The organism is Streptomyces sp. NPDC087901, assembly GCF_044742205.1.
Classification (GTDB): domain Bacteria; phylum Actinomycetota; class Actinomycetes; order Streptomycetales; family Streptomycetaceae; genus Streptomyces.
The window spans coordinates 1-57,671 of sequence record NZ_JBIUUC010000023.1 but is presented as its reverse complement, the minus strand read 5'-3'; the positions used below and the strand labels follow the sequence as shown (position 1 = coordinate 57,671).

Sequence of the window (57,671 nt, the reverse complement as noted above, 5' to 3'; positions counted from 1 at the left end):
CTCGAACTGGAACGCCGACTGGTGGACCACGGCGCCGACGGCCCCGCCTTCGCGACCTCCGTCGCCACCGGCCCCAACTCCGGCCGGGGCCGCCACCGGCCCTCGGACCGACGGGTGGAAGAAGGAGATTTTCTCTCCGTCTGCCTCGGTGCCAACTACCGCGGATACCGGTGCGAGATCGGCCGCACCTTCGTCATCGGTACGGCACCGGCCGACTGGCAGATCGAGCTTTACGACCTGGTTTTCGCCGCTCAGCGGGCTGGACGCGAGGCACTCGTGCCCGGCGCCGCCTACCGTGACGTGGACCGCGCAGCCCGTCATGTACTGGACTCCGCAGGCCATGGTGAGGGCCTCGCACCCTGGACCGGACACGGGGTGGGGCTCGAAATCGACGAGGACCCGCAGCTGGCACCTGCAGCCATGGGTAAACTGGACGCTTGTGTGCCGGTCACCGTCGAACCGGGGGTCCACCTCCCGGGCCGGGGCGGAGTCCGGATCGATGACACGCTCGTCGTGCGCCCCGAGGCGGACGGCGGACCCGAGCTACTCACCATTACGACCAAGGAGCTGCTCGCGCTCTAGCGCGCATCCTTGGCCGTTCCACCAGCTTCAGTCCAGGAGATTCCGCAACCGTGGCTTCCACGAACGACCTCAAGAACGGCCTGGTGCTCAAGCTCGACGGAGGCCAGCTCTGGTCCGTCGTCGAGTTCCAGCACGTCAAGCCCGGCAAGGGCCCGGCCTTCGTGCGCACCAAGCTCAAGAACGTGCTGTCCGGCAAGGTCGTCGACAAGACGTTCAACGCCGGCGTGAAGGTCGAGACGGCCACCATTGACCGGCGCGACATGCAGTTCTCGTACATGGACGGCGAGTACTTCGTCTTCATGGACATGGACACCTACGACCAGCTGATGGTCGACCGCAAGTCTGTCGGCGCCGCCGCCAACTTCCTGATCGAGGGCTTCACCGCCTCCGTCGCCCAGCACGAGGGCGAGGTGCTCTACGTCGAGCTGCCTGCCGCCGTCGAGCTGACCATCCAGCACACGGACCCGGGCGTCCAGGGCGACCGGTCCACCGGTGGCACCAAGCCCGCCACGCTGGAGACCGGCTACGAGATCGGCGTCCCGCTCTTCATCACCACCGGTGAGAAGATCAAGGTCGACACCCGCTCGGGCGATTACCTCGGCCGGGTGAACAGCTAACCGTGGCTGCCCGGAATACGGCCCGCAAGCGAGCCTTCCAGATCCTCTTCGAGGCCGACCAGCGCGGTGAGTCCGTGCAGACGGTCCTCGCGGACTGGGTCCGGCACTCGCGGTCCGACACCCGTCAGCCGCCGGTCACCGAGTACACGATGGAGCTCGTCGAGGGGTACGCGCAGTACGCGGACCGGATCGACGACCTCATCGTCACCTACGCCGTGGACTGGGAGATCGACCGCATGCCGGTCGTCGACCGGAACATCCTGCGGCTCGGTGCGTACGAGCTGATCTGGGTGGACGCGACACCGGACGCGGTGGTGATCGACGAGGCGGTGCAGATCGCCAAGGAGTTCTCCACCGATGACTCCCCGTCCTTCGTGAACGGCCTGCTGGCCCGTTTCAAGGACCTCAAGCCGAACCTCCGCCGGGAGCAGTAGCCTCCGGCGGCGTTCTGCCGACGAAGGGCCCACGGTCACCCGACCGTGGGCCCTTCGGCATGCCGGGGACCGGCTGGACCAATACGGCCCCGGGCATGCCCGTCCAGTCCCGGGCATGCCCGTCCGGCCGCGGAGATGCCCGTCCAGCCCGGGACATGCCCGGAAAACGGAAACGCCGGGTCCGGCGGGGCGCCCGGAAAGGGCCCCGCCGACCCGGCGGTACGTTTCTGCTGGGGTGGTCAGCCCTCGTCGTGAGCGACCGCGCGCCGCGCGTCCGCGTCCAGGACGCCCCAGCTGATCAGCTGCTCCGTGAGCACGGACGGCGACTGGTCGTAGATCACGGCCAGCGTGCGCAGGTCGTCCTGGCGGATCGAGAGGACCTTGCCGTTGTAGTCGCCGCGCTGGCTCTGGATCGTCGCCGCGTAGCGCTGCAGGGGTCCGGCCTTCTCCGGCGGGACGTGGGCGAGGCGCTCGAGCTGGAGAACGAGCTTCGGCGGCGGCTCGGCAGCCCCGCCGGGCGTCGTGCCGGGCAGCAGCTCCTGCACCGGAACGCCGTAGAAGTCCGCCAGTTCGGCAAGGCGCTGCACGGTCACGGCGCGGTCGCCGCGCTCGTACGAGCCGACCACGACGGCCTTCCAGCGGCCTTGGGACTTCTCCTCCACGCCGTGGAGGGAGAGGCCCTGCTGGGTGCGGATGGCACGGAGCTTGGCCCCGAGCTGTTTTGCGTATTCGCTGGACATAAGGCTCCCCGGACGCTGGAACATTGTGCGGCTCCGCCGCGTGGCTGGTAACTCACTGTGAGGTTACGCAGCGTTACTTGGGTGCGTCAAGCTGAATGGTCCGGACCGGTACCTCCCGGGGGTGGGGCAAGGGCCCTGCTCAGGCCCTGGTAACGTGGATGAAGCAATTTCGACGTCCTTTAAGATCCGTCCAGTGAGGCGGAGAAGGAGGTCCGTTTCTTATGGACGCACAGCACGACGCCACCGGCAATGCGGCACGCCCCGTTCTCGAGGCTCCCGACATCGCCCGAGTACTGACCCGCATCGCCCACGAGATCGTCGAACGCGCCAAGGGCGCCGACGATGTGGTGCTTCTCGGCATCCCGACCCGGGGCGTTTTCCTCGCCCGCCGGCTCGCCGACAAGCTCGAAGAGATCACCGGCCGGAAGATGCCGGTCGGATCGCTCGACATCACGATGTACCGCGACGATCTGCGGATGCGCCCCGCGCGCGCCCTGGCACGCACCGAGATCCCCGGTGAGGGCATCGAGGGCCGCCTGGTCGTCCTCGTTGACGACGTCCTCTTCTCCGGCCGCACGATCCGCGCCGCACTCGACGCGCTCGGCGACATCGGCCGGCCCCGCGCGGTGCAGCTCGCGGTCCTCGTCGACCGCGGACACCGCGAACTCCCGATCCGTGCCGACTACGTCGGCAAGAACCTCCCCACGTCGCTGCGGGAGACGGTCAAGGTCCAGCTCGCCGAGGAGGACGGCCGTGACGCCGTGCTGCTCGGGGTCGAGCAGGCCGCCCCGGCGGTCGAGCAGTAGCTGCCCTTCCCGTACGGCCTGCCTGCCGTACGGCGGCTTCCGCACGCCCGCACGCCTGAACCCTCCAGCCACCCGGAGAACACCCAGATGAAGCGCCACCTCATCTCGGCCGCCGACCTCACCCGCGACGACGCCGTCCTGATCCTCGACACCGCCGAGGAGATGGCCCGGGTCGCGGACCGGCCGATCAAGAAGCTCCCGACCCTGCGCGGCCGTACCGTCGTCAACCTCTTCTTCGAGGACTCGACGCGTACCCGCATCTCCTTCGAGGCGGCCGCCAAGCGGCTGTCCGCCGATGTCATCAACTTCTCCGCCAAGGGCTCCTCGGTCTCCAAGGGCGAGTCGCTCAAGGACACCGCCCTGACTCTGGAGGCGATGGGCGCGGATGCCGTCGTCATCCGGCACGGCGCCTCCGGCGCCCCGTACCGTCTGGCCACCTCAGGCTGGATCGACGGCGCGGTCGTCAACGCCGGCGACGGCACGCACGAGCACCCCACCCAGGCACTCCTGGACGCCTTCACCATGCGCCGCAGGCTGGTCGGGGCCGACACCGGACTCGGCAAGGACCTCGACGGCCGCCGGATCACGATCGTCGGCGACATCCTGCACAGCCGCGTCGCCCGCTCCAACGTCCACCTCCTGACCACTCTCGGAGCCCACGTCACCCTGGTGGCCCCGCCCACCCTGGTCCCCGTGGGCGTCGAGCAGTGGCCGTGCGACATCAGCTACAGCCTCGACGAGGTGCTGCCGACGTCGGACGCTGTGATGATGCTTCGTGTGCAGCGTGAGCGGATGAACGCCGCGTACTTCCCGACCGAGCGCGAGTACTCCCGCCGCTACGGCCTGGACGGCGAGCGGATGGCGAAGATGCCCGGGCACGCCATCGTCATGCACCCCGGCCCGATGGTCCGCGGCATGGAGATCACCGCCGAGGTCGCCGACTCCGACCGGTGCACGGTCGTCGAGCAGGTCGCCAACGGCGTCTCGATCCGCATGGCCGTGCTCTACCTGCTGCTCGGCGGTTCCGAGCCCGCCGCACCTGCCGCCCCCGCGGTTCCCGCCCGTACCGAGGAGAACAAGTAACCATGAGCAAGATCCTTATCCGCGGTGCGAAGGTCCTCGGCGGCGAGCCCACTGACGTCCTCATCGACGGCGAGACCATCGCGGCGGTCGGCACCGGGCTCGACGCCGGCGACGCCACCGTGATCGAGGCGGCGGGCCGGATCCTGCTGCCCGGCCTGGTAGACCTCCACACCCACCTGCGCGAGCCCGGCCGCGAGGACTCCGAGACCGTCCTGACCGGCACCAAGGCCGCGGCGGTCGGCGGCTTCACCGCCGTGCACGCCATGGCCAACACCTTCCCGGTCGCCGACACCGCCGGAGTCGTCGAGCAGGTCTGGCGGCTCGGCAAGGAGTCCGGCTACTGCGACGTGCAGCCCATCGGCGCCGTCACCGTCGGCCTGGAGGGCAAGCAGCTCGCCGAGCTCGGAGCCATGCACGATTCGGCCGCCGGAGTGAAGGTCTTCTCCGACGACGGCAAGTGCGTCGACGACGCGGTGATCATGCGCCGCGCCCTGGAGTACGTGAAGGCGTTCGACGGGGTCGTCGCCCAGCACGCCCAGGAGCCCCGCCTCACCGAAGGCGCCCAGATGAACGAGGGCATCGTCTCGGCCGAGCTCGGCCTCGGCGGCTGGCCCGCCGTCGCCGAGGAGTCGATCATCGCCCGCGACGTGCTGCTCGCGGCCCACGTCGACTCCCGGGTGCACATCTGCCACCTGTCGACCGCCGGCTCCGTCGAGATCGTCCGCTGGGCCAAGTCCAAGGGCTGGAACGTCACCGCCGAGGTCACCCCGCACCACCTGCTCCTCACCGACGAGCTCGTACGGTCCTACAACCCGGTCTACAAGGTGAACCCGCCCCTGCGTACCGAGGCCGACGTCCTGGCCCTGCGCGAGGCCCTCGCCGACGGCACCATCGACTGCGTCGCCACCGACCACGCCCCGCACCCGCACGAGGACAAGGACTGCGAGTGGGCCGCGGCCGCCATGGGAATGGTGGGCCTGGAGACCGCGCTCTCCGTCGTCCAGCAGACGATGGTCGAGACCGGTCTGCTCGACTGGGCGGGCGTCGCCGACCGGATGTCGTTCCGCCCCGCCGCCATCGGCCGCCTCGACGGACACGGCCGGCCCGTCTCGGAGGGCGAGCCCGCCAACCTCACCCTGGTCGATCCGGCATACCGTGGAGTCGTGGACCCCGCGGGCTTCGCCTCCCGCAGCCGCAACACCCCGTACGAGGGGCGCGAGCTGCCGGGCCGAGTGACCCACACCTTCCTGCGGGGCCGTGCCACGGTCGTCGACGGGAAACTCGCGTGACAACACTCAGCCCCACCCACCAGCTGTACCAACTGGCCGCCGAGAAGAAGTCGGCGGAAGTGACCGACTGGTCCGCCCGCATCAGCTGGGTGATCGGACTGCTCGTCCTCATCGCCTTCGTCTACTGGCTGATGCGCCAGGGATGGAAGTGGCGCGGCAGTCTCCAGTCCGGTCTCTCCGACCTCGCGACCACCCCGGACGGCTTCGCGGACGGCGAGAAGCTGCTCACCCTGACCGGGCGCTACCACGCCTCGACGACGGCCGGACAGTGGCTCGACCGCATCGTCGCCCACGGCCTCGGCACCCGCAGCCGCGTCGAGCTCACCCTCACGGAGCAGGGTCTCGGCGTCGTACGGCCCGGCGCGACGGACTTCTTCGTCCCCGCCGCCGACCTGCGGGGCGCCCGGACCGACAAGGCACTCGCAGGCAAGGTCCTGCCGGAAGGCGGCCTGCTCGTCATCACCTGGGCGCTCGGCGACCAGCTGATCGACTCCGGGTTCCGCTCCGGCCACTCGGCCGAACACGCCGCCTGGGTCGATGCCGTCAACGGTCTCACCAGCACTCATCTCACCAGCACTACGGAAGGCACCGCACGATGACGATCTCCACCCGGGGAGCCGCCAAAGCTCCCGCCGTACTCGTCCTGGAGGACGGCCGCTCCTTCCGCGGCCGCGCCTACGGGGCTGTGGGGGAGACCTTCGGCGAGGCGGTGTTCTCCACCGGCATGACCGGCTACCAGGAGACGCTGACCGACCCCTCGTACCACCGCCAGGTCGTCGTGATGACCGCCCCGCACGTCGGCAACACCGGTGTGAACGACGAGGACCCCGAGTCCCAGCAGATCTGGGTCGCCGGTTACGTCGTGCGCGACCCCGCCCGGGTGCCCTCCAACTGGCGCTCGCAGCGCTCGCTGGACGAGGAACTCGTGAGCCAGGGCGTCGTCGGCATCAGCGGCATCGACACCCGCGCGCTCACCCGCCACCTGCGCGAGCGCGGCGCGATGCGCGTCGGCATCTTCTCCGGCAACGCCATCGCCGACGAGGGCACGCTCCTCGCCCGCGTGCGCCAGGCCCCCGAGATGAACGGCGCCGACCTCTCCGCCGAGGTCGCCACCAAGGAGACGTACGTCGTCCCCGCGATCGGCACCAAGAAGTTCACGGTCGCCGCGATCGACCTCGGCATCAAGGGCATGACCCCGCACCGGATGGCCGAGCGCGGCATCGAGGTGCACGTCCTGCCCGCCACCGCCACGCTGGAGGAGGTGTACGCGGTCGAGCCCGACGGCGTCTTCTTCTCCAACGGCCCCGGCGACCCGTCCACCGCCGACCACCCGGTCTCCGTCATGCAGGGCGTCCTGGAGCGGCAGACCCCGCTCTTCGGCATCTGCTTCGGCAACCAGATCCTGGGCCGCGCGCTCGGTTTCGGCACGTACAAGCTGAAGTACGGCCACCGCGGCATCAACCAGCCCGTGCAGGACCGCTCGACCGGCAAGGTCGAGGTCACCGCGCACAACCACGGCTTCGCCGTCGACGCCCCGCTCGACAAGGTCTCCGACACCGCCTACGGGCGCGCCGAGGTCTCCCACGTCTGCCTGAACGACCAGGTCGTCGAGGGCCTCCAGCTCCTCGACCGGCCGGCCTTCAGCGTCCAGTACCACCCCGAAGCAGCCGCCGGCCCGCACGACGCCGCGTACCTCTTCGACCGTTTCGTATCCCTGATGGAGGGCCAGCGTGCCTAAGCGCTCCGATATCCAGTCCGTCCTGGTCATCGGCTCCGGTCCGATCGTCATCGGCCAGGCCGCCGAGTTCGACTACTCCGGCACCCAGGCCTGCCGCGTCCTCAAGGCCGAGGGCCTGCGCGTCATCCTGGTGAACTCCAACCCGGCGACGATCATGACCGACCCGGAGATCGCCGACGCCACGTACGTCGAGCCGATCACCCCCGAGTTCGTCGAGAAGATCATCGCCAAGGAGCGCCCCGACGCGCTGCTGCCGACCCTGGGCGGTCAGACCGCCCTCAACACCGCGATCTCGATGCACGAGAACGGTGTCCTGGAGAAGTACGGCGTCGAGCTCATCGGCGCCAACGTCGAGGCCATCAACAAGGGCGAGGACCGCGAGCTCTTCAAGGGCGTGGTCGAAGCCGTCAAGGCCAAGATCGGATACGGCGAGTCCGCCCGCTCCGTCATCTGCCACACGATGGACGACATCATCAAGGGCGTCGACACGCTCGGCGGCTACCCCGTCGTCGTCCGCCCCTCCTTCACCATGGGCGGCGCCGGCTCCGGCTTCGCCCACGACGAGGAGGAGCTGCGCCGCATCGCCGGACAGGGCCTCACGCTCTCCCCGACCACCGAGGTGCTCCTGGAGGAGTCCATCCTCGGCTGGAAGGAGTACGAGCTGGAGCTGATGCGCGACAGGAACGACAACGTCGTGGTCGTCTGCTCCATCGAGAACTTCGACCCGATGGGCGTCCACACGGGTGACTCGATCACCGTCGCCCCGGCGATGACGCTCACCGACCGCGAGTACCAGCGGCTGCGCGACGTCGGCATCGCGATCATCCGCGAGGTAGGCGTCGACACCGGCGGCTGCAACATCCAGTTCGCCATCGACCCGGTCGACGGCCGGGTCATCGTGATCGAGATGAACCCGCGCGTCTCGCGCTCCTCGGCTCTCGCCTCCAAGGCCACCGGCTTCCCGATCGCCAAGATCGCCGCCAAGCTGGCCGTCGGCTACACGCTGGACGAGATCCCGAACGACATCACCGAGAAGACGCCGGCCTCCTTCGAGCCGACCCTCGACTACGTCGTGGTCAAGGCCCCGCGCTTCGCCTTCGAGAAGTTCCCCTCCGCCGACTCCACCCTCACCACCACCATGAAGTCGGTGGGCGAGGCCATGGCGATCGGCCGGAACTTCACCGAGGCGCTGCAGAAGGCGCTGCGCTCCCTGGAGAAGAAGGGCTCGCAGTTCGCCTTCACCGGCGAGCCCGGCGACAAGGCCGAGCTGCTGGCCGAGGCGGTCCGCCCGACCGACGGCCGCATCAACACCGTCATGCAGGCGATCCGGGCCGGCGCCACCCAGGAAGAGGTCTTCGAGTCCACGAAGATCGACCCCTGGTTCGTCGACCAGCTCTTCCTGATCAAGGAGATCGCCGACGAGCTGGCCGCCGCCGACAAGCTCGTCCCCGAGCTGCTGGCCGACGCCAAGCGGCACGGCTTCTCGGACGTCCAGATCGCCGAGATCCGCGGCCTGCGCGAGGACGTCGTCCGTGAGGTACGGCACGCGCTCGGCATCCGCCCGGTCTACAAGACGGTCGACACCTGTGCGGCCGAGTTCGCCGCGAACACGCCGTACTTCTACTCCTCCTACGACGAGGAGAGCGAGGTCGCGCCCCGCACCAAGCCCGCGGTGATCATTCTCGGCTCCGGCCCCAACCGCATCGGCCAGGGCATCGAGTTCGACTACTCCTGCGTCCACGCCTCCTTCGCCCTGAGCGACGCCGGCTACGAGACCGTGATGGTCAACTGCAACCCGGAGACGGTCTCCACCGACTACGACACCTCCGACCGCCTGTACTTCGAGCCGCTGACGCTCGAGGACGTGCTGGAGATCGTGCACGCGGAGTCCCTCGCGGGCCCGATCGCGGGTGTCATCGTCCAGCTCGGCGGCCAGACCCCGCTGGGCCTGGCACAGGCGCTCAAGGACAACGGCGTTCCCGTCGTCGGCACTTCCCCGGAGGCCATCCACGCCGCCGAGGACCGCGGCGCGTTCGGCCGGGTGCTGGCCGAGGCCGGCCTGCCCGCCCCGAAGCACGGCACCGCCACCACCTTCGCCGAGGCCAAGGCCATCGCCGACGAGATCGGCTACCCCGTCCTCGTCCGTCCGTCCTACGTGCTCGGCGGCCGCGGTATGGAGATCGTTTACGACGAGACCCGGCTCTCCTCGTACATCGCCGAGTCCACCGAGATCAGCCCCACCCGGCCGGTCCTGGTCGACCGCTTCCTCGACGACGCCATCGAGATCGACGTCGACGCGCTCTACGACGGCACCGAGCTCTACCTCGGCGGCGTCATGGAGCACATCGAGGAGGCCGGCATCCACTCCGGCGACTCCGCCTGCGCGCTGCCCCCGATCACCCTCGGCGGCTACGACATCAAGCGGCTGCGGGCCTCCACCGAGGGCATCGCCAAGGGCGTCGGCGTACGCGGACTGATCAACATCCAGTTCGCGCTCTCCGGCGACATCCTCTACGTCCTCGAAGCCAACCCGCGCGCCTCCCGCACCGTCCCCTTCACCTCGAAGGCGACCGCGGTACCGCTCGCGAAGGCAGCCGCCCGCATCTCGCTGGGCGCGACCGTCGCGGAGCTGCGCGAGGAGGGTCTGCTGCCGAAGCACGGCGACGGCGGCACCCTGCCGCTGGACGCGCCGATCTCCGTCAAGGAGGCCGTCATGCCGTGGTCGCGCTTCCGCGACATCCACGGCCGCGGCGTCGACACGGTCCTCGGCCCGGAGATGCGCTCCACCGGCGAGGTCATGGGCATCGACTCGGTCTTCGGCACGGCGTACGCCAAGTCGCAGGCCGGCGCGTACGGCCCGCTGCCCACCAAGGGCCGCGCCTTCATCTCCGTCGCCAACCGCGACAAGCGCTCGATGATCTTCCCGGCCCGCGAACTCGTCGCCCACGGCTTCGAGCTGATGGCCACGTCGGGGACCGCCGAGGTGCTCAAGCGCAACGGCATCAACGCGACCATCGTGCGCAAGCAGTCCGAGGGCGAAGGCCCGAACGGCGAGAAGACGATCGTCCAGCTCATCCACGAAGGCGAGGTCGACCTCATCGTCAACACGCCCTACGGAACCGGCGGCCGGCTCGACGGCTACGAGATCCGTACCGCGGCCGTCGCCCGGTCCGTACCGTGCCTCACGACGGTCCAGGCGCTCGCCGCGGCCGTCCAGGGCATCGACGCCCTCAACCACGGAGACGTCGGCGTACGTTCCCTCCAGGAACACGCGGAGCATCTGACGGCAGCGCGCGAATAGCGGCCGAAGAGGGGGACACCGGAAACGGTGTCCCCCTCTTCGCGAGACCACCGGTTCTTGAAACACCGGTTCTTGAGAACACCGACGCGCCGAGACACCGAGGACACACCCCCGATGTACAAGCTCTTCTTCCAGCTCGTCTTCAAGCGGATGGACCCCGAGCAGGCCCACCACCTGGCCTTCCGCTGGATCCGCCTGGCCGCCCGCACCCCCGTCCTGCGCACCTTCGTGGCCGCCGCGCTCGCCCCCCGCTACCAGGAGCTGCGCACCGAGGCCCTCGGTCTGCGGATGCACGGCCCCTTCGGCCTCGCCGCGGGCTTCGACAAGAACGCGATCGCGATCGACGGCATGGCCATGCTCGGCTTCGACCATGTCGAGATCGGCACGGTGACCGGTGAACCGCAGCCGGGCAACCCGAAGAAGCGCCTGTTCCGCCTTGTGGCGGACCGCGCGCTGATCAACCGCATGGGCTTCAACAACGAGGGTTCGGCCGCCGTGGCCGAACGCCTGGCCGCCCGCGTGCCGGTCATCCGTACCACCGTCGGCGTCAACATCGGCAAGACGAAGGTCGTCCCCGAGGCCGAAGCGGCCGCCGACTACGTGAAGTCGACCGAGGCACTCGCCCGCCACGCCGACTACCTCGTCGTCAACGTCTCCTCGCCCAACACCCCGGGACTGCGCAACCTCCAGGCCACCGAGTCGCTGCGCCCGCTGCTGACCGCCGTGCGCGAGGCGGCCGACCGGACCGTGACCGCCCGCCGGGTCCCGCTGCTCGTCAAGATCGCCCCCGACCTCGCGGACGAGGACGTCGACGCCGTCGCCGACCTCGCCGTCGAACTGGGTCTGGACGGCATCATCGCGACCAACACCACCATCGCCCGCGAGGGCCTGGGACTGAAGTCCCCGGCCTCCCAGGTCAAGGAGACCGGAGGACTGTCCGGCGCGCCCCTCAAGGAGCGCTCCCTGGAGGTCCTGGGGCGCCTGTACGGGCGCGTGGGCGACCGGATCACCCTGGTGGGCGTCGGCGGCATCGAGAACGCCGAGGACGCCTGGCAGCGCATCCTGGCGGGCGCCACGCTCGTGCAGGGCTACAGCGCCTTCATCTACGAGGGCCCGTTCTACGCCCGCGCGATCCACAAGGGTCTGGCCGCGCGCCTGGCCGCCTCCCCGTACGCGACCCTCGCCGACGCGGTCGGCGCGGAAACCCGGAAGGCCGTGAAATGACCCAGGACCCCTTCGGCGCACGTCTGCGCCACGCCATGGACACCCGTGGACCGCTCTGCGTCGGCATCGACCCGCACGCGTCCCTGCTGAGCTCCTGGGGGCTCGGTGACGACGTCGCGGGCCTGGAGCGCTTCACCCGTACGGTCGTCGAGGCACTGGCCGACCGGGTCGCGGTGCTCAAGCCGCAGTCCGCGTTCTTCGAGAGGTTCGGCTCGCGCGGCGTCGCCGTGCTGGAGAAGGCCGTCGAGGAGGCCAGGGCAGCGGGCGCGCTGGTTCTGATGGACGCCAAGCGCGGCGACATCGGTTCGACCATGGGCGCCTACGCCGCGACCTACCTGGACAAGGACTCGCCGCTGTTCTCGGACGCGGTCACGGTCTCGCCGTACCTCGGCTTCGGCTCGCTGCGGCCGGCGCTCGACGCCGCGGCGGTCTCCGGTTCGGGCGTCTTCGTGCTGGCCCTCACCTCCAACCCGGAGGGTGCCGAGGTGCAGCGTGCCACCGCGGCCGACGGCCGTTCGCTGGCGCAGGTGATGCTCGACCACATGGCCGCCGAGAACGAGGGGGCAACCCCGCTCGGCTCGGTGGGCGCGGTGGTCGGGGCGACGCTCGGCGACGCGGGTGCGAACCTCGCGATCAACGGCCCGCTGCTCGCGCCCGGCATCGGCGCCCAGGGCGCCACGCCCGCGGATCTTCCCGGGGTCTTCGGCGACGCGGTCGGCAACGTGGTGCCCAGCGTCAGCCGGGGCGTGCTGCGCCACGGTCCGGACGCGTCAGGGCTGCGCGAAGCCGCCGAACGGTTCGCGGACGAGGTCCGCGCGGCCGTCTCGGACGGCTGACACTGCCACGTAACGCGCTGTTGACGGAATCCTGACCAAAAAACTCAGGTGTTATGCCAGGAATGTCCTGGTCGGCTAAGGCTGACCAGGACTTTTCGTCTGTTCTCGCTGACTCCGGCGGCCTTGGCCGCTAGTCTCCGTCGAGAGCCAACGAGCACAGGTTGTTCGCGGCTCACCAGGTGAGGGGCGATCCCGTTGCCTCACCGGTCCGTATCCGACAGATCGACATCCGAGGTGACGTAGGCGTGGCTCTTCCGCCCCTTACCCCTGAACAGCGCGCAGCCGCGCTCGAAAAGGCCGCCGCGGCTCGCCGGGAGCGGGCCGAGGTCAAGAATCGACTCAAGCACTCCGGCGCCTCCCTCCATGAGGTCATCAAGTCGGGACAGGAGAACGACGTCATCGGCAAGATGAAGGTCTCCGCCCTGCTGGAGTCCCTGCCCGGCGTGGGCAAGGTCCGCGCCAAGCAGATCATGGAGCGGCTCGGCATCTCCGAGAGCCGCCGGGTCCGGGGTCTTGGCTCCAACCAGATCGCATCCCTGGAGCGTGAGTTCGGCGGCAGTCCCGCCTGACGGTCTCAGGCACTCCTGAGAACCGGGATAATCGCCCCATGGTTGCTACATCCCGGGGGACGTCCCCCGTACCCCCGGACGTACGTCCGCGGCTGACCGTGCTCTCCGGCCCCTCGGGGGTCGGCAAGAGCACGGTCGTCGCGCATATGCGCAAGGTTCACCCCGAGGTCTGGCTCTCGGTGTCGGCGACGACCCGCAAGCCCCGCCCCGGCGAACGCAACGGCGTTCACTACTTCTTCGTGGACAACGAGGAGTTCGACAAGCTGATCGCCAACGGTGAGCTGCTGGAGTGGGCCGAGTTCGCCGGCAACCGCTACGGCACGCCGCGCCGCGCCGTGCAGGAGCGGCTGGAGAACGGTGAGCCGGTGCTGCTGGAGATCGACCTCCAGGGTGCCCGGCTGGTCCGGCAGTCCATGGCGGACGCCCAGCTGGTCTTCCTCGCCCCGCCGAGCTGGGACGAGCTGGTGCGCCGGCTCACCGGACGCGGCACCGAGGCGCCCGAGGTGATCGAGCGCCGTCTCGCCGCGGCGAAGGTCGAACTGGCCTCCGAATCCGAGTTCGATACGACGCTCGTCAACACCTCCGTCGAGGATGTGGCGCGTGAGCTGCTAGCCTTGATGCTGGAGGCTTCCGGCCACCGTGCCGGCGGCGAATGAGCACAATGACCGCACCGGCACGGGGGCACCGGCCACAAAGCCCCTGACTGTCAAAGATTTCTTTGATCTTCACCCCCTTCGGAAGGCAGAGAGTGTCCTCTTCCATCACCACGCCCGAGGGCATCATCAACCCGCCGATTGATGAGCTCCTCGAAGCAACCGACTCGAAGTACAGCCTCGTGATCTACGCCGCCAAGCGCGCGCGTCAGATCAACGCGTACTACTCGCAGCTCGGTGAGGGACTCCTCGAGTACGTCGGTCCGCTCGTCGACACCCACGTCCACGAGAAGCCGCTCTCGATCGCGCTCCGCGAGATCAACGCGGGCCTGCTCACCTCCGAGGCCATCGAGGGCCCCGCGCAGTAAGCAGGAGAACGCACCTTCATCACAGGCCCGGCGGTCATGACCGCTGGGCCTGTGGTGTGTCCGGGGCGACGGGCCCGCGCCCACGGCGGTGAGGCAGCATGGGGGATGTACGGAGCGCGAGCGCGTACGTATCCGAGTGCGGGGAGACGCAGTGGACAAGCCGAAGGTCGTTCTGGGGGTCAGCGGGGGCATCGCCGCGTACAAGGCGTGCGAGCTGCTGCGCCGGCTGACCGAGTCCGGACATGACGTACGGGTCGTCCCGACCGAGTCGTCGCTCCACTTCGTGGGCGCCGCCACCTGGTCGGCGCTCTCCGGCCATCCGGTCTCCACCGAGGTCTGGAACGACGTCCACGAGGTCCCGCACGTGCGGATCGGACAGCACGCCGACCTCGTCGTCGTCGCCCCCGCCACCGCCGACATGCTCGCCAAGGCGGCCCACGGCCTGGCCGACGACCTGCTCACCAACACCCTGCTGACCGCCCGCTGTCCGGTCGTCTTCGCGCCCGCCATGCACACCGAGATGTGGGAACACCCGGCCACCCAGGAGAACGTCGCCACCCTGCGCCGCCGGGGTGCCGTCGTCATCGAGCCCGCCGTGGGGCGTCTCACGGGCGTTGACACCGGCAAGGGCCGGCTGCCGGATCCGGGGGAGATCTTCGAGGTCTGCCGCCGCGTCCTGGCCCGCGGCCCCGTCGCCCCCGACCTCGCCGGCCGCCATGTGGTGATCAGCGCGGGCGGCACGCGTGAACCGCTCGACCCGGTCCGCTACCTCGGCAACCGTTCCTCCGGCAAGCAGGGGTACGCACTCGCCCGCACCGCCGTCGCCCGCGGCGCCCGGGTCACGCTCGTCGAGGCCAACACCGGTCTGCCCGATCCGTCCGGCGCCGACATCGTCCGCGTGGGCACCGCGGTGCAGCTTCGCGAAGCCGTACTGAAGGCGGCCGCTGACGCCGACGTCGTGGTGATGGCGGCGGCGGTCGCCGACTTCCGCCCGGCTCAGTACGTGACGGGGAAGATCAAGAAGAAGGACGGCCAGGAGCCCGCCCCCCTCGCCCTCGTGCGCAATCCGGACATCCTCGCCGAGGTGGCGGCCGACCGCGCCGCACCGGGACAGGTCGTCGTCGGGTTCGCCGCCGAGACCGACAACGTCCTCGCCAACGGCCGGGAGAAGCTGCGCCGCAAGGGCTGTGACCTGCTGGTGGTCAACGAGGTGGGGGAGCGCAAGACCTTCGGCTCGGAGGAGAACGAGGCGGTGGTGCTCGCGGCCGATGGGAGCGAGACCCCGGTGCCCCACGGACCCAAGGAAGCACTCGCCGACACGGTCTGGGATCTCGTGTCGGCGCGTCTCGGGTGAATTTCCCGTGTCGCCGTCCCGATGGGCCGATCCCTTGCAATACGGGCACGAACGGCCCTTTCGGGCGGCCTTCGGGGAACGCCGGGCGGCGGTGCCGCATGTCACAGATCTCCCAAAGGGCGAGACATGTTGTCCGACAGCCGGAGCCGACCGATAAACTGGTCGAGGTTCGTACCGGGCGCAGCTCCCGGGCCGACCGCCAATGATCAGCCAGCAGCCGCTGCAACCCCAGGGAGCGATGTGTCCCGCCGCCTCTTCACCTCGGAGTCAGTCACCGAGGGTCACCCCGACAAGATCGCTGACCAGATCAGCGACACCATTCTTGATGCACTTCTGCGCGAGGACCCGACGTCGCGCGTCGCAGTCGAGACCTTGATCACCACCGGTCTGGTGCATGTTGCGGGTGAGGTCACGACCAAGGCCTACGCCGACATCCCGACACTGGTCCGTAACCGGATCCTGGAGATCGGCTACGACTCTTCGAAGAAGGGCTTCGACGGCGCCTCCTGCGGTGTCTCGGTGTCCATCGGCGCACAGTCGCCCGACATCGCACAGGGCGTCGACACCGCGTACGAGAAGCGGGTCGAAGGCGACGAGGACGAGCTCGACAAGCAGGGCGCCGGTGACCAGGGCCTCATGTTCGGCTACGCCTGCGACGAGACGCCCGAGCTCATGCCGCTGCCGATCCACGTCGCGCACCGGCTCTCGCGCCGGCTGTCCGAGGTCCGCAAGAACGGGACGATCCCGTACCTGCGCCCCGACGGCAAGACCCAGGTCACCATCGAGTACGACGGCGACAAGGCCATCCGTCTCGACACGGTCGTCGTCTCCTCGCAGCACGCGAGCGACATCGACCTCGACTCGCTGCTCGCTCCCGACATCCGCGAGTTCGTCGTCGAGCACGTCCTGAACCAGCTCATCGAGGACGGCATCAAGCTCGACACCGACGGCTACCGCCTGCTGGTCAACCCGACCGGTCGCTTCGAGATCGGCGGCCCGATGGGCGACGCCGGCCTGACCGGTCGCAAGATCATCATCGACACGTACGGCGGCATGGCCCGTCACGGCGGCGGTGCCTTCTCGGGCAAGGACCCGTCGAAGGTGGACCGCTCGGCCGCGTACGCGATGCGCTGGGTCGCCAAGAACGTCGTCGCGGCGGGCCTCGCCGCCCGGTGCGAGGTGCAGGTCGCGTACGCGATCGGCAAGGCCGAGCCGGTCGGCCTCTTCGTGGAGACCTTCGGCACCGCCTCGATCGAGACCGAGAAGATCGAGCACGCCATCGGCGAGGTCTTCGACCTCCGCCCGGCCGCGATCATCCGCGACCTCGACCTGCTGCGCCCGATCTACGCCCAGACCGCTGCGTACGGCCACTTCGGCCGCGAGCTCCCCGACTTCACGTGGGAGCGCACCGATCGCGTGGACGCGCTGCGCAAGGCCGCGGGCCTGTAGGCCTGCCGGCCGCCCTTCCGGGGGCGTCGCACGTATGCCGGAGCCCGGATGCCTTCACGGTGTCCGGGCTCCGGCGCGTCTGTGTTCGGACGGGCTGTCCGACCGGGCTGCCTGAGCCGGGCTGCCCGAGCCGGTCCCTCCGAGTCGAGCCGGGCGGCCCGAGCCGGCCCGGCCGCGTGGCCACGGGTGATCTGCGGCCACGGGTGATCGGCGGCCTCGGCTGTCAGTGGCGTCTGGTAGGAATTTGGCTGTGAGCAGCGACGACAAGCGGTCCGACGAGCCCGGTGCCGGGGAACCGGAGCAGCTTGCGCTGATCCGGGAGACCGTGCGCCGGGCCAAGGTGCCGCGCGCCAAACCGCGGACCTGGCGCGGGGCCGCACTCGCCAATGAGCTTCCTGTCGCCCGCGTGCTGGTCAACAAGGGCGCGCTCCACCTCGACCAGTACTTCGACTACGCCGTGCCCGAGGAGCTCGACGCCGAGGCGCAGCCCGGCGTGCGGGTGCGGGTGCGATTTGGGGCCGGGGGGCGCAACGTCCGGGGAGGGCGCCGCGAGGGCGGCGGGCTCATCGACGGATTCCTGGTCGAGCGGCTGGCCGAGTCCGACTACAGCGGGGCGCTCGCCGCGCTCGCCTCCGTGGTCTCGCCCGAACCGGTCCTCGGCCCGGATCTGCTCTCACTCGCGCGCGCCGTCGCCGACAGGTACGCGGGCAGCCTCGCCGATGTCCTTCAGCTCGCGGTGCCGCCGAGGAACGCCCGGGCCGAGGCCAAGCCCTCGCCGGAGCCGCTGCCCCCGCCCCCGCCGCCGTCGCCCGGCACCTGGGAGCGGTACGCGCAGGGCCCCGCCTTCCTGTCGGCGCTGGCCGACGGGGGAGCGCCCCGGGCGGTGTGGACCGCGCTGCCGGGTCCGCACTGGCCCCAGGAGATCGCCGCAGCCGTCGCCGCGACCCTCGCGTCGGGACGCGGCGCGCTGGTCGTCGTCCCCGACGGGCGGACCGCGGGGCGCGTCGACGCCGCCCTGACCGGACTGCTCGGCGAAGGCCGCCACGCAACTCTGACGGCCGGTTCGGGGCCCGAGAAGCGGTACCGGGAGTGGCTCGCCGTGAGCCGCGGAGCCGTCCGGGCTGTCGTCGGGACCCGGGCCGCGATGTTCGCCCCCGTCGCCGACCTCGGCCTGGTCGCGATCTGGGACGACGGGGACTCGAGCCACAGCGATGACAACGCCCCCTTCCCGCATGTCCGCGAGGTCCTGGAGCTGCGGGCCGCGCACGGCCGGTGCGCCTTCCTGCTCGGCGGGACCAGCTGCACCGTGGAGGCCGCGCAGCTGGTCGAGAGCGGCTGGGCGCTGCCGCTGCGCGCGGACCGGGAACAGCTGCGGATCGCGGCGCCCCTGGTCCGTACCGTCGGCGACGCCGAACTCGCGCGGGACGGGGCCGCCCGGACCGCCCGGCTGCCGAGCCTGGCCTGGCAGACCGTGCGCGACGGGCTGCGCACGGGACCGGTGCTGGTGCAGGTGCCGCGCCGCGGCTACGCCCCCCGGCTGGCCTGCGAGCGCTGCCGGGAGCCCGCGCGGTGCCGGCACTGTGCCGGGCCGCTGGAGGCGCCCGACCAGCAGGGTCTGAACTGCGCCTGGTGCGGGAAGGCCGAGACCTCCTGGCACTGCGTCGCCTGTGGCTCCCGCCGGCTGCGAGCACAGATCGTCGGTGCCCGCCGGACCGCGGAGGAGCTCGGCCGGGCCTTCCCCGCCGTGCCGGTACGCACCTCCGGCCGTGACCACATCCTGGACTCGGTGCCCGACCAGCCCGCGCTGGTGGTCAGCACCCCGGGCGCCGAGCCGGTCGCCGACGGCGGGTACGCGGCGGCGTTGCTGCTGGACGGCTGGGCGATGGTCGGCCGCCCCGACCTGCGGGCCGGTGAGGAGGCGCTGCGCCGCTGGACGGCCGCCGCCGCGCTGGTACGGGGGCAGCCGGAGGGCGGAACGGTGGTGATCGTCGCCGAGCCGACGCTGCGGCCCGTGCAGGCCCTGGTGCGCTGGGACCCGGTCGGACACGCCCGGCGTGAACTCGCGGAACGGGCCGAGCTGGGCTTTCCGCCGGTGTCCCGGATGGCGTCGGTGACGGGGACACCGGAGGCGCTCGCCGCGTTCCTGGCCGCCGCGGAGCTGCCGCCGGACGCCCAGGTGCTCGGTCCGGTGCCGGTGACGGGCAGCGAGCCCGGACGGCCCCGCCGCTCCTCCGACGCCCCTGTGGGCGAGACCTGGGAGCGGGCCCTGGTCAGGGTGCCACCGGGCAGCGGGGCGGCTCTGGCGGCCGCGCTGAAGGGGGCGCAGGCCTCACGCATGTCCCGTGGGGGCGGCGGGGGTGGCGTCGGCGGTGCGGTCCGGATCAGAGTGGACCCGCCCGACATCGGGTGACGGTGCGGGTTCCCTGCGGGGTGCGGCTCTGAGCCTTGCCCCTGTCCGGGGCGGGGGTTCCGTCCTCAATCGCCGGACGGGCTTGTTTGTGCGGGTGTCCCCGTGGGGGTGCGCCGTGGCCCGGTGGGTGGGGGTCCGGGGCCCCTCCGGGGTGTCTCCTCGGACGACGAACGTTCCGCGGGTACGCGTAGCGGGCCGGGTAGTTCGTCGTCCTGCGGGGACTCCCCTGCACGGCCCCGGACCCGGCCGCCTTGCGTCTGCGGCAGTCTTCCCACTGGCGTGCAGACGCTGCCGATGCAGGGTGGGGGCGTGCAGGGGGGTCCCCGCAGGAAATGGCGTACGACCCGGGTTCATCACGGTCCCGGGTGCACACGCCATTTCTGAGGAGACGCCCCGAAGGGACCCCACCCCCACCCACGAGGTGAAGCGCCCCACGGGGGACCCGCACCCAAGCCCGTCCGGCGATTGAGGACGGAACCCCGCACCGAGGACCGGGGACGGTCAGCCGTTGCGCGGTCCCGGGAAGGCGCCCGGACGCAGCTCCTCGCGCAGCGGCGGGCGGTCCGCGGACGGCTGCGGCGGCATCGAGCGCGCGGCGGGGACGGAGGGCAGCGCGGCCGGGACGGAAGGCAGCGCGGCGGGGACGGAGGGCAGCGCGCCGGTGGGGGACCCGGGGACCGCCGACAACGGACGTTGCGCCACGCCTTCGGCCACGCTCTCGGCCGGCACCGGCTGAGGAGCGGCGCGCCGTGCGCCGTAGCGGCGGTGGACCGCCTGCTTGGTGACTCCGAGCGCGGAGCCCACCGCGTCCCAGGAGAAGCCCAGCGAACGGTCGAAGTCCACTGCCGCCGTGACCAGGGTCTCGACGCTGTCCCGCAGTTCCTGGGCCAGCCTGACGGTGGGGGCCGGGGCCCTGCCGTAGACGACGAAGCCCGCGGAGGGGCCGGAGCGGCGTGGACGGTAGACGTTGCCCAGCTGCGCGGTGAGTGTGCGCAGTGCGTCCACCTGCCGCCGGACCCGCTCGATGTCCCGCACCAGGAGATGCAGGCTGGCCCGCGCTTGGGCGTCGTGGGTTGCGTGGTCGGCCATGAAGAAGCCTCTCGAACCGGCGTTGAAAGGGATCGGGCCGCACCAGGGCGGCTCGCTTCGGTCAATCTCTCTTGACCAACGCCTCACCGGGGGATCTGGTCACGCTCCGGGGGCGTATACGCATATGTGAGGGGCGCGCAACCGCGCGTACGCCCCCCGGCGCCCTCCCGGCCTCCGGGCCCATAGACTTGTGCGTTGCTCGTCACCGTAACGTTTCGGCCTGAGAGGCAGTCAGCCACCCATGAAGCTCGTCTTCGCAGGCACCCCCGAGGTAGCCGTACCCGCACTGGACGCACTGATCGCCTCCGGTCGCCATGAGGTGGCCGCCGTCGTGACCAGGCCCGACGCGCCCGCGGGGCGTGGTCGCCGACTGGTGGCCAGTCCCGTCGCCGAGCGGGCGGAGGAGGCCGGTATCGAGGTGCTCAAGCCGGCCAGGCCACGGGACGAGGACTTCCTGGCGCGGCTCCGGGAGATCGCGCCCGACTGCTGCCCCGTCGTCGCCTACGGAGCACTGCTGCCCAAGACCGCACTCGACATCCCGGCCCGCGGCTGGGTCAACCTGCACTTCTCGCTGCTGCCCGCCTGGCGCGGCGCCGCGCCCGTCCAGCACGCCGTCATGGCGGGCGACGAGGTGACGGGGGCCTCCACCTTCCTCATCGAGGAGGGGCTCGACTCCGGGCCGGTCTACGGCGTCCTTACCGAAGAGGTGCGGCCCACCGACACCAGCGGCGATCTGCTGACCCGGCTTGCGTTCGCGGGCTCCGGGCTGCTCGCCGCGACGATGGACGGCATCGAGGACGGCACCCTTCACGCCGTGCCGCAGCCCACCGAGGGCATCACCCTCGCACCGAAGATCACCGTCGAGGACGCCCAGGTCCAGTGGTCGGCGCCCGCCCTGCGCGTCGACCGGGTGGTCCGGGGCTGCACCCCGGCCCCCGGCGCCTGGACCCTCTTCCGCGGGGAGCGCCTCAAGCTGATCCAGGCCGTGCCCTTCGTGGACCGGGCCGATCTGGCGCCCGGCGAGCTGGCAGCGGCCAAGAACAACGTGTACGTGGGCACCGGATCGCATGCGATCGAGCTGCTCTGGGTCCAGCCGCAGGGCAAGAAGCCGATGCGCGCCGCGGACTGGGCGCGCGGAGTGCGCATCGTCCCGGGCGAGCTCGTGGGGATCTGAGGGCTCTCGCGGACCGGCGGGCCGGGTCGGGGACGTAGGCTGGGCGGGTTCGTCCTCTCACCATCAGCGGAGCACCTTTCACAGTGAACGACCAGCCGCGTCGCCGTCCCGCCAAGCCGCACCGCCGCCCGCAGAAGGACCCGGTCCGGTTCCTCGCCTTCGAGGCCCTCAGGGCCGTCGACGAACGCGACGCGTACGCCAACCTGGTTCTGCCCCCGCTGCTGAAGAAGGCCCGGGCCAAGGGCGACTTCGACAACCGGGACGCGGCGCTGGCGACCGAGCTGGTCTACGGGACGCTGCGCCGCCAGGGCACGTACGACGCGATCGTCGCCGCCTGTATCGACCGGCCGCTGGTCGAGGTCGACCCGCCGGTGCTCGACGTACTGAACATGGGCGTGCACCAGCTGCTGGGCACCCGCATCCCGACTCACGCCGCGGTCTCCGCGAGCGTGGAGCTGGCCCGGGTGGTGCTCGGTGAGGGGCGCGCCAAGTTCGTCAACGCCGTTCTGCGCAAGGTGTCCGCTGACGACCTCGACGGCTGGGTGGCGCGGGTCGCCCCCTCGTACGAGGACGACGCCGAGGACCACCTGGCGGTCGTGCACTCGCATCCCCGGTGGGTCGTCTCGGCGCTCTGGGACGCGCTGGGCGGCGGCCGCGCGGGCATCGAGGACCTCCTCGAAGCCGACAACGAGCGGCCAGAGGTGACCCTGGTCGCCCGCCCCGGACGCTCCACCACCGATGAACTGCTCGACGCCCTCGGCGAGGAGAACGGCCTCCCGGGCCGCTGGTCCCCGTACGCCGTGCGGATGGCCGAGGGCGGCGAGCCCGGCGCCCTGAGCGCCGTGCAGGAGGGCCGGGCCGGCGTCCAGGACGAGGGCAGCCAGCTCGTCGCCGCCGCCCTCGCCAACGCCCCGCTGGAGGGCAGCGACACCCGCTGGCTCGACGGCTGCGCCGGCCCCGGTGGCAAGGCCGCCCTGCTGGCGGCCCTCGCCGCCGGCCGCGGCGCCGCACTGCTGGCCGCCGAGAAGCAGCCCCACCGGGCCCGCCTCGTCGAGCGCTCGCTGGCCGGCAACCCCGGCCCGTACCAGGTGATCACCGCCGACGGCACCCGCCCGCCGTGGCTGCCCGACACCTTCGACCGGATTCTGATGGACGTCCCGTGCTCGGGCCTCGGCGCTCTGCGCCGCCGTCCGGAGGCCCGCTGGCGCCGTCGCAAGGAGGATCTGGAGAGCTTCGCGCCCCTCCAGCGCGGACTGCTGCGCGAGGCGCTGAAAGCCGTACGGATCGGCGGCGTCGTCGGATACGCGACGTGCTCCCCGCACCTGGCGGAGACCCGGGTGGTCGTCGAGGACGTACTCAAGGGCCGCGGCGGCGCACCCGTCGAGGCCGAGTGGGTGGACGCCCGCCCGCTGATGCCCGGAGTGCCCGCCCTGGGCGACGGACCGGACGTCCAGCTCTGGCCGCATCTGCACGGCACCGACGCGATGTACCTGGCCCTGCTGCGGCGAACCGCCTGATCGCCCCGGGAGACCTGCGCCAGGGGCGAAAAGGTCGGGAATGTGCGAACTGTAATGATCCCGTGAGGCTTTGGAGCGCACCGAAGCGGGGAAGTGCCCCAGAACATGGCAGGCTTGGCCCCATGGCCCAGATCAACCCCAGTATTCTCTCCGCCGACTTCGCACGTCTCGCCGAGGAGGCGCAGGCCGTGGACGGCGCCGACTGGCTCCATGTCGATGTCATGGACAACCACTTCGTGCCCAATCTGACGCTCGGCATCCCGATCGTGGAATCGCTCAGCAGGGCCACCAGCACGCCGCTGGACTGCCATCTGATGATCGAGGACGCGGACCGCTGGGCCCCGCAGTACGTCGAGGCGGGGGCCGGCTCCGTCACCTTCCACGCGGAGGCCGCTGCGGCCCCCGTCCGGCTCGCGCGGGAGATCCGGGCCAAGGGTGCCCGCGCGTCCATGGCGCTCAGGCCGGCGACGCCCATCGAGCCGTACGAGGACCTGCTCCCCGAGCTCGACATGCTGCTGATCATGACGGTGGAGCCCGGCTTCGGGGGCCAGGCCTTCCTCGACATCATGCTGCCGAAGATCCGCCGCACCCGTGAACTGATCTCCAAGCACGGACTCGAGCTGTGGCTCCAGGTCGACGGCGGCGTCTCCGAGTCCACGATCGAGCGGTGCGCGGAGGCGGGGGCTGACGTCTTCGTCGCGGGTTCCGCCGTGTACGGCGCCAAGGACCCGGCCGAAGCCGTCCGTGCCCTGCGCGCCAAGGCCGACGGGGCCATCGCCTCGGCGGGGTGGGCGTGCGGCCACTGACGCCGATGACGGCGCAGACACCCGCTCCGGCCCCCGATTGCAGGGCAGCCAGGCCAAGTGCAGATGAACGCGGTCCGACGGGACCGATCAAGGATCGCCGTATCTGACAGGATGAACGGCGTATCGAGAGCGTGAACAGCAGTGAGGAGAACGCGGTGTCTGCAATGTCGGCGGGCCGGTCCGCCCTGCGGATGGGGCCCGCGGAGCTGGTGCAGGCGGCGGCCATGGCCCGCCGCTTCTACCTCGAGGGCAAATCCAAGATCCAGATCGCCGAGGAATTCGGCGTCAGCCGCTTCAAGGTGGCCCGGGTCCTGGAGACGGCCCTGGAACGTGACCTCGTACGGATCGAGATCCGGGTCCCCGCCGAGCTGGACGCCGAGCGCTCCGACGCGCTCCGCGCCCGCTACGGGCTGCGCCACGCGGTCGTGGTCGAATCCCCGGCGGAGGAGCAGGACGACGCCGCCGACCCGGAGAACCTGGGCGAGGTCGCGGCCGACCTACTCGGCGAACTGGTGAACGAGGGTGATGTGCTCGGCCTCGCCTGGGGACGGTCCACCATCCACATGGCGGCGGCCCTCGACCGGCTGCCACCGTGCACCGTCGTGCAGCTCACCGGGGTGTACGACGCGGGAACGGCCGAGCGCGGCTCGGTCGAGGCCGTCCGGCGGGCCGCGCAGGTGTCCGGGGGCGAGGCCCACCCGATCTATGCGCCGATGCTGCTCCCCGACCCGGCGACGGCTGCCGCGCTGCGCCACCAGACGGGCATCGCGCGCGCCTTCGAGTACTTCGACAAGGTGACCGTCGCCGCCGTCTCCATCGGCTCCTGGGAGCCCGGGATCTCCACCGTCCACGACATGCTCTCCGACGAGGAGCGTGAGCACTACGCCTCGCTCGGTGTCGCCGCCGAGATGTCGGCCCACCTCTTCGACGCGGACGGACGGCGGGTCGGCCGCGACCTCGGCGAGCGCTGCATCACCGTCGAGGCGGACCGGCTGCGCCGGATCCCCGAGGTGGTGGCTATCGCCGGAGGCCAGCGCAAGGCCGCGGCGATCGGAGCGGTGCTGCGGTCCGGTCTCGTCACCAGCCTGGTGACCGACACCGCGGCGGCCGACTTCCTGCTGACGGACTCGGCCGCGCCGCGCAGGCCCGCACTGGAGCGGGCCGACCCGGACGGGGACTGACCCGGAACACAACGGAAGGGGCGGGCGGTGAGGACACCGCCCGCCCCTTCCGGCTGTTCCCAGCGCCCCGTTCAGTCCTGCCCGACGCCCAGGACGGTTGCCTCCAGATACTGCGCGGGCTCCTTGTACTGGCTGACGTCGGCCGGGTTGTAGCGCGGCGTCTGCCGGGACCAGTCGAGGTTCCCGCGCATCCAGCTCCGCATCCCGTCCAGATAGGGCTCCAGCATCCAGGCGAGCTGCGGGTACGCGGCCAGCAGCTCGGCCTCCGCGGTCAGGAAGCGCTCGGTCTCCGTGGCGATCTCCGCACAGACGTGTTCCAGCGCCTGCTGCTTGCCGAAGCCCCGGTGGTGCCGGACGAGATGGACGAGGTTGTGGATCTCGCCGAGCACCTGTTCCTTCTCGTACGAGTAGACGTCGTTGGCCCAGCACACGACGTTGCACGAGGCTTCGAGCGCGGTGATGAAGCGCGGGTCGTTGTGGATCGACTCGGGCGCCTCGATGCCGGCCACGATCTCTATCAGGTCCATGCAGACGTGTATCGCGCCCGTGTGGCGGCGCTTCTCGATGTACGTCGCCTCGGACGGGACCACGCCGTCCGCGCGGTTTCCGGCCTCCCAGGTGGTGGCCGTCGTGAGATAGGTGATCAGGTGCCAGGCGAAGCGCCGCCGCCAGTGCGCCGCGGCGGCCGGCGTCGTGCGTTGCCACAGGTCGGTGAGTGCGACGACCGCGGCCGGCAGTCGTTCGTTGGCCAGGGTGCCCGTGCCGGAGCCCTCGACCACGGACTGCATCAGCGCGACGACGTCCCGTACGCGGTCCGGGCTGCGGCCCAGGTGTCCGTCGTCCAGTTGGTCGTCGACGAGAAACAGCCAGACGAACCAGTCCGCGACGAGGTCCAGATTCTTACTGTCGGCGGACGGGTAGACCATGCCGACGAAGGCTCCGAAGTCCGCCTGCTCGAAGCGGTCCCTGGCTGAATCCCGGTGCACCAGGCCGGTGTTGCGGGTCCAGCTGTCGAGATGTTCCCGTACGTGCCCGACGTGCGGGTTCGTCTGCTGGGGGAACGGGCAGTAGATGTCCGGAAGTTCGCTCTCCACGGGTGAGTCGTCATCCTCTCCGGTCGTACGTGTGGCGGGAGTTGTGACGGCTCCGCCCGATGCTCCGGGGTGTTGGGTGACCCGCGGGACCTGCGCGTTTGAAGCTACCTGACCCCCAGTCACCAGGTCCAGGGATGATGATCACGAATGATTTGCAGGTCCCTCGGGTAGGGTCTGTGCGCAAGGCAGGTTCCACTTGCCCGGGACTCCCGATCCTGTTCCTTGGAGGAACATACGAAGGCGGGAGTCATTTGCTGTGTCTTCGTGGAAGCGACCTGCGTCATTTCGTATGAAAAAATGAGTGTTATGCGTTTTCTTGAGCCCGGCACCGGTCGCTACACAGAGTCCCCTTCGGTCCCGTACGACCTCACGTACGACGATGTCTTCATGGTTCCGGGCAGGTCGGCGGTCGGATCCCGCCAGGGTGTCGACCTGTCCTCGCCCGACGGCACCGGCACCACCATCCCGCTCGTCGTCGCGAACATGACGGCCATCGCGGGCCGCCGGATGGCCGAAACCATCGCCCGTCGCGGTGGGCTCGTCGTCATCCCGCAGGACATCCCGATCGAGGTCGTCACCGAGGTCATCAGCTGGGTGAAAACGCGCCACCTCGTGCTCGACACCCCCATCGTGCTGGCCCCCGGCCAGACGGTTGCCGATGCCCTGTCCCTGCTGCCCAAGCGCGCCCATGGTGCCGGGGTCGTCGTCGACAGCGAGCGGCGTCCCGTCGGCGTGGTCACCGACCACGACCTGACCGGGGTCGACCGCTTCACCCAGCTCTCCGAGGTCATGTCCAAGGACCTGGTGCTGCTGGACGCGGACATCGACCCGCGCGACGCCTTCAACAAGCTCGACGGCGCCAACCGCAAGCTCGCCCCCGCAGTGGACGCGGACGGCCGGCTCGTCGGCATCCTCACCCGTAAGGCCGCACTGCGCGCCACTCTCTACACGCCGGCCACCGACGCGGCGGGCCGGCTGCGGATCGCGGCCGCCGTCGGTATCAACGGCGACGTGGCGGGCAAGGCCAAGCAGCTCCTCGATGCCGGCGCCGACACCCTCGTCGTCGACACCGCGCACGGCCACCAGGAATCCATGATCAGTGCGGTGCGCGCCGTCCGGGCGCTGGACCCGCAGGTGCCGATCGTCGCCGGCAACATCGTCGCCGCCGAGGGCGTGCGCGACCTCATCGAGGCCGGCGCCGACATCATCAAGGTCGGCGTCGGACCCGGCGCCATGTGCACCACCCGGATGATGACCGGCGTGGGGCGCCCCCAGTTCTCCGCCGTCCTGGAGTGCGCGGCGGAGGCGAAGAAGTACGGCAAGCACGTGTGGGCCGACGGCGGCGTCCGGCACCCGCGCGATGTGGCCATGGCGCTCGCCGCCGGTGCCTCCAACGTGATGATCGGCTCCTGGTTCGCCGGGACGTACGAGTCCCCGGGTGACCTCCAGCAGTCCGCCGACGGGCGCTTCTACAAGGAGTCCTTCGGCATGGCGTCCGCGCGCGCCGTGAAGAACCGCACGTCCGACGAGTCGGCGTACGACCGGGCCCGCAAGGCGCTCTTCGAGGAGGGCATCTCCACCTCGCGGATGTTCCTGGACCCGTCCCGTCCCGGCGTCGAGGACCTGGTCGACTCGATCATCGCGGGCGTCCGCTCCTCCTGCACGTACGCCGGTGCGGGCTCCCTCGCGGAGTTCGCCGAGAAGGCGGTCGTCGGCGTGCAGAGCGCTGCCGGTTACGCGGAGGGCAAGCCGCTGCACGCCAGCTGGAGCTGACCGGCGCACCTCGTACCGACCGTGCCCCTTCCGGCTGTTCACGCCCGGGAGGGGCACCGGTGTTTTCCGGGCGCTCGGCGGGGCGGTACATGGCCGAAAACGGTGATCGGGCGGGGCTGAGATGCGTACCAACTCTGTTGAAAAATAAGTAATATGAATCTCAATCAGCTGCCCGCCACTCTGCGGTAAGGGATCTCATGTCCTTCTTCACCGACCTGGCCCATCAGTACATCGACGGAGAGTGGAGGCCGGGCAAGGGGTCCTGGGACATCATCGACTTCAACCCGTTCGACGGGGAGAAGCTCGCCTCCATCACGGTCGCCACGGCCGAAGAGGTGGACCAGGCCTACCGTGCGGCCGAGACCGCTCAGCGGGCATGGGCGGACACCAACCCGTACGCCCGGCGCGCGGTGCTGGAGAAGGCCCTGCGGGTCGTCGAGGAGCGCGAGGACGAGATCGGTGACGCGATCGTCGCCGAGCTCGGCGGTACCCGTCTGAAGGCGGCCTTCGAGCTGCACCTGGCCAAGGAGTTCCTCCGCGAGGCGATCCAGCTCGCGCTGCGTTCCACCGGGCAGATCCTCCCCTCGCCGACGCCGGGCAAGGAGAACCGGGTCTACCGGGTGCCGGTCGGCGTGGTCGGGGTCATCAGCCCCTTCAACTTCCCCTTCCTGCTGTCCCTGAAGTCCGTGGCGCCGGCCCTGGCGCTGGGCAACGCCGTGGTGCTCAAGCCGCACCAGAACACCCCGGTCTGCGGTGGCACTCTGGTGGCCAAGGTGTTCGAGGACGCCGGGCTGCCGGCCGGTCTGCTGAACGTCGTCGTCACCGACATCGCGGAGATCGGTGACGCGCTGCTGGAGCACCCCGTACCGCGGGTCATCTCCTTCACCGGCTCCGACAAGGTCGGGCGGCACGTCGCGACGGTGTGCGCGGCGAATCTCAAGCGCTCCGTGCTCGAACTCGGCGGCAACAGCGCACTGATCGTGCTCGACGACGCGGATGTGGACTACGCCGTCGACGCCGCGGTCTTCAGCCGGTACGTGCACCAGGGGCAGGTCTGCATGGCCGCCAACCGGATCCTCGTCGACCGCGCGGTGGAGCAGGAGTTCACCGAGAAGTTCGTCGCGAAGGTCGCCTCCCTGCGCGTCGGCGACCCGGCCGACCCGGCGACCCAGATCGGCCCGCTGATCAACTCGACCCAGGCCGAGGCCATAGCCACCCTCGTCGACCAGACCGTCGAGGCCGGCGCGACGGCGCTGCTGCACGGACGCGCCGACGGGAACGTCGTCAGCCCCTCCGTCCTCACCGGCCTGGCGCCCGATTCCCCCGTGCTGTCCCAGGAGATCTTCGGCCCGGTCGCCCTCCTCGTGCCGTTCGACGGCGAGGACGAGGCGGTCCGGATCGCCAACGACACCCCGTACGGGCTGAGCGGCGCCGTGCACACCGGCAACATCGAGCGCGGCGTCCGGGTGGGGCAGCGCATCCGCACCGGCATGATCCACATCAACGATGGCACGGTCCACGACGAGCCCATCGTCCCCTTCGGCGGCGAGAAGAACTCCGGGCTCGGGCGGCTGAACGGCGACTCGATGCTGGAGGCCTTCACCACCCAGAAGTGGATCTCCGTGCAGCACGGGCGCTCGCAGTTCCCCTTCTGATCCTCTGCTGATTCCCTCTGATTCCCTCCTGATTTCCTTCTGCCCCGGCGCCACCTGCGCTGAGCGCGCCCTGCCGGGCGGGCCCATGGTCTACTTCCGGGGGCGGCACCGCCGCCCCCGGAACAGCCGTGCCCCGGCCGCGCCAAGGCCCTCGCCATCGCAGAGAAGTGACCCGTACGACGTGCGACTGAACGACCTCGACGAACGCATCGTCCATGCCCTCGCCGAAGATGCCCGCCGCTCCTACGCCGACATCGGCTCGATCATCGGGCTGTCCGCACCGGCGGTGAAACGCCGGGTGGACCGGCTGCGCGCGGAGGGGGCGATCACGGGGTTCACCGTCCGGGTGGATCCGGCGGCGCTCGGCTGGGAGACCGAGGGGTACGTCGAGATCTACTGCAGCCGCAACACCTCGCCGGAGTCGATCAAGCAGGGCCTTGCCCGCTACCCGGAGGTCGCCTCGGCCTCCACGGTCACAGGGGACGCCGACGCGCTGGTCCAGGTGTTCGCTGCGGACATGCGCCACTTCGAGCAGGTGCTGGAGCGGATCGCGGGCGAGCCGTACGTCGAGCGGACGAAGTCCGTGCTGGTGCTCTCGCCGCTGCTGCGGCGGTACTCGTCGGGGTCGCCGGGGTAGGCCTGCCGCCGCCGCGCAACGAATCGCCGCACCCCATCGATCCCGCGCAACGGATCGACGGTCGGTGCGCAACACTCGCGCCTTGTCCCGGGGGAATCGCGGAACGTACCGTCAATACGTCCCCGCCCACCCGCATCGTCCGAGGTCAGCCATGCCGCCGTTGCGCACCGCCCTGCTCCAGAGCTCCGGAACTCCGGGCTCGGTGGCCGGCAACCTCGCTCTGCTCGACGACGCCGCGCGGCGGGCCGCCGCCGGCGGTGCCCGGCTGCTGGTCTGCCCCGAGATGTTCCTGACCGGTTACGCGATCGGCGACGACGTGCCCCGGCTGGCCGAGGCCGCCGACGGGCCCGGCGCACAGGCTGTCGCGGAGATCGCCGTACGGCACGGGATCGGCGTCCACTACGGCTACCCGGAGCGCGACGGCGACGCCCTGTACAACGCCGCCCAGCTCATCGGGCCCGACGGGACCGCGCTCGCCCATTACCGCAAGACCCACCTCTTCGGTGACTTCGAGGAACGGTGGTTCACCCCCGGCGACCGGCCCGTCGTCCAGGCCGCGCTCGACGGCATCCGTATCGGGCTGCTGATCTGCTACGACGTCGAGTTCCCGGAGAACGTACGGGCGCACGCCCTCGCCGGTACCGATCTCCTGCTGGTGCCGACCGCGCTGATGCACCCCTTCCCGTTCGTCGCCGAGTCCGTCGTCCCGGTCCGCGCCTTCGAGAACCAGCTGTACGTCGCCTACGTGAACAGGACCGGCACCGAGGGCCCCTTCGAATTCGTCGGCCTGAGCGCTCTCGCCGGTCCCGACGGCACGGTCCGCACCCGTGCCGGACGGGGCGAGGAACTCGTCGTCGGTGACGTCGACCCCGGCGTGCTGGCCGCCTCCCGGGCCGGCAATCCCTATCTCCGCGACCGCCGCCCCGGTCTGTACGGCTCCCTCGTCTGAGTACGCCGCCCCGCTCGCCCCACCCGTACCCGCAAGGAGTCCGTACCCCATGACGTCCACGGTGCCCCCGGCCGTCCCGCACACCGACGCAGCCCCGCCGATCACCATGTTCGGGCCCGACTTCCCCTACGCGTACGACGACTTCCTCGCGCACCCCGCCGGCCTCGGTCAGATACCGGCGACCGAGCACGGCAGCGAGGTCGCCGTCATCGGCGGCGGGCTCTCCGGCATCGTCACCGCCTACGAGCTGATGAAGATGGGGCTCAGGCCCGTCGTCTACGAGGCCGACCGCATCGGCGGACGGCTGCGCACCGTCGAGTTCGACGGCTGCACCACGGACGGCGAGCCGCTCACCGCCGAGATGGGTGCGATGCGCTTTCCGCCGTCCTCGACGGCGCTCCAGCACTACATCGACCTGGTCGGACTGGAGACGAAGCCGTTCCCCAACCCGCTCTCCCCGGTCACCCCGTCGACCGTCGTCGACCTGAAGGGCGAGTCGCACTACGCCAGGACCGTCGACGACCTCCCGCAGGTCTACCGCGATGTGATGGACGCCTGGAACGCCTGTCTGGAGGAGGGCGCCGACTTCTCGGACATGAACCGGGCGATGCGCGAGCGCGACGTGCCGCGGATCCGGGAGATCTGGGCCCGGCTCGTCGAGAAGCTCGACAACCAGACCTTCTACGGCTTCCTCTGCGACTCCGACGCCTTCAAGTCGTTCCGCCACCGCGAGATCTTCGGGCAGGTCGGCTTCGGCACCGGCGGCTGGGACACCGACTTCCCCAACTCCATCCTGGAGATCCTCCGCGTCGTCTACACCGAGGCGGACGACCACCACCGCTCCATCGTCGGCGGCAGCCAGCAGCTCCCGCTGCGCCTGTGGGACCGCGAACCGCAGAAGATCGTCCACTGGCCGCTCGGCACCTCGCTGGCCTCGCTGCACGACGGAGAGCCGCGCCCCGCGGTGACGCGGCTGAACCGCACCGCCGGGAACCGGATCACCGTCACCGACGCCACCGGCGACATCCGCACCTTCCGGGCCGCCGTCTTCACCGGGCAGTCCTGGCTGCTGCTCTCCAAGATCGCCTGCGACGACGCGCTGTTCCCGATCGACCACTGGACGGCGATGGAGCGCACCCACTACATGGAGTCGTCCAAGCTGTTCGTCCCCGTCGACCGGCCGTTCTGGCTGGACAAGGACGAGGTCACCGGGCGCGACGTCATGTCGATGACGCTCACCGACCGGATGACGCGCGGCACGTATCTCCTCGACGACGGTCCGGGCAGGCCGGCCAGCATCTGCCTCTCGTACACCTGGTGCGACGACAGCCTGAAGTGGCTGCCGCTCTCCGCGACCGAGCGCATGGACGTCATGCTGAAGTCGCTCGGCGAGATCTATCCGAACGTGGACATCCGCAAGCACATCACCGGCAACCCGGTGACCGTCTCCTGGGAGAACGAGCCCTACTTCATGGGCGCGTTCAAGGCCAACCTGCCCGGCCACTACCGCTACCAGCGGCGGCTGTTCACCCACTTCATGCAGGACCGGCTGCCCGCCGACAAGCGGGGACTGTTCCTGGCGGGCGACGACATCTCCTGGACGGCAGGCTGGGCCGAGGGGGCCGTGCAGACCGCGCTGAACGCCGTCTGGGGCGTGATGACCCAGTTCGGCGGCGCGACCGATGGCACCAACCCCGGCCCCGGCGACGTCTTCGACGAGATCGCCCCGGTCGAACTCCCGGAGGACTGAGGCCCTTCACGGCCGGGTGCGGGCTGCCTCCGCATCGGAGGCCGGTCTCCCCGGCAGTCGTGGCTCGGCCGGGGGACCGGCACCGCATCCGCGGTGCGCCTGCCGGCCGGTCAGGCGGGCACCACGTGGAAGAAGTGCGTGGGCAGCTGGACGGCGACGGATTCGTACACCTCCGCACAGACTGCCGTGCCCGGCTGATCGAAGGTCCCCTCCGGCGGCTCCGCCACCTTGATCACCGACCGGCCCGATTCGAGCAGCCGCGCGGCCATCGCGAAGTCCCCCACCAGCGCACAGCCGGGCGCCACATGGCGGTGCCGGCTGATCTTCACCTCCTCACGGGTGAGGTCGCCCAGCAGGCTGCCCGAGCCCACCAGTTCGGAGTAGTAGTCGCGGGAGTTGACCATCAGGGCACGGCCGGTGCCGCCGGCCTGCTCTATCTCGTTGAAAGCGGCGAGCACCCCGTCGACGTAGGAACCCTGGTACGGCAGCCGCGCCACATCGGGGTGCCGGAGCACGTCGAGGGTGAGCGCACGGTTCTCCGCGGTGCCGAGCCGCACCATGAGCCGACGGTCGATGAACGAGGCCAGGCCCTCAGGTTCGTCGGCGAGGCCGTCGGGGATCTGCACCCAGGCGGTGATCGGCGCGACGCCGTACTCGGCCAGCGAGAAGCGGAAGGACGCCTCCCGCAGCCGCTCCTGCGGGCTCGCCCCGCCGTCGGGGTTCCCGGTGCCGGGCGGCCTGGTCTCGTGCCAGGAGCGCACGGGCTGCGTTTCGGCCCGCTGGGTGCGGAAGAGGTTGCGGGCCGTCAGCCGTTGACCCTGCTTGCCCGTTTCGAACACGTCGGTGAGCGTGAAGGGGAAGTGCACCTCGGCCTTCTCGGCGTCGGCGAGGTAGGCGGCGGCGAACTCCTCGCCCGGGGTGGACGGTGTTCTGCTCGTCATGGACTCTCCTTGTTCCTGGCTCACTGGGCGTGCGCGATGAGCTGCTCGTAGTACGGGAGGTGGTGCTCGTAGAAGCCGCGCAGCCGCGTGTCGTTCTCGACCGTGACCGCGTATTCGCGCTCCGGGGCGCTGAAGGCCGAGCTGGCGCTCGCGTCCCGGTGCCAGCGCTCGTTCTGCCGCCAGTCGGCGCGCTCGCCCGGCTGCCAGGTCAACGCCTCGGGCAGGTAGGGCAGGCCGACGCGCTCGCAGTACGCGGCGACCACGGCGGGCGGGTCGGCCAGCAGCCGCTCGGCCGAGACGACGACGGGGCGCTTGCCTGTCACCTTCCAGGCCAGCTCGAAGAGCGCGTACTGGTGTTCGTAGCCGATCTCGTGGCAGGCCAGCTCGGGCTTGACCGCGTAGTGGGAGGCGATCGTCCGGGCGGGTTCGCGGACGATGAAGGTGTGGGTGAAGGAGGCGATCCGCTCCGGGTGGTCGAAGAGGTACTGGTGGTGGTACTCCAGCGTGTCCTTGAAGAAGACCGGCTTCCGGGCGCCCAGTTCCGCCAGCTGGGACAGGAGCTCGGCGGGCGTGCGGACCGTGACCGTACGCTCCTGCGCGTCACCGTCCTCGCTGTCGACGGCGGGGACGGTGACCTCGCCGTGGTCGGTGAGCAGCACCAGCGGCTCGTGCACGACCGTGACGTCACCGCGCTCGGCCATCATGCGCAGAAACGCTGTGGAGACCGAACGCGGATGGGCCCACAGGGCGATGACGGTCACATCGACCACGCTGTGGGCCGTCGGTCCCAGCGGTGGCCGCGCACTTCGTCCAGCAGCGCCGGGTCGAGCGCGGCCCCGGAAACCGCCAGGTTGGCGCGTACGTGCTCGGGCCTGCGCATGCCCGGGATGACCGTGCTCACGGCGGGATGGTGCAGGATGAAGCGGAGGTTGAGCTCCGGCAGCGACATGCCCTCGGGCAGTACCTTCTTCAGCCGTTCGGCGCGCTCCACCGTCGGGCCGAGGTTCTCCGGGCCGAAGTAGACGGCACGCCAGTCGTCCTCGGGGAAGACGGTGTCGCGGGTGAGGGTGCCGGTGAGGCCGCCCTCGTCGAAGGGGACGCGGGCGATGATGCCGATGCCGTCGCTCAGGGCGCGGGCGAACAGCTCGTCCTCCGGTGCCTGGTCGAAGATGTTGTAGATCACCTGGATGACATCGACCAGGCCGGTGTCCAGCGCTTGCAGGCAGTTGACCGGTTCCCAGCGGTTGACGCTGATGCCGAAGCCGTCGATCACACCCTCCGCCTTGAGGTCGGCGACCGCCTGCTGCCAGCTCTCCTGGCCGCTCCAGCGGTCCTCCCAGACATGGAACTGGAGCAGGTCGATCCGGTCGGTACCGAAGTTCTCCAAGCTGCGGTGGACGTACTCGCGGATATGGCTGCGGGGATATACGTCGTCGAGCGTGTCGTCCGGGCCGGGCGGCCATTCCCGGTTCAGCGGCGGGATCTTGGTCGCCACCCGCAGCCGGTCCCTGCCGGTGCGGTCGGCATGCCGCCGGAGCAGGGCGCCCAGCATCTGCTCACTGACGCCCCGGCCGTAGGCCCAGGCGGTGTCGAAGAACGTGCAGCCGTTCTCGACCGCGAGATCCAGGCAGTCCGGGGCCACGTCGTAGTCCCAGCCGGTGAATCCTCCGGGGCCTCCGCCGATACCCCACATGCCGTAGCCGATCTCACTGACCTGCCAGCCCAGTCGTCCCATGGTGCGGTAGTGCACGGTCGTCCTCTCGTTTCCCAGGGGCGTACGCGGTAGCCGCGTACCTTGCTCAGGCGGTGAGTGTGGTGCCGTAGGCCTCCAGGGCCGCCTCCAGCGGCCGTTCCCGGAAGCCGTGCCGTGCGTCCAGGGCGGCGCACGCCTCCTTGGCGAACAGCCCGGGGTTGTCCGCCAGCAGTCCCCGGAAGTCCGGTACACCATCCGGCCCGGTGGCGGGGAGCGCCGCCAGGAGAGCGTGCAGTACGGTCACGGCGGGCTCCCCGCCCCCGGCCGCCCTCTCCCGCAGCGCGGCCATGAACTCCGCGGGCGGCACCGTACGCAGAGCGCCCCCACGGTCCGGACCCGCCGGGTCGAGCGCGGCGAAGTCCACGCTGCCGTCCCGGAAGACGTGGTAGACGGCGCCGTCGGAAGGCTCGGCGAGCCCGGCGATCAGCCGTGCGGCCGCCTCGTCCACCGGCGTGTAGTCGGAGTGCATGGGCACGTCGGGCCGGACAGTGAGCCGGAGCACCGCGGACAGCAGCAGATGGGTGAGCGCCTTCGGATTGGGCACGCCGTTGTCGGCGGCGGGCATCACCTCGCCGAGCCGGTAGAGCGTCACCGGGGCGCCATGTCTTCGGGCGTCGGTGAGCAGGCGCTCGGCCACCCACTTGGAGCGGCTGTACCCGCTGCTCGGTGCGGTGGCGGCGGACGGGTCGAAGTCCTCCCGGATGCGGCCCGGGGCAGACGCGGCGTGCTGTTCGAGGATCCCGAGGGTGGAGACGTGGTGCAGCGGTTTGGGCCGTACGGAGAGCGCGAAGCGGAGCACCTCGGCGGTGCCGGTGACGTTGGCGGCGCGGTGGGCCCGGTAGTCGAGAAGGAAGTTGACCATGGCCCCGATGTGCAGCACGGCGTCACAGCCGGCGGCGTACGTCTCCCAGGTCTCCCGCGTCCAGCCGAACCGGGAGGCGCCCAGCTCGCCGGCGCGTGCGTCCAGACGTTCCCCGAAGGACTCGTCCCACAGCCCCTGGGCGCTCAGCGTCCGTACGATCCGGTCCCGGGCGTGGGCGTCGTCGCGGGCCCGCACGACGCAGACGGCGCGCGCCGGGGTGGCCGACAGCAAGCGGTGCAGGGACCTCGCCCCGACGAAGCCGGTGGCGCCGGTGACCAGGACGGTGCGCGGGGGGAGTGCCACCGGGGTGCCCGCGAACCGCTGGGCGCGGGCGGCCAGTTCGGCGAGGTCGGGAGGGAGGACGGAGTCCCGCTCCATGAGTGCGGCCACGGCGGACGCGTCACCACTGCCCGCCTCGGCGGGGTGTCCGCCGTACGCCGCGGACCCGCCCGTCCCGCGCCCCTTGGGCGGGCCCTCCAGAGCCGCCGCCAGCGCGTCCGGCGTCCGGTGCTCGTACAGTTCTGCGAGCCCCACCGTCAGCCCCGCGGTCTCCCTGATCCGCAGCAGGGCGCTCAGGGCGGTCAGCGAGTCGCCGCCGCGGCGCAGGAAGTCGTCTCCCGTCCCGAACGAGGGGAGGTCGAGGACCGTACGCATCACCTCGGCGACACGTTCGGCGAGGGAGCCGAGGGGACGGGGGACCGGGCGTGCCTCGGACTCCAGCTTCTCCTCGACGAGCAGCCGCAGCGCCCGCAGATCGACCTTGCCGCTGTCGGAAAGCGGCAGGGCCTCCAGCACGAGGCAGTGCTGAGGCACCTGGATGCGCGGCAGCGTGGACACGAGATGGGCGCGCAGCGCCTCGGGTGCGGTACCCTCCTCCGCGGCCGCCGCGACGACCAGCCGGTTGCGTCCCTGCCGTCGGAGGGTCAGCGCCTTGGCCTGGATGACGCCGTGGCAGCCCTCGGCGGTCGTCTCGATCTCGGCCAGTTCGATCCGGACGCCGTCCACCTTGGTCTGCCGGTCGCGGCGGCCGGTGAAGCGCAGCAGTCCGGCCGCGTCGAACCAGCCGAGGTCACCGGTCCGGTAGAGGGTGGGGCCGGGTATCGCCGGGAACGGGTTGGGTACGAACACCTCGGCCGTACGGGCGGGGTCGCCCAGGTATCCGGCACCGACGCAGGCACCGCCGATGACGATCTCGCCGGTGACGCCCGCGGGCAGCGGGCGCATGCGGTCGTCGGCGACCACCGCATAACAGTTGTCTATGGGGCGCCCGAGCGGGATGTGGTCGCCCTCGCCGCCGTCGATACGGTGGAAGACCATGCCGATGGAGGCCTCGGACGGGCCGTAGCCATTGGTGATCCCGAGCCCGGGGAGCAGCGCGCGCAGTCGGTGTACGGCGTGCGGGATGATCTCCTCGCCGCCGACCACCAGATGGCGGAGCGAGTCGATTTTGCGCAGAGCGTCCGGCTCGGCCTCCAGCAGTGCGAGCAGCATGCCGAGGATGGCCGGGACGAAATCGGTGATGGTGACCCGGTGGCGGTGGATCGTGTCGACGGTCCGCTCCAGGTCGAGGAACTCACCCTGTTCGGGTACGACGGTGCGGCCACCTGTCGTCAGCGGCCACAGCAGCTGCCAGATCGCCGAGTCGAAGGTGTGGCGGCTGTTCTGGAGCACGACCTCCTCGCCGGTGGCGCCGAAGTAGCGGGACATGAAGCGGAAGCGGTTGGTCAGTCCTCCGTGCAGATTCACTGCGCACTTCGGTGTCCCCGTCGTGCCCGAGGTGAACACCCCGTAGACCGGCTGCTCCGGGCCCGGCGTCGGACCGGGGCGCACGGTGCTCGGTGTGATCCGCCCGGCCGAGACGACCTGCGCCAGCCGGTCCGTGCATACCAGCGGCCCGGAGGTGAGCACCAGCGGCGGGTCCAGCTCGTCCAGCACGGAGCGCAGCCGCTCGTCCGGCCAGGCCGGGTCGCAGAGCGCGAAGGCGGCGCCCGCCTTCATCAGCGCCACCATGCACAGCGGCAGTTCGACGCTGTTGCCGATGACGACGGGCACCATGGCCCCGGGGCCGACACCGGCCGCCGTCAGTTCGGCGGCCAGGCCGTTGGCGAGCGAGTCGAACTCCGCATACGTCAGGGTCGTCCGGGCGGCTCCGCGGTGGATCAGCGCGGTGCGGTCCGGGGTCCGGTCGGCCTGTTCCTCGATCAGTCTGTGTACGGGGCGGTACGGGCCGTGGTCGACACGGCTGCCGGCGGTCTGCCAGATGTTTTCCGACATTTCTCCGAACTCTCTGAGGGTGACAGGTGAGGGAGCGAGGGGGCGGGTTCACCGCTTCTCGCGTTCGGATCCGTGGTCACGGGCGGGAGTGAGGCTCGTGACCAGCTCGGCGAGCGCAGACGGGGGTGGGTTTCCGGTGGCGAGTGCGGCCAGTAGCGCACCGGCCGCGGGGGCTGTCTGGATTCCGTAGCCGCCCAGACCGGCCAGCCAGTGGAAGCCGGCCGTGCGGGGGCAGGGACCGATGACGGGGGTGTCGTCCGGGGCGGCGGTACGCAGGCCGGCCCAGGCGTGGCTGATGTGCCGAAGGCGGAGGGTGGTCACCCGTTCGAAGCGTGCGACGGCGGTGGCGACGTCGAGGTCATCGGGGCGGGCGTCGCCGGGCGGTGCGGGGGTGTCGTCCGCCGGGGAGAGCAGCAGCCCGCCGGACTCGGGCTTGGCGTAGAAGGTGTCCGCCACATCCGTGATCATGGGCCAGCCCGGTACGTCCGCCGCCAGGAGGGCGGTGCTCCCGGAGCCTTCCCGATCCCCGGGTCTCCCGGCCGGTATCCGGGCGAGCGCGGCGGTGCGGCGGCGCGGCACGAGCCCTGCCGGACGGACGCCCGCCAGTCGCGCCACGTCGTCGGCCCAGGCGCCGGCGGCGTTCACCACGACCGGCGCGGTGTACTCCCTCGCCGCTGTGGAGACCCGCCAGTCCTCGGCCTGTCGGTGCAGGGCGTGGACCCGGGCGCCGGTCACCACGCTGCCGCCGCCGGCGCGCAGCCCCCGCAGGAAGCCCTGGTGAGCGGCGTCCACATCGATGTCGCAGGCGCCCGGCTTGTACAGTGCGCGGCCGAAGGCTCCGGGGCGCAGCACCGGGCAGAGTTCCAGGGCACGCTCCCGGTCCAGCTCGACGACCGGCTGCGGCGCGGTGGCCCCGGCTGCCCGGGCGGCCTCGAACTGCGGGGCGGTGCCGGGCGTTTCCAGGGCGAGCACGCCGCGCGGCGTGAGCAGCGGGGCGGCGGTGAAACCGTCCGGCGGGGCCTCGTAGAAGCTGCGGGCAGCGGCGGTCAGCGCCCGTACGGTGGCGTTCCCGAAGTACTCGGAGAACAGCGCGGCGGAGCGTCCGGTGGCGTGGAGGCCCGGCGACCGTTCGGCCTCCAGGAGGACGACCCGGCCGTGCGGGGCGAGGAAGTATCCGGCAGCGGCGCCCGCGATGCCACCGCCGATGATCAGGAAGTCGGCCGTACCGGCTGACGCGGACGACGTGCTCACTCCTTCCCCCGCTCGCCGGCGGCCCGGGCCAGGGCGGAGTCACCGGGCTCGGCCCGCTCTCCGCGCACGGCGGTGTGCCGGGGCATGGTGAAGAACGCCACCAGCAGCGACAGCAGGGCGACTCCGCCCGCCACCAGGAAGCCGCGGCCGATGCCTTCGGCCAGCGCGTCCTCGGCGGAGGTGGTGGCCGCCGCCGCACCGACCGTCGACCAGACCACGGTGCCCAGCACCGCCAACCCGATCGCGCCACCGATCTGCCGGGCCATGCTGAGGAGTCCGGAGGCGGCGCCGGAGTCCTCGTCGGCCACGTCCGTCAGCGCGGCCAGCGTCAGCGGCACGCCGGTCACGGCGAGTCCCGCGTACGTGAGCACGGTGGGCACCAGCATCCCGGTGGCGTACCCCCCGGACTCCCCGATCCGGGAAAGCCAGAGCATTCCGGCGGAGGCGGCCAGCAGGCCCCAGCACACCAGTGCGCGGGCGCCGAGGAACGTGACGAGCCGTGAGGCGGCCTTCGCTCCGGCGACGAGCAGGCAGGTCAGCGGAATGTAGACGAGCGCGGTGTCCAGCGGGCTGTAGTCCCAGACCTGTTGGAGGAAGAGAGTGAGGAAGAAGAAGATGCCGAACATCGCGGTGTTGGTCAGCGCCAGCACCGCGTACGTGCCGCACCTGGTCCGGCCGGCGAACAGCCGCAGCGGCACCAGCGGCTGGCTGCCGCGTCTCTCGATCACCACGAACGTCGGGAGCAGCACGGCCGCCGCGCCGAGCGCCACGAGTACCGACGGGTCGGTCCAGTGGCCGCCCTCCGAGGCGCCGCTGATCAGGCCGTGCACCAGCAGCAGCGCGGCCAGAGTGCCGGTGAGCGCTCCGGGCACGTCGAACCTGCCGCGCTGCCGGGGCGTCTCGCGCAGCACCCGCCAGGAGAGGGTCAGGACCGCTGCCCCGATCGGGACGTTCACGAACATCACCCAGCGCCAGGACAGATACGCGGTGATCACGCCCCCGGCCAGCAGCCCCACGCCACCGCCCGCCGTGGCCACGGCCGTGTACCAGCCCACGGCCCGGTCGCGTTCCCGCCCCTGCGGGAAGGTCACCGCGATCAGCGACAGTGCGGCGGGCGAGGCGGCCGCGGCACCGACACCCTGCACCGTACGGCAGACGATCAACAGCCACGGCTCCTGGGCGAACCCGCCGAGCAGCGAGGCCACGGTGAACAGCGCCATCCCCGTCGTGAACATCCGCCGCCGCCCGAGGATGTCGCCGAGCCGCCCGCCGAGTATCAGCAGCCCGCCGAACGCGACGGAGTACGAGGCGACGATCCACTCCAGATCGGAGCCGCTCAGCCGCAGCGAGCCCTGGATGCTGGGCAGTGCGACATTGACGATGGTGGCGTCCAGCAGGAACATCAGCTGCGCCACGGAGATGACGGCGAGCGCCACCGCTCGCCGCCGCGATCCGGTCGTTCCCGGGCCGGTGCCCGCGTCCGAGTCCGCCGTGGGGTTCGCGTCCGGGGGAGTCCGCGGCGCCTGCGGGGCCGCTGTCATCGGCGCGTGGTGTATTCGATCTCAAGGCGTTTGCGCAGCGGATGGCGGAGGATCTTCCCCAGGGAGTTCTTGGGCAGCTCCCAGACGAACTGCACCCGGTCCGGCCAGAGCGTCTCGGCCATCTTCTCCTCTGCCAGGTGTCCGCGGAGTTCCGCCAGCGTGGGCGGTTCCCCCTCGGCCACCACCACGGCGCAGACCAGTTCGGCGGTGGGCATGCGCGGATCCGGGTAGCCCACGAGCGCCACCTCCCGCACGCCCGGGTGCCGGATCAGCACCGACTCCACCTCGAGCGTCGAGACCTTCTGGCCGTTGGCCCGGACGGCCTGGTCGACGGAGCGGCCGACGATGCGGATGCCACCCCGGCCGTCGTCCCGGGCCAGGTCACTGGTGTCGAACCAGCCGTCCTCGTCCAGGCACGCCTCATACACCTCGCGCTGGCCGAGATAGCCCAGGCACTGCGAGGCGCCGCGCACCAGCAGCCGGCCGCCACCGGTGTCGGTGCCGCCCTCGGCGACCGTCGCCGGCACGATCCGCAGCTCCATCGACGGCTCCGAGCGGCCGTCGCTGTGGCCTGCCCAGCCCTCCGGGTCGTCGGCCCGGGTGACGGTGACCGCGCCGTTCTCCGTCATGCCCCACAGGGCCCGCACCGGGATGTCGAAGACCTCCCGCATCCGGGCTATCAACTGCGGCTGGATCGGCGCCGATCCGGAGACGATCTGCACCACGCTCGACGTGTCACGGGGCGCCTCGGCCTGTACGTCCAGCATGTCCAGGAGATAGGCGGGCGAGGCGTACGCCCATGTGACGCGATGCCGCGCGACGAGGTCGAGGAGCAGCTCCATGTCCCGGTTCACGTCCTGCACGACACAGGTGGCACCGAGCAGCACCGGCATGTAGCAGGCGTACGACAGCCCGGCCATGTGGGTGGCGAAGTTGGGGATGGAGATGACGTCGTCGCCGGTCAGCCCGTGCGGCACGGAGACCGCCAGCACCGCCGCGTGCAGGGTGTTCTGGCTGTGCACCACGCCCTTCATCCGGCCGGTGGTACCCGAGGTGTAGAGCAGCAACGCCGGCTCGTCGGGGCCCAGTCGGTCGGCCTCGTCCACGCTCCGGCGTTCCTCCCAGGGCGTACGGACGAAGAACGCGTCGAAGTCCAGCGCGCCGGTCGGCTCGGCGTCGCCGCACACCACCCGGTGCGCGAGCGTCGGCGGGGCGGCCTCCTGGAGGCGGGCGCCGTAGTCGACGTCCTGGAAGCGGTCCACGGTGACGCAGACCTTCGCCACGCTCTCCCGCAGGACATGGCCCAGTTCACGTACGTCCAGGGCGGGGATCACCGGGGTGGCCACGGCGCCCACTCGGTGGCAGGCCAGATACAGCGCGGTCAGTTCCCATCGGTTCGGGAGATAGAGCGCCACCACATCTCCACGCCCCACGCCGAGTTCGCTCAGCGCGGCTGCGAACCTCTCGACGAGAACCTGGAGTTCGGCATAGCTGATCTCCTTGGCCGGGCCGCGGCCCTCGTACGCGAACACGGCCGGGTGGTCCCCCCGGTCGCGGGCCGCCGCGGACAGGTCGTCCAGGAAGGTCGTTTCCCGCCACCAGCCCGCCGCCCGATACGCGGCGGCATCGTCCGGTCCAGGCCGGACCAGCGTGTCCCACTTACCCACCGCGGCACCTCTCGTCATCGAGTATCCCCACATGCGCAACGCGATCGAGCGGCTGAGCCTAGAGGATTACGGAGGGTCGCGGAAGCCCTGTGTATGTGCACCGTTTTCAGCAGCCAAACATCTCAACTCCGGCCGCGACGCACACCCTTGACATAACTTCGCCGCGCAGGTCAGGATCGCTCGATCAGCACTGGAGTGCGACCTGTGTGCGGCGCGGCACGTGAGTTCTTGGAGGCGGCGTGAGAATCGGTCTGCTCGGGTGGGACTACTCCGGGATCGATCCCGACGGCCATCATCTGGTGGAGTACGGGCGCGAGCGGGGACACGAGACCTCGTTCTTCACGCTGGAGGACATGGCGTACCGCCCGGGCCCCTCGGGCCCCACGCTGACGCTGCGCGGCGAGCCCGCGGAGTCGTTTCAGGCCATCATCAACCGGTGCAAGCTCTACGGTGACGACTGGCAGGACCGGGTGGAGCGGCTGAGCATGCTCAGCAACGTCCCCGGGGTCCGTCTGTTCGACCCGGCGGACGTCTGGGTCACCGGATACAGCAAGTTCCTCATGGCACAGCGGCTGGCGGCGGCCGGCCTGCCGGTACCGCAGGTGCGGTCCGTGGCGTCACTCGCGGACGTCGAGGCTGCCTGCGCCGAGTGGGGGCCGGTGATCCTCAAGCCTTCCTTCGGCTACCGCGGGATCGACGTGGAGCGCGTCGTCGACCCGATAGCCGGCAAGGAGACCGCGGAGGACCTGCTCTCCCGCTTCCCCACCCTGGTGTGTCAGCCGTACCTCCCGACCGAGGGCGGCGAGTACCGGATCGTCGTCGCGGGCGACGCCACCCCCCTCAACGTCCTCAAGCTCCCGGCCGCGGGCTCCTGGCGCTGCAAGACGGTGGAGGGCGCGAGCTACGAGCGCTTCGACGCGCCCGACGAGCTGATCGACCTGTCACTGCGGGCCACGCGCGCCATGGGAATGACCCTTGCCGGGCTGGACATCCTGCCGACCGCGGACGGCTATGTGATTCTCGAGGTCAACCCCATCCCCGGCTTCCTCGCCCTGATGGGGCGGGAGCAGCACCGGCAGGTGCTGGGCGGGGTGTACGACTGGGTCGAGGAGAGCGTCGCCGCGAAGGTCTGACGCCTCGGGGGCCCGAGACGCCACAGCGCGTCAGGGTCCGAGACGCCACAGCGGAGGCCGCGGCCGGCTCGGTGGCGCCGCGGGAACCCCGTACGAGACCGCCGGCCTCGCACGGGACTCCCTGCCCGGTCCGGACCCGGACCGCGTGGCCCTCCCGGCTACTCCGGTGGCGTGCAGCCCGGGGTGAAGCCGGGCGCGGCGCCGGGGGGCCGCACGGTCACGGACGTCAGGAACGGCGCATGGTAGAGCGTCGGATTCACGGGGGCCTTGCTGATCAGATGGCCTGTCAGCCGTGCTCCTCCCGGGTTCATGTCCCGGACATCCTGCGGGGCGTAACCCAGGATCATGGTCGGATCGCTCAGCGCGTCCAGTCGCAGGACGAGATCCGCCTCGTCGCCGCCCTGCGGATCGGCACACTCCTGCGAGGGCACCGCCCGGAAACCCATCCCGGTCTTGAAGAGGAGCAGGCCCGGCTGCGTGAGATGGCCCAGCAGATTCGGCTCGTTCCCCATGGACCCCCGGGTGTATCCGCGGTCCCGCCCGGCCTGCATCGCCGCAAGGTAGAGCGTGCGGGCCAGACTGGACCGGCGCCACCGGGCGCTGACCGCGGAGAACCGGAGCACCAGCAGGTCCACCTCGGGGCACTCCAACACCAGTACGCCGCCGGCCGGTTCGTCACCCTCGAAGCCGAAGACACCGAAGAACTTCCGCGGCCCGTGCAGCACCGCGTCCCGGTAGTCGAGCGCGAAGGGCACACCGAACCGCATCTCGGCCACCCGGTCCTCGTAGAGCGCGAAGAACCCGTCGAGCGAGTCCGGCGTCACCGGATCCTCCAGCACGATCCGGAGGCCGGCCGAGGCCGCGTCGCGCCGGGCCTGCCGTATCGACTTGCGAGCCGTGCGGTGCAGCCCTGCCACGTGCGCGTCCTCGTCGGCGCCCAGTTCGGACACCCAGGTGAGCACGGACGGCTTGTGCACGAACCCCCTGGCGGCGAGCTCGTCCCAGCTTGCCGCGGGTGGATTCGGCACCCGCACGACGTCGACCGGGTGATCCGCGTCGAGCCAGGGCTCGTCCGCCAGTTCCCCGGCCTCGATCAGTGCCAGCGCGAGACCGTATCGGTCGACGACCTCCAACGGTCTCTCCCACTCAGGCCGTCGCCGCGGCGGACGCCGGCGGAGCCCCGGCCAGCCTGCCCGCGAAGCACTCCAGCGCACCGGACCAGCTGTCCACGTACTCCCCGACCAGCCGCTCGAACTCGGCGGCCTCCGCCTCCGTGGTCACCATCATCGTCATGCCGGTCTCCTCGTCGCTGACCTGTGCGGCATGCACCGTCTCCGCCTTGATGTGCGCGTCGATCCAGGCGAACTGAGAGGTCTCGCCGAAGACCTTCTCCCCGTCCACCCACACCTTCGAGTACATCCGGCGGAAGCCCACGGCGATGTCCAGCGCGATGGTCTCCACCACCCGGAGCTGGACGGCGGCACCCAGCGGGGAGTCGGCCAGCCGCTCCATGTTCGCCAGCAGGTCGGCCACGGGGCCGGGGAGATCCTCCGCGCTCCGCTGCGCCGCCGGGCCCAGCCGCGAGGCCAGTGGCGCGACGATGGTGTCGTCCCACCAGATGTAGTGAATTCCCGCGGGGCCTGTCGGGGCGACCGCGCTGAACTCCGGGGCGGCGTTGTCCAAGTCGTCACCGATGACCTGGTACACCGTCTGGAAGGCGCCGAGCAGATCACGCGTCGGTGCCTCCCGGGTGGAGAACGTACGGGCCATGGTGCCCAGTCCGGCGAGAGTGCTGAACATGAAACTCTTCGTCATCACCCGCCACCAGACAGCGATGTCGAGCGCGCCCTGCGGGGTGACGGAATCCACGCTCCGCGCCTTGCCGAAGAAGCTGTTGTCGGCACGCCGCAGACGCGCTCTGTCTATTTCCTTGTCCACCCGTTCGTCGAGTGCGTCGCGGTCGGCTGTGGAGAGTTCAACGGCAGTGGTCACAAACACTCCTGATACTGGTGAGAGTTCCTCTGGACGGCGCCGAGGGGTCCTGGGCCCAGGATCTGTCCGGGCCACGAGGGCTGTCCCGTATTCCACCGGGGAGTACGGGACAGCCCCTCAGATGCCCAGCTTCTGCTTGACCTCGGCGAAGAACGGCACGTAGCGGTAGTCACGGGCCACCGGGTCGTAGTCGGTGTACATGTCGGTGAGTGCGATCAGCCGCTTGCGGACCGCCGCCACGGGTTCCTGCCGGATGTGCGCCTCGATGGCGTGGACCTCGGCGAGGAACTGCGCCAGCACTCCGGGGATATCCGGGCTCAGCTGGATGACCGAGTCCTTGACCCGGATGCCCTCGTGCTTCTGCAGGTACCCGAAGAGCAACTGGGAAGCCACCGCGTCGTAGTTCGGCCGCGGTATGCCCTCCACCGCGTAGCGCAGCAGTCGTTCCGACAGGATGTACTCGTAGGTGGTGAGCGCCTCTTCGCGGGGCAGGTTCTCGTCGCCCAGCAGCGCGAGCATCGCGGAGACGTCCACCCGCAGTTCCTCGAGCCCGGCCAGCGGCTTGTACTTCTTCGCGTCGAGGAAGTCCGGGATGGGCATGTCGCCCTGCCGGTGGTGGTACTCGTGCAGCCGCACCCACCAGGACGACGCCTGCTCGATCGTCGCGTCCGAGGCCCCCTGGATCAGCGGGAAGCTGCCCTTGGCCATCACCGCGTCGATCATTCCCCGGGTGATCCGGTTGTGCCGCTCCACGAACTTGTCGATGAAGTAGAAGACGAGGTCTTCCGGGTCCTGGAGCCCGTCGATGTGATTCTCCGGAAAGAGCGCCACGACCACCCGGGAACGGAATCCGGCCGACCGGCCGGTGATGCGCACCGGGGCAGTGCTGCTGGCGTACCGCTGGGCAAGATGCGCGTCCGCGGGCAGTTCCTCGTAGGTCAGGTAGTCCAGGGACAGCTTCGGGAAGTACGAAGCGTCGAACAGCGAGAAGAGATGGTTGTCCCGACGGCTGTTGATGTGTCCCTTCGTGGCGCGCAGACGCTCACCGGGAGTGAACGAGTGGATGTCCTCCAGGAACGCCTGAGCGGCCGGCTGCCGGGAAAGGCTCCGGGTGTTCTCGATCTGGCGGGCCAGTTCCTTGAGGGTTGCTTCAGACCGGTACGAAGCCCGCTCCGGGAGCCCGTTCCGCAATGCGTCCACCTCGGCGAACACCGAGCTCATGTCGTCCATCACACGCCCTCCCTGGCCACCCGTCCGAGCCGTGACGCGAAACGAACCACCCGGCGGGCCGAACTCGCGCCCGCAACGACTTGCCCTGAGTGCGGCAGCACACAGCTCCGCTGCCGCACAGTTCGGGAGAGGTTGCGGTGATCACCGACAACGTGGTGACCAAGAGGGAGCCTAACCGCGACGACAGTGCCTGACCAGATCCAGGATCAGGCTCGTCCGTACGCCCCCGTTCAAGGTCAACTGGCTCATGACGTCGCGTTGTTATGTTCCCGACCCGCGTTGTTACGTTCACGACTGAGCCGGTCGCACTTCGTGATCCGGCGATCCGTGTCAGGTGGGATCGCAGAGGCGCCGCTCGCAGTGGTGCCGACGGGGCACGGGTCCCGGCAAAGCCTTCCGGGTGGGGCACCGCACTCCTCTCGGGGGCCCCGAAGACGGCGCGGCCGGGCTGCACTTCGAGCCGGCGCTTCGCACCGGCACCGACCGGGAGCCGACCGCCTGACGGCTTGGTCACCCCTGAGAGGTCGAGTTGAAGGTGGCCGACCGGTTCGGTGCCTCCGGCGGGGGAGAGGCGACCGTGCGCTCATGGCCCGGCTCGCCGATGCGCATCCGTCGCACGGGGGTGAGATCTCCTGACGGGCGCGGGGTGGGTAAAGGTCAGTGCAACCGGGTGAGGGCGTCGGCCGTGACGGCGTGGACCGGCGGACGCCCGGCGAGCAGCCGCAGCACCTCGTTGACGGCGCTGGTGCCCAGCCGCTGCCGGCACTCGACACTGCCCGCCGCCTGGTGCGGGGTGAGCAGCACGTTCGGCAGCGCACGGAAGGGGTGGCCGGCGGGCAGTGGCTCGGCGTCGAAGACGTCGATCGCCGCGTCCAGCCGGCCCGTGGCCAGTTCGGCGAGGAGCGCGTCCTCGTCGACGAGCCACGACCGGGCGGTGTTCACGAGGCCCGCTCCGTCCGGCATCAGCGCCAGCTGCGCGGCGCCGATCATCCGGTGGGTCTCCTCGGTGACCGGTGCGTGCACGGCCACGATCCGGCTGCGCGAGAGCAGTTCCTCCAGGGGGACGGGCGTCACGCCGAGCGCCTTGGCGTCGGCCTCGGAGAGGAACGGGTCGGTGACGCTCACCCGCGCTCCCATCGCCCGCACCAGCCGGATGTAGGCGCGTCCGGTGCGGGAGGCACCGATCACGCCGATGTCGCTGCCGTGGATCTCGTGGCGCGGCGGGACCTCGCTCGCCGCCGCCCACTCCAGCCCGCCGCGCAGGGCGTGGTCGAAGCGCTGGATGCGGTGGAGCAGGGACAGGGTGAAGGCGAGCGCCACCTCGGCGACCGGGCGGGCCATCTCGTCACCGGCCTGGGTGACCAGGATGGGGCGCCGGAACACGTCCTCGGTGACATAGGGGGCGACCGCCGAACCGGTGTGCGCCACGAGCTCCAGCCGGTCCGCGTGCGCCAGCAGCCCGGCGTCCACCTTCGGCGCCCGCCACGAGGTGATCAGCGCACGGGCGCCGGGCAGCGCGGCCGCGACCGCCGCCCGGTCGGAGTGGTCGTCGACGACGATGAGCTCGGCCGCCCGTTCCAGCTCCTGCCACACCTCGGCGGTGAAGAACTGGGCGCGCAGGCCCGGCGGTACGGCGACGACCACCCGTGAGGAGCGGTCGGCGGGTTCAGGAGAGCCAGGCATCGAGGTGCTCCGCAACGAAGGCGTCATCGGTCAGCCAAGGGTAGGCCGCGGCCACCCGGGTGATCTCGTCGGCCTGTCCGGGGGAGAGCGTCTCGGCCGGGTCCAGGCAGCGGATGTTCGCCAACAGGCCCTGACGGCGCAGCACTTCGTGCACCCCGGCGATGCAGCCGCGGAAGGCGCCCCGTACATCGAAGACCGCGCTGTTGGCGTCGGTGAGCTCGGAGCGGCGGGCCAGGCAGCGGAGCATCGCCTCGTGGTCCCCGGCGCGGGCCCGGCGGACGTCGTCGAGCAGGGTCACGGCGGAGCTCGTCCACACCGCCCACTGGCCGAGCAGCCCGCCCGCGAACCAGCGAGGGGTGCCGGCGGCCGTCTCGTACGGGGTGAGCAGATCGCCGATGATGTCGTCGTCGTTGCCGGTGTACAGGGCCACCTCGTCGGCCCGGTCCGCGGCGGCGACCGCCCGGACGACATCGGCGGTGCGGTAGCGGTCGAACGGGGCGATCTTCACCGCGGCCGTGTTCGGGAGATCGGTGAACGCCGACCAGAAGGAGGGCGACAAGTACCGCCCGCCGACGGCCTCCTGGAGGTAGAAGCCGATCACCGGCAGCACCTCGCCGACCGCCCGCGCCCGCTCCAGCAGCCCCTTCTCGTCGGCCCCGGGGACGGCCGGGCTGAGCAGCACCGCGTCGTAGCCGAGCGCGGCGGCGGTCTCGGCCTCCGATACGGCCTGGGCGGTGTAGCCGCAGGCACCGGCGACCTTCACGAACGGGCGGCCGGCCTCGGCGTCTATCGTCTCGGCGGCGAGCTCCAGCACGGGCCGGAACAGGCCCACCTCCCGCTCGCGGATCTCGAACTGGGTGGTGTGCACGGCGACGGCGGCGCCGCCCGCGCCCGAGGCGAGGTAGTACCGGGTCAGCGCGCGCTGGCGGCGCTCGTCGAAGGTGCCGTCCGCGTGCAGCGCGAGCGGATGTGCGGGGATGGCCGCGCCCTGGGCGAGCAGCTCCAGCGCGGGCGTGGACCGGAGGGAGGGAGTGGACATGGAGTGGATCAGAACCTTCCGTCACGTACCTGGAACTTGGTGGGCTTGCCGGAAAGCGGCAGTCCGCGGCGCAGCCAGTCGGCCTGCCATTCGACGAGGGTGCGCAGCGCGACGTCCGGGTAGCCGAACAGCGCGTGACAGCGGCTCGCGTCGGATAGCAGCGCGGTGGGCGCCTCCGTACCGGCGAACACCGGCACACGGTCGAACTCCTCGCCGAACCACTGGGCGATGCGGCGCACCGACGCGGTCTCGGGGCCGGTGAGGTTGAGGGTGAACGCCTCGCCGCCGGTGGCGTGCAACAGGGCGCGCAGGGCGACCTCGTTGGCGTAACCCTGCCACACCACATTGGCATGACCGGTCGTCACATCGACGGGCTCGCCGCCCTGTACGTGGTACGCGATGTCGGCGAGGACGCCGTAGCGCAGGTCGACCGCGTAGTTGAGGCGGATGTTGGCGACCCTGGTGCCGCGGGTCAGCGCCGCGTGATCGAAGATCCGCTCGCGGCCGAGGCAGGACATCGCGTACTCGCCGACCGGCCCGACCGGGTCGCTCTCGGTGCAGCCGCCGGAGGAGAGCGGCACCAGCGGATAGACGTTGCCGGTGGAGAACGCGGCGATCCGCGAACCCGACCAGCGCCGCGCCACCCGGTCGGGCATCGCGGCGTTCACCGCCCAGGCGTGCGAAGGCGCACCGGCGGAGCCGAACTTGGCGCCGACCATGAAGACGACATTGCCTGCATCGGGCAGTTCGGCCAGATCGGCGGCCGGATCCATCAGGTCGAAGGCGACGGTACGGATCCCGGCCGCCTCCAGCTCCTCGGCCGCAGCCTTGTCCGACCAGCGCGAGACCGCGTACACGGTCACGTCCGTACGGCCCGCGGCGTCCAGCGCCCGGCGCGCCAGCCGGCACAGGCTGGGGCCCATCTTGCCGCCCGCACCGAGCACCAGCAGGTCGCCCTCGAGGCGGCCGAGATCGGCGACGAGCGCGGGGGAGGGGGTGGCGAGCCGCTCTTCGAGTGCGGCCTCATCGGTGAACATGTGTGGCTATCCCTTGATTCCGGACGCGGTGACGCCCTCGGTGAAGTAGCGCTGGCCCACCATGTACGCGGCGAAGATGGGCACGAACGCGATGACAGAGCCGGAGAGCACCACATTGAGCGGCACGTTCTGCTGCTGGAGCGAGGCGATGCCGACGGTGAGGGTGCGCATGTCGGTGGACTGGCCGATGACCAGCGGCCACAGGAAGTCGTTCCAGTGCCACAGGAAGACGAAGACGCCGAGCGTGGCGAGGATCGGCTTCAGCAACGGCAGCACGATCCGGTAGAAGATCTGCCACTCGCTGCAGCCGTCGAGCCGCGCCGCCTCGAAGAGTTCGTCCGGCAGCCCCTGGATGAACTGCCGCATCAGGAACACCGCCTGGGCGTTGGCCAGGGTCGGCACGATCAGCCCCCAGTAGGTGTCCACGCCGCCCAGCTTCGCGATCATCGCGAAGGTCGGGATCATCGTGACGTGGTACGGAACCATCACCATCGACAGGAACGACCAGAACATCGCCTCCCGGCCCGGGAAGCGCTTCTTGGCGAAGGCGTACCCGGCGAGGGAGGCGAGCAGCAGCACGCCGACGACCGAGACGACCGAGTAGATCAGCGTGTTGAACAGCCAGCGCGGCACATCCTGGGCGCCCATGACGGTGTCGTACGCCTCGCCGGTCAGTGGCCACGGCAGCAGACTTCCGGGGAAGTCGACCGCCGCGGACGGCTTCAGGGAGAGCACGACCATCGCGTAGAACGGGAAGACCGTGACGAGCGCGGCGACCGTCAGCAGCACGCCGCGTGCGATGCGGCCGGTGCGGGTGGGGCGCATGCCGTACGGGACGGTGTCCTGCTCGGAGAGTTTGCGCAGTCTGCGTTCGGCCCGGCGCGCGGCCCGGTCCGTGGGTGCGGAAGCCGGGCCGGCGGGCGGGGCCTTCGTCTCTGCGGGTGCTGCGGTCATGGTCACTGGTCCTTCCCGATCACGAGCCGCTGGATCACGGCCACCACCACGGTCAGCACGAAGAGCGCGACACCGATGGCGGAGGCGTAACCCAGGTCGAAGTACTTGAAGCCCGCGTCGTAGAGCTGGAAGACGAGCGTGTAACTGGCGTTGGCGGGTCCGCCGCCGGTCATCGTGTACACGGCGTCGAAGACCTGGAACGAGGCCGTCGTCTCGATGACCGCGAGGAAGAACAGGGCGGGCTTGAGCTGTGGCAGCACGATGTACCGGAACCGCTGCCACGGGCCGGCCCCGTCGGTGAGGGCGGCCTCCTCCAGCTCCCGCGGGATGTCCTGCATCCGGGCGAGCAGGATGAGCATCCCGTAGCCGAAGCGGGACCAGACGCCGACGATCGCGAGCGCGGGCAGCACCAGCACGTCGTCGGAGAGCCAGGAACCCTCGGACATCCCGAACCAGCCCATCAGGGTGGACCAGGGGCCGCCGGTCGAGAAGATCCACACGAAGACGGTCGCGGCCAGCACCAGCGAGGTGACGACCGGCAGGAAGAACACCGAGCGGAAGAACTTGGCGCCACGGAAGGCGCGCCGGGTGATCAGCGCCAGGGACACCGACGCGATGAGCGTGCCCGGCACGGCGAGCACGGTGTAGAGGACCGTGACCTTCAGGGCCTGCCAGAACAGCGGGTCATTCCACAGGCGGGTGAAGTTGTCCAGCCCGATGAAGCTGCCGCCGCCGGTGAGGGAGTAGTCGGTGAAGCTCATCAGCACACCGGCGACACCCGGACCGAACCGGAAGGCGAGGAAGAGCAGGAAGCACGGAAGGACGAAGAGCAGGCCGATCCGGGCCTCGCGGCGCGCCTGCGGCCCGCTGCGACGGCCCCGGCGGGTGGGTTCCGCGACGACTGCCACGGGGATCTCCTTGCGGTACGGGGGAATTGCGGAGGGTTCGGGGGAGTGCCCCCGTGGGGTTGCGGGGCCGGGGCCCGGGTGCGGCCGGGAGCCCGGCCCCGCAACGGTCGGTCAGCGGCCGAGCATCGCCTGCGCGGCCTTCTGCGCGGCGTCCAGCGCGTCCTGCGGGCTCTTCTTGCCGAGCAGCGCCGCCTGGATCTCCGGCGCGAGCAGGCCCTGGACCTCACGGGCCTTGTCCTGCAGCGGGCCCACGTTCATGCTCGGCAGAGTGGCGCCGACGGCGGTCTGGAGTGCGTCGTCGGGGTACAGGTCGCCGCCGGACTCACGGGCCGGGAAGAAGCCCGCGGCCTTCTGCAGGCCGGCCGTGTTCTTCGATTCGGCGACGAAGTTCAGCCAGTCGCCGGTGTTCTTCTTGTCGGCGCCCTTCAGCATGGACAGCGCGCCCACCGTGCCGTAGCCGACCGACGCGGTCTCCTTCAGCGGCGGCTGGACGACGATGTTCTCCTTGCCCCAGAACGGCTCGACGTCCGCCGGGGTGTTCTGCCAGGTGCAGGCGACCTTGCCCTTGGCGGTCGGGGTCTGCTCCAGCTTGGGCGTGGTCGTGACCAGGTCCTTGTCGGTGTAGCCGCCGTCCACCAGCTTCTTCAGGTACGTCAGCGCCTTGACGCCGGCCGCGTCGTTGAAGGTGACGTTCTTGCCGTCCTCGGCGAAGACGTCGCCGCCGGCCTGCCACAGCAGCGGGTAGAAGGTCATGTTCAGCGTCTGCTGGGTGTCGCCGCTGTAGCTGGTGGCGTAGTAGCCCTTCTTCTTCAGCTTCGGGGCCAGCGCCTCCAGGTCCGCCCAGCTCGTCGGATAGGTCTTCTCCCCGATGGCGTCGAACACGCGCTTGTCGCAGATCAGCGGGTTGGCGCTGGTCAGGATCGGGGTGGCGAGCGCCTTGCCTTCGACGGTGACGGACTTCAGCGCGAAGTCCGTGTAGTCGGACTTGGCGTCGGCAGGCATGTACTCGTCGGCCGCGACGATGTTCCTGGCGTACTTCGGCAGCTGGTCCGGGATCAGGTAGACCGCGTCCGGGCCCTTGCCGGAGGCGATCGCGGTGGCCAGCGCGGTGTCGCGGTTGGCCCACGGGAAGGTCTCCACCTTCACCGTGACGCCGGCGTGCTCCTTCTCGAAGGCCTTGACCAGGCCGTCCCAGTACGCCTTGTTCTTGGCCTCGTCGAAGATGACCGGGTAGGTCCACATGGTGACGGTGTTGCCGTCGTCGCTGCTGGAGCAGCCGGCCAGCACACCGGCGGCGAGCGCGGTCGCCACGACGGGGGCGGCGAGGGCGCGGACTCTGGAACGACGGGTGAGAAGACGGGACATGAGGTGGTCCTCCGAGGACGTGAGGGTGGGAAGAGGGGGAGTCACTGCGCCGGGACCGTCTGGACGGTGCCGGTGTGCCGGGCGCGTTCGGCGGCGAACGCCGCGAGATGACTGCCGAGCGAGGTGGCGGGGCCGGAGCGGACGGCCCCGGAGTCACCGGTGGCGACCGCGGTGACGAACGCCTCGACGAGCGCGGCGTCCCCGCCGCCGTGCCCGTCCGCCGCGTTCGACCCGGACGTGCCGAGTGCGTGGACGGTGGACTCGCCGGTCCGGAAGTCCTGCACGGTGACGCGCTCACCGTCACCGACGATCCAGCCGTGCGAACCGAAGATCCGGGTCTGGCGGTGGGTCTGCTCGGTGAACGCCACCATCTGGAAGGTCGCGGTCACCCCGCCCGACAACTGCATCGCGAGGACCTGGTGGTCGACCACGTCGTTGTCGCTGCGGTACGCGCAGACCCCGTACGGGCCCTCGCGCAGCGCCTGCACGAGACCGGCCTCGTCGGTCGCCTCGGTGACATGCGTGACCGGCCAGACGGCGCCCTTCTCACGCAGCGTCGGCATGTACAGCTTCAGCGCGCTGTACGGGCAGCCGGACTCCACCGCGCAGTCCAGGCAGCGGTCCGCGGACCCCGCCGGGGCGTTCTCGGGCCGGAAGTGCTTCAGCCCGCCGAAGCCGGTGACCTGCTCGATCCGGCCGCCCATGATGTACGTGATCCAGTCCAGGTCGTGGCAGGACTTGGCGAGCAGCATCGGCGACGAGTCCTTCTCGCTGCGCCAGGGACCGCGTACGTAGCTGTGCGCGTAGTGCCACCAGCCGACCGGCTCCAGATGGTCGATCGAGACCAGCTGCCCGAGCACACCGGAGTCCACGACCTCCTTCACCAGGTCGGTGTACGGGGTGTACCGCATGACGTGGCACACCGCGAACAGGACCCCGGCCCGCTCCACCCCCTCCACGATCCGGCGGGTCTCCTCCTCGGTCGGGGCGAGGGGCTTCTCGGCGAGGATCGCGTAGCCGGCCCCGGCCAGGGCCAGCACCGGCTCCACATGGAAACGGTCCTGGGTGGCGATGATGACGGCGTCGGCGATGCGGTTGTCGACGAGAGGCCGCCAGTCGTCGAACTCGACGGGCGCACCGGCGGCGGCCCGCGCCGCGGGGCGCGGATCGGCGACGGCGACGAGCTCGGCGCGCTCGGGGTGTGCCTTGATCCACTCGGCGTATGTCAGACCGCGGTTGCCCGCGCCGACGAGCGCGACCCGGACGGGCCGGCCGGTGATCGGGGTATGCGTGGACACGGGGAATCCCTGGTGCTCGGTGGTGCTCGATGGACGGGGGTGGTCAGAAGCGCAGCGTGGCCGCGGTGTGGGCGACGCGGTCGCCCTCCTCCGGCAGTGCGGTGCGCTCGGCGCCGTCCTCGACACAGCCGGTGTGCAGCAGATGGCCCGCTCCGCCGAAGGCCGCGGGCCGGAGTTCGATCCGGCCACCGGTGAAGGTGGAGCCGGTGGCCCGGTAGCGGTTGGTGCCCTCGGTGACCAGCACATGGGCGGTGCCCTCGGGCGCGGTCGAGTCGAGGCCGGTGAGCTGCCAGTCGACGGTGCGGCCGGAGCCGGTACGCGCGAGCAGGGCGCCGTCCTTGTTGGTGCCGGACAGCCGTGTTCCGTCGATGCGGAGGCGTTGATCCTTCGCTGCGGTCAACTTCAGCCCGCTGTCCCGGATTTCGCCACCGAGCACGGTGACGTCGGCGTGGGCGAGCGAGACCGGGGCGGTGTCCTTGGAGCCGGTCAGCGTGCACTGGTCGAGGACGAGCGGCCCGGTGCCGTTGAACACCGCACTGGCGACGCCCTTCAGCGTGGTGCGCTGGAGGGTGAGGGGGACGGTGACGCCGGCCTGGGTGATCTCCGCGCCCGCCGCGAAGGCGAAGGAGGAGTCGGCGACGACGTTGGGGCGGGCGGAGAGGTCCGAGGCCCGGGAGACGATCAGCGGACCGGTGGCCGTGCAGCCCCGCATCTGCACCCCGTCCGCGTTGACCCAGAGCATTCCGGAGCCGGCCAGGGACGGCTTCCCGATGACCAGGACGTCCTCCAGCGTCAGGTCGGTGATCTTGACGCGGGCGACGAACCAGGAACAGGCGTGCCGTCGGACGGTGATCCGCTTCGCCCTGCCGCCCCAGGCCGCGCCCGAGTTGGCGAACGTCATCAGGCCGGAGTTGCCGGTGTAGACGAGGTCGTGCTCGAACTGGCCGTGCGTCACGAACGGGCCCTCGTCGTCACCGTCGCCGTGGCAGTTGGTGACGTAGCAGTAGGCCGAGGCCGTGAAGTCGTTGAGGTGCCGGGCGTTGGAGGTGTGACAGTCCTCCACGTGCCCGTACAGGCAGTAGATCTGCTGGGTGAGGTAGCCCGCGCCGCCGTAGGTGACGGACTTCGGGTTGGTGAGCGAGCACTGCTCGGTGCGGTAGTACGTGCACCAGCGGCGCATCACCACCGGCCAGAAGGTGCCGACGGCCTCGATGCCGGAGACGTCACAGCGCACCGCGTACTCGTAGGCGACCGGGTGCGAGCCGGTCATCTCGTCCTCGCCCCAGCCCTCGAAGACCATGTTGCGGACGTGGGCGCGGTCGACGGGCTCGATCCGGGTCCAGGTCAGGGTGCGGCCGGCGGCCAGGTCCCAGCCGATCTGGTAGTTGACCCGGATGTGCGTCGCGTCGACGACGTCGGTGACCTGGACGAGACGCTGGATCTCCTTCTCGTACTTCCCCGCCAGCGCGTTGATCTCCACGGCCCACCACTGGCCGACGGTGAACTTCGAGGCGTCGCCGACCTCGAACAGGTCCGAGAGGTCCGGCATCGCCGCGCTCAGGGTGTGTTCGACGGTGGTGTCGGTGGGGGTGCCGCGGAAGGAGAGGACGGCGCCGAAGGGGTTGTCGTGGGTGTTCTTCTCGATGCCTTCGGTGCGGATGTGGT

The 57,671-nt window shown here is 70.7% G+C and carries 48 protein-coding genes (1 of these 48 running past the window's edge); 27 read left to right on the top strand and 21 right to left on the bottom strand.

Annotation, left to right across the window (positions count from 1 at the left end; translation table 11 throughout):
• The 3 genes in view from ACIOEW_RS38925 to nusB are tightly spaced (at most 50 nt apart) and all read left to right on the top strand, a layout consistent with a single transcriptional unit that may run on beyond the window.
• On the top strand, positions 1–582 hold the 3' portion of the coding sequence (locus ACIOEW_RS38925; protein WP_401970084.1) for an aminopeptidase P family protein. The gene continues 525 nt to the left of window position 1, outside the view; only the last 582 of its 1,107 coding nucleotides appear in the window; its start codon lies off the left edge, out of view; its stop codon occupies positions 580–582.
• A gap of 50 nt (positions 583–632) precedes the next feature.
• On the top strand, positions 633–1,199 hold the full coding sequence (gene efp, locus ACIOEW_RS38920; protein WP_362555051.1) for an elongation factor P: 567 nt from the start codon (positions 633–635) through the stop codon (positions 1,197–1,199).
• Positions 1,200–1,201: 2 nt separating this feature from the next.
• The gene (nusB, locus tag ACIOEW_RS38915) at positions 1,202–1,633 is read left to right on the top strand and encodes a transcription antitermination factor NusB (protein ID WP_024490948.1); all 432 of its coding nucleotides are present in this window, start codon (positions 1,202–1,204) and stop codon (positions 1,631–1,633) included.
• Positions 1,634–1,872: 239 nt separating this feature from the next.
• Here nusB and bldD read toward each other — a convergent pair whose 3' ends face one another.
• On the bottom strand, positions 1,873–2,373 hold the full coding sequence (gene bldD / locus ACIOEW_RS38910; protein WP_018103903.1) for a transcriptional regulator BldD: 501 nt from the start codon (positions 2,371–2,373) through the stop codon (positions 1,873–1,875).
• Positions 2,374–2,594: 221 nt separating this feature from the next.
• Between bldD and pyrR the strand changes: the two genes are divergently transcribed.
• From pyrR to ACIOEW_RS38840, 14 genes are all read left to right on the top strand, one after another.
• Positions 2,595–3,179 (top strand): bifunctional pyr operon transcriptional regulator/uracil phosphoribosyltransferase PyrR, encoded by a 585-nt coding sequence (pyrR, locus tag ACIOEW_RS38905; protein ID WP_266776531.1) that lies wholly within the window; start codon positions 2,595–2,597, stop codon positions 3,177–3,179.
• Positions 3,180–3,266: 87 nt separating this feature from the next.
• Entirely contained in the window at positions 3,267–4,262 is a 996-nt protein-coding gene (locus tag ACIOEW_RS38900) for an aspartate carbamoyltransferase catalytic subunit (RefSeq protein ID WP_362555048.1), read from the top strand.
• A 2-nt stretch (positions 4,263–4,264) separates the two neighbouring features.
• Positions 4,265–5,551 carry a dihydroorotase gene (locus tag ACIOEW_RS38895; RefSeq protein WP_362555046.1) on the top strand — a complete coding sequence of 429 codons (1,287 nt, stop codon included), beginning with the start codon at positions 4,265–4,267 and terminating at the stop codon, positions 5,549–5,551.
• Positions 5,548–6,150 (top strand): hypothetical protein, encoded by a 603-nt coding sequence (locus ACIOEW_RS38890; protein ID WP_401970081.1) that lies wholly within the window; start codon positions 5,548–5,550, stop codon positions 6,148–6,150. Before ACIOEW_RS38895 ends, ACIOEW_RS38890 begins: the two co-directional genes overlap by 4 nt.
• On the top strand, positions 6,147–7,289 hold the full coding sequence (gene carA, locus ACIOEW_RS38885) for a glutamine-hydrolyzing carbamoyl-phosphate synthase small subunit (protein WP_362555042.1): 1,143 nt from the start codon (positions 6,147–6,149) through the stop codon (positions 7,287–7,289). The genes ACIOEW_RS38890 and carA overlap by 4 nt, the downstream gene beginning before the upstream one ends.
• The gene (gene carB / locus ACIOEW_RS38880; protein ID WP_362555040.1) at positions 7,282–10,590 is read left to right on the top strand and encodes a carbamoyl-phosphate synthase large subunit; all 3,309 of its coding nucleotides are present in this window, start codon (positions 7,282–7,284) and stop codon (positions 10,588–10,590) included. The genes carA and carB overlap by 8 nt, the downstream gene beginning before the upstream one ends.
• A 114-nt stretch (positions 10,591–10,704) precedes the next feature.
• Entirely contained in the window at positions 10,705–11,814 is a 1,110-nt protein-coding gene (locus ACIOEW_RS38875; protein WP_401970077.1) for a quinone-dependent dihydroorotate dehydrogenase, read from the top strand.
• Positions 11,811–12,650: an orotidine-5'-phosphate decarboxylase gene (gene pyrF / locus ACIOEW_RS38870; RefSeq protein ID WP_401970074.1), complete on the top strand. Its 840-nt coding sequence runs from the start codon at positions 11,811–11,813 to the stop codon at positions 12,648–12,650. Before ACIOEW_RS38875 ends, pyrF begins: the two co-directional genes overlap by 4 nt.
• A 245-nt stretch (positions 12,651–12,895) precedes the next feature.
• A complete protein-coding gene (locus tag ACIOEW_RS38865; protein ID WP_024490957.1) occupies positions 12,896–13,219 on the top strand; it encodes an integration host factor in 324 nt (107 codons plus the stop codon).
• A 38-nt stretch (positions 13,220–13,257) separates the two neighbouring features.
• Positions 13,258–13,875 (top strand): guanylate kinase, encoded by a 618-nt coding sequence (gene gmk / locus ACIOEW_RS38860; protein WP_350996256.1) that lies wholly within the window; start codon positions 13,258–13,260, stop codon positions 13,873–13,875.
• A 92-nt stretch (positions 13,876–13,967) separates the two neighbouring features.
• A complete protein-coding gene (rpoZ, locus tag ACIOEW_RS38855) occupies positions 13,968–14,240 on the top strand; it encodes a DNA-directed RNA polymerase subunit omega (RefSeq protein WP_003970369.1) in 273 nt (90 codons plus the stop codon).
• A 151-nt stretch (positions 14,241–14,391) separates the two neighbouring features.
• Complete coding sequence (gene coaBC, locus ACIOEW_RS38850) at positions 14,392–15,594, top strand: bifunctional phosphopantothenoylcysteine decarboxylase/phosphopantothenate--cysteine ligase CoaBC (protein WP_401970071.1); 1,203 nt, start codon at positions 14,392–14,394, stop codon at positions 15,592–15,594.
• Positions 15,595–15,834: 240 nt separating this feature from the next.
• Positions 15,835–17,043, top strand: coding sequence for a methionine adenosyltransferase (gene metK, locus ACIOEW_RS38845; RefSeq protein ID WP_362555032.1), 1,209 nt, complete (start codon positions 15,835–15,837; stop codon positions 17,041–17,043).
• Positions 17,044–17,293: 250 nt separating this feature from the next.
• A complete protein-coding gene (locus ACIOEW_RS38840) occupies positions 17,294–19,453 on the top strand; it encodes a primosomal protein N' (RefSeq protein WP_401970068.1) in 2,160 nt (719 codons plus the stop codon).
• Between the two features lie 501 nt (positions 19,454–19,954).
• Here the strand turns inward: ACIOEW_RS38840 and ACIOEW_RS38835 are convergent.
• Entirely contained in the window at positions 19,955–20,542 is a 588-nt protein-coding gene (locus ACIOEW_RS38835; protein WP_401970067.1) for a hypothetical protein, read from the bottom strand.
• A 241-nt stretch (positions 20,543–20,783) separates the two neighbouring features.
• Between ACIOEW_RS38835 and fmt the strand changes: the two genes are divergently transcribed.
• The 4 genes from fmt to ACIOEW_RS38815 all read left to right on the top strand — a co-directional run bounded on the left by fmt (position 20,784) and on the right by ACIOEW_RS38815 (position 25,220).
• Positions 20,784–21,716, top strand: coding sequence for a methionyl-tRNA formyltransferase (fmt, locus tag ACIOEW_RS38830; RefSeq protein ID WP_362555026.1), 933 nt, complete (start codon positions 20,784–20,786; stop codon positions 21,714–21,716).
• Between the two features lie 83 nt (positions 21,717–21,799).
• Complete coding sequence (locus ACIOEW_RS38825) at positions 21,800–23,233, top strand: transcription antitermination factor NusB (RefSeq protein WP_362555024.1); 1,434 nt, start codon at positions 21,800–21,802, stop codon at positions 23,231–23,233.
• A gap of 122 nt (positions 23,234–23,355) precedes the next feature.
• Positions 23,356–24,039 carry a ribulose-phosphate 3-epimerase gene (rpe, locus tag ACIOEW_RS38820; protein WP_362555022.1) on the top strand — a complete coding sequence of 228 codons (684 nt, stop codon included), beginning with the start codon at positions 23,356–23,358 and terminating at the stop codon, positions 24,037–24,039.
• Between the two features lie 164 nt (positions 24,040–24,203).
• Positions 24,204–25,220, top strand: coding sequence for a sugar-binding domain-containing protein (locus tag ACIOEW_RS38815; RefSeq protein ID WP_362555082.1), 1,017 nt, complete (start codon positions 24,204–24,206; stop codon positions 25,218–25,220).
• 71 nt (positions 25,221–25,291) lie between these two features.
• Here ACIOEW_RS38815 and ACIOEW_RS38810 read toward each other — a convergent pair whose 3' ends face one another.
• Positions 25,292–26,314: a terpene cyclase gene (locus ACIOEW_RS38810; protein WP_362555020.1), complete on the bottom strand. Its 1,023-nt coding sequence runs from the start codon at positions 26,312–26,314 to the stop codon at positions 25,292–25,294.
• Between the two features lie 306 nt (positions 26,315–26,620).
• On the opposite strand from ACIOEW_RS38810, the gene ACIOEW_RS38805 reads away from it, so the two are divergent.
• From ACIOEW_RS38805 to ACIOEW_RS38785, 5 genes are all read left to right on the top strand, one after another.
• Positions 26,621–28,087: a GuaB1 family IMP dehydrogenase-related protein gene (locus tag ACIOEW_RS38805; RefSeq protein WP_362555018.1), complete on the top strand. Its 1,467-nt coding sequence runs from the start codon at positions 26,621–26,623 to the stop codon at positions 28,085–28,087.
• A gap of 197 nt (positions 28,088–28,284) precedes the next feature.
• A complete protein-coding gene (locus ACIOEW_RS38800; RefSeq protein ID WP_362555016.1) occupies positions 28,285–29,742 on the top strand; it encodes an aldehyde dehydrogenase family protein in 1,458 nt (485 codons plus the stop codon).
• A 181-nt stretch (positions 29,743–29,923) separates the two neighbouring features.
• Positions 29,924–30,379, top strand: a complete 456-nt coding sequence (locus ACIOEW_RS38795) for an Lrp/AsnC family transcriptional regulator (protein WP_401970064.1) — start codon at positions 29,924–29,926, stop codon at positions 30,377–30,379.
• A gap of 151 nt (positions 30,380–30,530) precedes the next feature.
• Positions 30,531–31,328, top strand: a complete 798-nt coding sequence (locus tag ACIOEW_RS38790) for a carbon-nitrogen hydrolase family protein (protein ID WP_401970062.1) — start codon at positions 30,531–30,533, stop codon at positions 31,326–31,328.
• Between the two features lie 49 nt (positions 31,329–31,377).
• The gene (locus ACIOEW_RS38785; RefSeq protein ID WP_362555012.1) at positions 31,378–33,078 is read left to right on the top strand and encodes an NAD(P)/FAD-dependent oxidoreductase; all 1,701 of its coding nucleotides are present in this window, start codon (positions 31,378–31,380) and stop codon (positions 33,076–33,078) included.
• Positions 33,079–33,188: 110 nt separating this feature from the next.
• Here ACIOEW_RS38785 and ACIOEW_RS38780 read toward each other — a convergent pair whose 3' ends face one another.
• The 7 genes from ACIOEW_RS38780 to ACIOEW_RS38750 are packed head-to-tail and all read right to left on the bottom strand — an operon-like array spanning position 33,189 to position 43,367.
• A complete protein-coding gene (locus ACIOEW_RS38780; RefSeq protein ID WP_401970060.1) occupies positions 33,189–34,019 on the bottom strand; it encodes a family 3 encapsulin nanocompartment shell protein in 831 nt (276 codons plus the stop codon).
• Positions 34,020–34,039: 20 nt separating this feature from the next.
• Entirely contained in the window at positions 34,040–34,780 is a 741-nt protein-coding gene (locus ACIOEW_RS38775; RefSeq protein ID WP_401970059.1) for a sulfotransferase family protein, read from the bottom strand.
• Positions 34,777–35,769, bottom strand: a complete 993-nt coding sequence (locus tag ACIOEW_RS38770; protein ID WP_362555006.1) for an aldo/keto reductase — start codon at positions 35,767–35,769, stop codon at positions 34,777–34,779. The genes ACIOEW_RS38775 and ACIOEW_RS38770 overlap by 4 nt, the downstream gene beginning before the upstream one ends.
• A gap of 49 nt (positions 35,770–35,818) precedes the next feature.
• Positions 35,819–38,908: an amino acid adenylation domain-containing protein gene (locus ACIOEW_RS38765; RefSeq protein WP_401970056.1), complete on the bottom strand. Its 3,090-nt coding sequence runs from the start codon at positions 38,906–38,908 to the stop codon at positions 35,819–35,821.
• 48 nt (positions 38,909–38,956) lie between these two features.
• Positions 38,957–40,159, bottom strand: coding sequence for an FAD-binding oxidoreductase (locus ACIOEW_RS38760; protein WP_362555002.1), 1,203 nt, complete (start codon positions 40,157–40,159; stop codon positions 38,957–38,959).
• Complete coding sequence (locus ACIOEW_RS38755) at positions 40,156–41,700, bottom strand: MFS transporter (protein ID WP_401970053.1); 1,545 nt, start codon at positions 41,698–41,700, stop codon at positions 40,156–40,158. Before ACIOEW_RS38755 ends, ACIOEW_RS38760 begins: the two co-directional genes overlap by 4 nt.
• Positions 41,697–43,367 (bottom strand): AMP-binding protein, encoded by a 1,671-nt coding sequence (locus ACIOEW_RS38750; RefSeq protein WP_401970052.1) that lies wholly within the window; start codon positions 43,365–43,367, stop codon positions 41,697–41,699. The genes ACIOEW_RS38755 and ACIOEW_RS38750 overlap by 4 nt, the downstream gene beginning before the upstream one ends.
• 239 nt (positions 43,368–43,606) lie before the next feature.
• Here ACIOEW_RS38750 and ACIOEW_RS38745 point away from each other — a divergent pair, with 239 nt between their 5' ends.
• The gene (locus ACIOEW_RS38745) at positions 43,607–44,500 is read left to right on the top strand and encodes a hypothetical protein (RefSeq protein WP_362554997.1); all 894 of its coding nucleotides are present in this window, start codon (positions 43,607–43,609) and stop codon (positions 44,498–44,500) included.
• A gap of 158 nt (positions 44,501–44,658) precedes the next feature.
• On the opposite strand, the gene ACIOEW_RS38740 is transcribed toward ACIOEW_RS38745, so the two are convergent.
• The 11 genes from ACIOEW_RS38740 to ACIOEW_RS38690 form a co-directional block, all read right to left on the bottom strand.
• Entirely contained in the window at positions 44,659–45,633 is a 975-nt protein-coding gene (locus tag ACIOEW_RS38740; RefSeq protein ID WP_401970050.1) for a GNAT family N-acetyltransferase, read from the bottom strand.
• A 13-nt stretch (positions 45,634–45,646) separates the two neighbouring features.
• Positions 45,647–46,492: a DUF6202 family protein gene (locus ACIOEW_RS38735; RefSeq protein ID WP_401970048.1), complete on the bottom strand. Its 846-nt coding sequence runs from the start codon at positions 46,490–46,492 to the stop codon at positions 45,647–45,649.
• A 117-nt stretch (positions 46,493–46,609) separates the two neighbouring features.
• Positions 46,610–47,722 carry a DUF6421 family protein gene (locus ACIOEW_RS38730; protein WP_362554991.1) on the bottom strand — a complete coding sequence of 371 codons (1,113 nt, stop codon included), beginning with the start codon at positions 47,720–47,722 and terminating at the stop codon, positions 46,610–46,612.
• A gap of 657 nt (positions 47,723–48,379) precedes the next feature.
• On the bottom strand, positions 48,380–49,405 hold the full coding sequence (locus ACIOEW_RS38725) for a hydroxyacid dehydrogenase (protein ID WP_401970045.1): 1,026 nt from the start codon (positions 49,403–49,405) through the stop codon (positions 48,380–48,382).
• Positions 49,389–50,444, bottom strand: coding sequence for a dihydrodipicolinate synthase family protein (locus ACIOEW_RS38720; RefSeq protein WP_401970042.1), 1,056 nt, complete (start codon positions 50,442–50,444; stop codon positions 49,389–49,391). The genes ACIOEW_RS38725 and ACIOEW_RS38720 overlap by 17 nt, the downstream gene beginning before the upstream one ends.
• 8 nt (positions 50,445–50,452) lie before the next feature.
• Entirely contained in the window at positions 50,453–51,481 is a 1,029-nt protein-coding gene (locus ACIOEW_RS38715) for an NAD-dependent epimerase/dehydratase family protein (protein WP_401970039.1), read from the bottom strand.
• Between the two features lie 6 nt (positions 51,482–51,487).
• Positions 51,488–52,435, bottom strand: a complete 948-nt coding sequence (locus tag ACIOEW_RS38710; RefSeq protein ID WP_401970037.1) for a carbohydrate ABC transporter permease — start codon at positions 52,433–52,435, stop codon at positions 51,488–51,490.
• Between the two features lie 2 nt (positions 52,436–52,437).
• Positions 52,438–53,343 (bottom strand): sugar ABC transporter permease, encoded by a 906-nt coding sequence (locus tag ACIOEW_RS38705; RefSeq protein ID WP_350996166.1) that lies wholly within the window; start codon positions 53,341–53,343, stop codon positions 52,438–52,440.
• A gap of 111 nt (positions 53,344–53,454) precedes the next feature.
• The gene (locus tag ACIOEW_RS38700) at positions 53,455–54,708 is read right to left on the bottom strand and encodes an ABC transporter substrate-binding protein (RefSeq protein ID WP_401970033.1); all 1,254 of its coding nucleotides are present in this window, start codon (positions 54,706–54,708) and stop codon (positions 53,455–53,457) included.
• Between the two features lie 41 nt (positions 54,709–54,749).
• Positions 54,750–56,006 carry a Gfo/Idh/MocA family oxidoreductase gene (locus ACIOEW_RS38695; RefSeq protein ID WP_362554978.1) on the bottom strand — a complete coding sequence of 419 codons (1,257 nt, stop codon included), beginning with the start codon at positions 56,004–56,006 and terminating at the stop codon, positions 54,750–54,752.
• A gap of 43 nt (positions 56,007–56,049) precedes the next feature.
• The coding region (locus ACIOEW_RS38690) for a peptidase C14 (protein ID WP_401970030.1) at positions 56,050–57,671 on the bottom strand (1,622 nt) is incomplete at its 5' end.

Excerpts from the sequence above, each read along its gene's own strand:
- bldD (WP_018103903.1), bottom strand. The coding sequence starts at position 2,373 with ATGTCCAGCGAATACGCAAAACAGCTCGGGGCCAAGCTCCGTGCCATC.
- pyrR (WP_266776531.1), top strand. The coding sequence starts at position 2,595 with ATGGACGCACAGCACGACGCCACCGGCAATGCGGCACGCCCCGTTCTC.
- ACIOEW_RS38900 (WP_362555048.1), top strand. The coding sequence starts at position 3,267 with ATGAAGCGCCACCTCATCTCGGCCGCCGACCTCACCCGCGACGACGCC.
- ACIOEW_RS38895 (WP_362555046.1), top strand. The coding sequence starts at position 4,265 with ATGAGCAAGATCCTTATCCGCGGTGCGAAGGTCCTCGGCGGCGAGCCC.
- carA (WP_362555042.1), top strand. The coding sequence starts at position 6,147 with ATGACGATCTCCACCCGGGGAGCCGCCAAAGCTCCCGCCGTACTCGTC.
- ACIOEW_RS38875 (WP_401970077.1), top strand. The coding sequence starts at position 10,705 with ATGTACAAGCTCTTCTTCCAGCTCGTCTTCAAGCGGATGGACCCCGAG.
- pyrF (WP_401970074.1), top strand. The coding sequence starts at position 11,811 with ATGACCCAGGACCCCTTCGGCGCACGTCTGCGCCACGCCATGGACACC.
- gmk (WP_350996256.1), top strand. The coding sequence starts at position 13,258 with ATGGTTGCTACATCCCGGGGGACGTCCCCCGTACCCCCGGACGTACGT.
- ACIOEW_RS38835 (WP_401970067.1), bottom strand. The coding sequence starts at position 20,542 with ATGGCCGACCACGCAACCCACGACGCCCAAGCGCGGGCCAGCCTGCAT.
- fmt (WP_362555026.1), top strand. The coding sequence starts at position 20,784 with ATGAAGCTCGTCTTCGCAGGCACCCCCGAGGTAGCCGTACCCGCACTG.
- rpe (WP_362555022.1), top strand. The coding sequence starts at position 23,356 with ATGGCCCAGATCAACCCCAGTATTCTCTCCGCCGACTTCGCACGTCTC.
- ACIOEW_RS38815 (WP_362555082.1), top strand. The coding sequence starts at position 24,204 with ATGTCGGCGGGCCGGTCCGCCCTGCGGATGGGGCCCGCGGAGCTGGTG.
- ACIOEW_RS38805 (WP_362555018.1), top strand. The coding sequence starts at position 26,621 with ATGCGTTTTCTTGAGCCCGGCACCGGTCGCTACACAGAGTCCCCTTCG.
- ACIOEW_RS38800 (WP_362555016.1), top strand. The coding sequence starts at position 28,285 with ATGTCCTTCTTCACCGACCTGGCCCATCAGTACATCGACGGAGAGTGG.
- ACIOEW_RS38790 (WP_401970062.1), top strand. The coding sequence starts at position 30,531 with ATGCCGCCGTTGCGCACCGCCCTGCTCCAGAGCTCCGGAACTCCGGGC.
- ACIOEW_RS38785 (WP_362555012.1), top strand. The coding sequence starts at position 31,378 with ATGACGTCCACGGTGCCCCCGGCCGTCCCGCACACCGACGCAGCCCCG.
- ACIOEW_RS38780 (WP_401970060.1), bottom strand. The coding sequence starts at position 34,019 with ATGACGAGCAGAACACCGTCCACCCCGGGCGAGGAGTTCGCCGCCGCC.
- ACIOEW_RS38765 (WP_401970056.1), bottom strand. The coding sequence starts at position 38,908 with ATGTCGGAAAACATCTGGCAGACCGCCGGCAGCCGTGTCGACCACGGC.
- ACIOEW_RS38755 (WP_401970053.1), bottom strand. The coding sequence starts at position 41,700 with ATGACAGCGGCCCCGCAGGCGCCGCGGACTCCCCCGGACGCGAACCCC.
- ACIOEW_RS38730 (WP_362554991.1), bottom strand. The coding sequence starts at position 47,722 with ATGGACGACATGAGCTCGGTGTTCGCCGAGGTGGACGCATTGCGGAAC.
- ACIOEW_RS38725 (WP_401970045.1), bottom strand. The coding sequence starts at position 49,405 with ATGCCTGGCTCTCCTGAACCCGCCGACCGCTCCTCACGGGTGGTCGTC.
- ACIOEW_RS38720 (WP_401970042.1), bottom strand. The coding sequence starts at position 50,444 with ATGTCCACTCCCTCCCTCCGGTCCACGCCCGCGCTGGAGCTGCTCGCC.
- ACIOEW_RS38715 (WP_401970039.1), bottom strand. The coding sequence starts at position 51,481 with ATGTTCACCGATGAGGCCGCACTCGAAGAGCGGCTCGCCACCCCCTCC.
- ACIOEW_RS38710 (WP_401970037.1), bottom strand. The coding sequence starts at position 52,435 with ATGACCGCAGCACCCGCAGAGACGAAGGCCCCGCCCGCCGGCCCGGCT.
- ACIOEW_RS38700 (WP_401970033.1), bottom strand. The coding sequence starts at position 54,708 with ATGTCCCGTCTTCTCACCCGTCGTTCCAGAGTCCGCGCCCTCGCCGCC.